This window comes from Brachybacterium sp. AOP29-B2-41, assembly GCF_052378395.1.
Taxonomy (GTDB): Bacteria; Actinomycetota; Actinomycetes; order Actinomycetales; family Dermabacteraceae; genus Brachybacterium.
The window spans coordinates 280,318-336,728 of the sequence record NZ_JBQSXR010000001.1 but is presented as its reverse complement, the minus strand read 5'-3'; the positions used below and the strand labels follow the sequence as shown (position 1 = coordinate 336,728).

Annotated in this window: 47 protein-coding genes, 1 tRNA gene and 1 pseudogene (2 of these 49 only partly in view); 21 read left to right on the top strand and 28 right to left on the bottom strand. The window is 68.2% G+C overall.

The features are described from left to right. From ACT3T9_RS01565 to ACT3T9_RS01555, 3 genes are all read right to left on the bottom strand, one after another. Window positions 1-449, bottom strand: partial view of an anion permease gene (locus tag ACT3T9_RS01565; protein ID WP_442332428.1) — the start only. The gene continues 568 nt to the left of window position 1, outside the view; the window shows 449 of its 1,017 coding nt (coding positions 1-449); the start codon lies at window positions 447-449; its stop codon lies off the left edge, out of view. Next, the gene (locus ACT3T9_RS01560) at window positions 450-1,082 is read right to left on the bottom strand and encodes a DUF47 family protein (protein ID WP_441443920.1); all 633 of its coding nucleotides are present in this window, start codon (window positions 1,080-1,082) and stop codon (window positions 450-452) included. A 335-nt stretch (window positions 1,083-1,417) separates the two neighbouring features. Then, the gene (locus ACT3T9_RS01555) at window positions 1,418-2,044 is read right to left on the bottom strand and encodes a hypothetical protein (protein WP_441443865.1); all 627 of its coding nucleotides are present in this window, start codon (window positions 2,042-2,044) and stop codon (window positions 1,418-1,420) included. A gap of 49 nt (window positions 2,045-2,093) precedes the next feature. On the opposite strand from ACT3T9_RS01555, the gene ACT3T9_RS01550 reads away from it, so the two are divergent. Further along, on the top strand, window positions 2,094-2,759 hold the full coding sequence (locus ACT3T9_RS01550; protein ID WP_441443864.1) for a PH domain-containing protein: 666 nt from the start codon (window positions 2,094-2,096) through the stop codon (window positions 2,757-2,759). Between the two features lie 51 nt (window positions 2,760-2,810). After that, window positions 2,811-3,416 (top strand): DUF4126 domain-containing protein, encoded by a 606-nt coding sequence (locus tag ACT3T9_RS01545; protein ID WP_441443863.1) that lies wholly within the window; start codon window positions 2,811-2,813, stop codon window positions 3,414-3,416. Between the two features lie 63 nt (window positions 3,417-3,479). Here ACT3T9_RS01545 and ACT3T9_RS01540 read toward each other — a convergent pair whose 3' ends face one another. From ACT3T9_RS01540 to ACT3T9_RS01520, 5 genes are all read right to left on the bottom strand, one after another. Continuing rightward, complete coding sequence (locus tag ACT3T9_RS01540; protein ID WP_441443862.1) at window positions 3,480-4,163, bottom strand: hypothetical protein; 684 nt, start codon at window positions 4,161-4,163, stop codon at window positions 3,480-3,482. Window positions 4,164-4,333: 170 nt separating this feature from the next. Beyond that, window positions 4,334-5,365 carry a hydroxyacid dehydrogenase gene (locus ACT3T9_RS01535; protein ID WP_444600858.1) on the bottom strand — a complete coding sequence of 344 codons (1,032 nt, stop codon included), beginning with the start codon at window positions 5,363-5,365 and terminating at the stop codon, window positions 4,334-4,336. A gap of 35 nt (window positions 5,366-5,400) precedes the next feature. Further along, a complete protein-coding gene (locus tag ACT3T9_RS01530; protein WP_444605823.1) occupies window positions 5,401-6,222 on the bottom strand; it encodes a hypothetical protein in 822 nt (273 codons plus the stop codon). Further along, complete coding sequence (locus ACT3T9_RS01525) at window positions 6,219-7,265, bottom strand: dihydrodipicolinate synthase family protein (protein WP_444605822.1); 1,047 nt, start codon at window positions 7,263-7,265, stop codon at window positions 6,219-6,221. The genes ACT3T9_RS01530 and ACT3T9_RS01525 overlap by 4 nt, the downstream gene beginning before the upstream one ends. Next, window positions 7,265-8,323: an NAD-dependent epimerase/dehydratase family protein gene (locus tag ACT3T9_RS01520; RefSeq protein WP_444605821.1), complete on the bottom strand. Its 1,059-nt coding sequence runs from the start codon at window positions 8,321-8,323 to the stop codon at window positions 7,265-7,267. The genes ACT3T9_RS01525 and ACT3T9_RS01520 overlap by 1 nt, the downstream gene beginning before the upstream one ends. 116 nt (window positions 8,324-8,439) lie before the next feature. On the opposite strand from ACT3T9_RS01520, the gene ACT3T9_RS01515 reads away from it, so the two are divergent. Further along, a complete protein-coding gene (locus ACT3T9_RS01515) occupies window positions 8,440-9,474 on the top strand; it encodes a LacI family DNA-binding transcriptional regulator (protein WP_444605820.1) in 1,035 nt (344 codons plus the stop codon). Next, window positions 9,471-10,802 (top strand): enolase C-terminal domain-like protein, encoded by a 1,332-nt coding sequence (locus ACT3T9_RS01510; protein ID WP_444605819.1) that lies wholly within the window; start codon window positions 9,471-9,473, stop codon window positions 10,800-10,802. Before ACT3T9_RS01515 ends, ACT3T9_RS01510 begins: the two co-directional genes overlap by 4 nt. A 171-nt stretch (window positions 10,803-10,973) precedes the next feature. On the opposite strand, the gene ACT3T9_RS01505 is transcribed toward ACT3T9_RS01510, so the two are convergent. From ACT3T9_RS01505 to ACT3T9_RS01490, 4 genes and pseudogenes are all read right to left on the bottom strand, one after another. Next, entirely contained in the window at window positions 10,974-13,307 is a 2,334-nt protein-coding gene (locus ACT3T9_RS01505) for an FIMAH domain-containing protein (protein WP_444605818.1), read from the bottom strand. A gap of 856 nt (window positions 13,308-14,163) precedes the next feature. Beyond that, window positions 14,164-15,395: pseudogene (locus tag ACT3T9_RS01500) on the bottom strand (IS3 family transposase). 26 nt (window positions 15,396-15,421) lie between these two features. Continuing rightward, the gene (locus ACT3T9_RS01495; RefSeq protein WP_444605817.1) at window positions 15,422-15,832 is read right to left on the bottom strand and encodes a transposase; all 411 of its coding nucleotides are present in this window, start codon (window positions 15,830-15,832) and stop codon (window positions 15,422-15,424) included. Between the two features lie 250 nt (window positions 15,833-16,082). Continuing rightward, on the bottom strand, window positions 16,083-17,258 hold the full coding sequence (locus ACT3T9_RS01490; protein WP_444605816.1) for an amidohydrolase: 1,176 nt from the start codon (window positions 17,256-17,258) through the stop codon (window positions 16,083-16,085). Between the two features lie 431 nt (window positions 17,259-17,689). Here ACT3T9_RS01490 and ACT3T9_RS01485 point away from each other — a divergent pair, with 431 nt between their 5' ends. The 5 genes from ACT3T9_RS01485 to ACT3T9_RS01465 are packed head-to-tail and all read left to right on the top strand — an operon-like array spanning window position 17,690 to window position 24,126. Then, the gene (locus ACT3T9_RS01485) at window positions 17,690-19,447 is read left to right on the top strand and encodes a peptide ABC transporter substrate-binding protein (RefSeq protein ID WP_444605815.1); all 1,758 of its coding nucleotides are present in this window, start codon (window positions 17,690-17,692) and stop codon (window positions 19,445-19,447) included. A 40-nt stretch (window positions 19,448-19,487) separates the two neighbouring features. Continuing rightward, the gene (locus ACT3T9_RS01480; protein ID WP_444605814.1) at window positions 19,488-20,537 is read left to right on the top strand and encodes a dienelactone hydrolase family protein; all 1,050 of its coding nucleotides are present in this window, start codon (window positions 19,488-19,490) and stop codon (window positions 20,535-20,537) included. 19 nt (window positions 20,538-20,556) lie between these two features. Then, window positions 20,557-21,612 (top strand): ABC transporter permease, encoded by a 1,056-nt coding sequence (locus ACT3T9_RS01475; protein WP_444605813.1) that lies wholly within the window; start codon window positions 20,557-20,559, stop codon window positions 21,610-21,612. After that, window positions 21,609-22,493, top strand: a complete 885-nt coding sequence (locus tag ACT3T9_RS01470) for an ABC transporter permease (RefSeq protein WP_444605812.1) — start codon at window positions 21,609-21,611, stop codon at window positions 22,491-22,493. The genes ACT3T9_RS01475 and ACT3T9_RS01470 overlap by 4 nt, the downstream gene beginning before the upstream one ends. Next, window positions 22,456-24,126, top strand: coding sequence for a dipeptide ABC transporter ATP-binding protein (locus ACT3T9_RS01465; protein WP_444605811.1), 1,671 nt, complete (start codon window positions 22,456-22,458; stop codon window positions 24,124-24,126). Before ACT3T9_RS01470 ends, ACT3T9_RS01465 begins: the two co-directional genes overlap by 38 nt. A 15-nt stretch (window positions 24,127-24,141) precedes the next feature. Here ACT3T9_RS01465 and ACT3T9_RS01460 read toward each other — a convergent pair whose 3' ends face one another. From ACT3T9_RS01460 to ACT3T9_RS01450, 3 genes are read right to left on the bottom strand one after another with little or no spacing between them, the layout of a single operon-like run. After that, window positions 24,142-25,074, bottom strand: a complete 933-nt coding sequence (locus ACT3T9_RS01460; protein ID WP_444605810.1) for a hypothetical protein — start codon at window positions 25,072-25,074, stop codon at window positions 24,142-24,144. Window positions 25,075-25,085: 11 nt separating this feature from the next. Next, a complete protein-coding gene (locus ACT3T9_RS01455; RefSeq protein WP_444605809.1) occupies window positions 25,086-26,102 on the bottom strand; it encodes a Gfo/Idh/MocA family protein in 1,017 nt (338 codons plus the stop codon). Beyond that, a complete protein-coding gene (locus ACT3T9_RS01450) occupies window positions 26,102-26,974 on the bottom strand; it encodes a Gfo/Idh/MocA family protein (RefSeq protein ID WP_444605808.1) in 873 nt (290 codons plus the stop codon). Before ACT3T9_RS01450 ends, ACT3T9_RS01455 begins: the two co-directional genes overlap by 1 nt. 240 nt (window positions 26,975-27,214) lie before the next feature. On the opposite strand from ACT3T9_RS01450, the gene ACT3T9_RS01445 reads away from it, so the two are divergent. The 3 genes from ACT3T9_RS01445 (at window position 27,215) to ACT3T9_RS01435 (ending at window position 30,381) form a co-directional block, all read left to right on the top strand. Beyond that, window positions 27,215-28,249 carry a Gfo/Idh/MocA family protein gene (locus tag ACT3T9_RS01445; RefSeq protein WP_444605807.1) on the top strand — a complete coding sequence of 345 codons (1,035 nt, stop codon included), beginning with the start codon at window positions 27,215-27,217 and terminating at the stop codon, window positions 28,247-28,249. After that, on the top strand, window positions 28,246-29,244 hold the full coding sequence (locus ACT3T9_RS01440; protein ID WP_444605806.1) for a Gfo/Idh/MocA family protein: 999 nt from the start codon (window positions 28,246-28,248) through the stop codon (window positions 29,242-29,244). Before ACT3T9_RS01445 ends, ACT3T9_RS01440 begins: the two co-directional genes overlap by 4 nt. Window positions 29,245-29,400: 156 nt before the next feature. After that, the gene (locus tag ACT3T9_RS01435; RefSeq protein ID WP_444605805.1) at window positions 29,401-30,381 is read left to right on the top strand and encodes a LacI family DNA-binding transcriptional regulator; all 981 of its coding nucleotides are present in this window, start codon (window positions 29,401-29,403) and stop codon (window positions 30,379-30,381) included. Window positions 30,382-30,438: 57 nt separating this feature from the next. Here the strand turns inward: ACT3T9_RS01435 and ACT3T9_RS01430 are convergent, their stop codons facing one another. After that, window positions 30,439-31,683 carry an AGE family epimerase/isomerase gene (locus tag ACT3T9_RS01430; RefSeq protein ID WP_444605804.1) on the bottom strand — a complete coding sequence of 415 codons (1,245 nt, stop codon included), beginning with the start codon at window positions 31,681-31,683 and terminating at the stop codon, window positions 30,439-30,441. A gap of 116 nt (window positions 31,684-31,799) precedes the next feature. Between ACT3T9_RS01430 and ACT3T9_RS01425 the strand changes: the two genes are divergently transcribed. The 3 genes from ACT3T9_RS01425 to ACT3T9_RS01415 all read left to right on the top strand — a co-directional run bounded on the left by ACT3T9_RS01425 (window position 31,800) and on the right by ACT3T9_RS01415 (window position 34,886). Continuing rightward, complete coding sequence (locus ACT3T9_RS01425) at window positions 31,800-32,588, top strand: 6-phosphogluconolactonase (RefSeq protein WP_444605803.1); 789 nt, start codon at window positions 31,800-31,802, stop codon at window positions 32,586-32,588. Beyond that, window positions 32,585-33,610 carry an N-acetylglucosamine-6-phosphate deacetylase gene (locus tag ACT3T9_RS01420; RefSeq protein WP_444605802.1) on the top strand — a complete coding sequence of 342 codons (1,026 nt, stop codon included), beginning with the start codon at window positions 32,585-32,587 and terminating at the stop codon, window positions 33,608-33,610. The genes ACT3T9_RS01425 and ACT3T9_RS01420 overlap by 4 nt, the downstream gene beginning before the upstream one ends. A gap of 106 nt (window positions 33,611-33,716) precedes the next feature. After that, window positions 33,717-34,886 carry an ROK family protein gene (locus ACT3T9_RS01415; protein WP_444605801.1) on the top strand — a complete coding sequence of 390 codons (1,170 nt, stop codon included), beginning with the start codon at window positions 33,717-33,719 and terminating at the stop codon, window positions 34,884-34,886. Between the two features lie 40 nt (window positions 34,887-34,926). On the opposite strand, the gene ACT3T9_RS01410 is transcribed toward ACT3T9_RS01415, so the two are convergent. The 4 genes from ACT3T9_RS01410 to ACT3T9_RS01395 are packed head-to-tail and all read right to left on the bottom strand — an operon-like array spanning window position 34,927 to window position 40,520. Continuing rightward, window positions 34,927-36,327: an ABC transporter substrate-binding protein gene (locus ACT3T9_RS01410; RefSeq protein WP_444605800.1), complete on the bottom strand. Its 1,401-nt coding sequence runs from the start codon at window positions 36,325-36,327 to the stop codon at window positions 34,927-34,929. A gap of 10 nt (window positions 36,328-36,337) precedes the next feature. Next, entirely contained in the window at window positions 36,338-37,306 is a 969-nt protein-coding gene (locus tag ACT3T9_RS01405) for a carbohydrate ABC transporter permease (protein ID WP_444605799.1), read from the bottom strand. 13 nt (window positions 37,307-37,319) lie between these two features. Next, the gene (locus tag ACT3T9_RS01400; RefSeq protein ID WP_444605798.1) at window positions 37,320-38,234 is read right to left on the bottom strand and encodes a carbohydrate ABC transporter permease; all 915 of its coding nucleotides are present in this window, start codon (window positions 38,232-38,234) and stop codon (window positions 37,320-37,322) included. Between the two features lie 33 nt (window positions 38,235-38,267). Beyond that, entirely contained in the window at window positions 38,268-40,520 is a 2,253-nt protein-coding gene (locus tag ACT3T9_RS01395) for an alpha-galactosidase (protein WP_444605797.1), read from the bottom strand. A gap of 162 nt (window positions 40,521-40,682) precedes the next feature. On the opposite strand from ACT3T9_RS01395, the gene ACT3T9_RS01390 reads away from it, so the two are divergent. After that, window positions 40,683-41,894, top strand: coding sequence for a pyridoxal phosphate-dependent aminotransferase (locus tag ACT3T9_RS01390; RefSeq protein ID WP_444605796.1), 1,212 nt, complete (start codon window positions 40,683-40,685; stop codon window positions 41,892-41,894). Between the two features lie 152 nt (window positions 41,895-42,046). Here the strand turns inward: ACT3T9_RS01390 and ACT3T9_RS01385 are convergent, their stop codons facing one another. After that, a complete protein-coding gene (locus tag ACT3T9_RS01385; protein ID WP_441443834.1) occupies window positions 42,047-42,436 on the bottom strand; it encodes a DUF1304 family protein in 390 nt (129 codons plus the stop codon). Between the two features lie 127 nt (window positions 42,437-42,563). Between ACT3T9_RS01385 and ACT3T9_RS01380 the strand changes: the two genes are divergently transcribed. Both ACT3T9_RS01380 and ACT3T9_RS01375 read left to right on the top strand, forming a co-directional pair. Continuing rightward, on the top strand, window positions 42,564-43,154 hold the full coding sequence (locus tag ACT3T9_RS01380; protein WP_441443833.1) for a TetR/AcrR family transcriptional regulator: 591 nt from the start codon (window positions 42,564-42,566) through the stop codon (window positions 43,152-43,154). Beyond that, complete coding sequence (locus ACT3T9_RS01375; RefSeq protein ID WP_441443832.1) at window positions 43,151-43,573, top strand: organic hydroperoxide resistance protein; 423 nt, start codon at window positions 43,151-43,153, stop codon at window positions 43,571-43,573. The genes ACT3T9_RS01380 and ACT3T9_RS01375 overlap by 4 nt, the downstream gene beginning before the upstream one ends. A 121-nt stretch (window positions 43,574-43,694) precedes the next feature. Here the strand turns inward: ACT3T9_RS01375 and ACT3T9_RS01370 are convergent, their stop codons facing one another. From ACT3T9_RS01370 to ACT3T9_RS01345, 6 genes are all read right to left on the bottom strand, one after another. After that, window positions 43,695-44,672 carry a zinc-binding dehydrogenase gene (locus ACT3T9_RS01370; RefSeq protein WP_441443831.1) on the bottom strand — a complete coding sequence of 326 codons (978 nt, stop codon included), beginning with the start codon at window positions 44,670-44,672 and terminating at the stop codon, window positions 43,695-43,697. A gap of 156 nt (window positions 44,673-44,828) precedes the next feature. After that, window positions 44,829-46,304 (bottom strand): FAD-dependent oxidoreductase, encoded by a 1,476-nt coding sequence (locus ACT3T9_RS01365; RefSeq protein WP_444605795.1) that lies wholly within the window; start codon window positions 46,302-46,304, stop codon window positions 44,829-44,831. A 156-nt stretch (window positions 46,305-46,460) separates the two neighbouring features. Next, window positions 46,461-47,381 carry a formate/nitrite family transporter gene (locus tag ACT3T9_RS01360; RefSeq protein ID WP_444599072.1) on the bottom strand — a complete coding sequence of 307 codons (921 nt, stop codon included), beginning with the start codon at window positions 47,379-47,381 and terminating at the stop codon, window positions 46,461-46,463. Window positions 47,382-47,557: 176 nt separating this feature from the next. Next, the gene (locus tag ACT3T9_RS01355) at window positions 47,558-48,556 is read right to left on the bottom strand and encodes a transglutaminase family protein (protein WP_441443828.1); all 999 of its coding nucleotides are present in this window, start codon (window positions 48,554-48,556) and stop codon (window positions 47,558-47,560) included. Continuing rightward, window positions 48,549-50,816 (bottom strand): circularly permuted type 2 ATP-grasp protein, encoded by a 2,268-nt coding sequence (locus tag ACT3T9_RS01350; protein ID WP_441443827.1) that lies wholly within the window; start codon window positions 50,814-50,816, stop codon window positions 48,549-48,551. Before ACT3T9_RS01350 ends, ACT3T9_RS01355 begins: the two co-directional genes overlap by 8 nt. A gap of 36 nt (window positions 50,817-50,852) precedes the next feature. Further along, entirely contained in the window at window positions 50,853-51,530 is a 678-nt protein-coding gene (locus tag ACT3T9_RS01345; protein WP_441443826.1) for an AIM24 family protein, read from the bottom strand. A gap of 209 nt (window positions 51,531-51,739) precedes the next feature. Here ACT3T9_RS01345 and ACT3T9_RS01340 point away from each other — a divergent pair, with 209 nt between their 5' ends. The 3 genes from ACT3T9_RS01340 (at window position 51,740) to ACT3T9_RS01330 (ending at window position 54,952) form a co-directional block, all read left to right on the top strand. Then, complete coding sequence (locus ACT3T9_RS01340) at window positions 51,740-53,845, top strand: protein kinase domain-containing protein (protein ID WP_444501783.1); 2,106 nt, start codon at window positions 51,740-51,742, stop codon at window positions 53,843-53,845. Window positions 53,846-53,972: 127 nt separating this feature from the next. Beyond that, complete coding sequence (locus ACT3T9_RS01335; protein WP_444501782.1) at window positions 53,973-54,791, top strand: thioredoxin domain-containing protein; 819 nt, start codon at window positions 53,973-53,975, stop codon at window positions 54,789-54,791. 89 nt (window positions 54,792-54,880) lie between these two features. Next, window positions 54,881-54,952 (top strand) — tRNA-Thr (locus ACT3T9_RS01330). Between the two features lie 91 nt (window positions 54,953-55,043). Here the strand turns inward: ACT3T9_RS01330 and ACT3T9_RS01325 are convergent. Next, window positions 55,044-56,411, bottom strand: the 3' portion of a protein-coding gene (locus ACT3T9_RS01325) for a variant leucine-rich repeat-containing protein (RefSeq protein ID WP_444501772.1). It continues 9 nt past the right edge of the window; only the last 1,368 of its 1,377 coding nucleotides appear in the window; its start codon lies off the right edge, out of view; it ends in the stop codon at window positions 55,044-55,046.

Below are 56,411 nucleotides of genomic sequence, written 5' to 3'. Positions count from 1 at the left end.
CCGACGAGGGAGACGACCAGCAGCAGCCCGAGCCGCTCCCAGGCCGCAGGAGCCCCGATCGCGAGCGAGACCCCCACCGTGGAGCCGAAGAAGGCATGCCAGGTGGACGAGGGCATCCCGAGCCACCAGGTGAGCAGATCCCAGCCGATGGTCGCGAGCATGATCGCGATCAGGACCAGCCCGAGCACATCCGGCTGCCCGGCGGTCTCCTGCGTCAGCGGCGTCATCCCCAGCAGCCGCAGCGCCCACGGTGCGGAGGCGACGATCAGCATCATCCCCAGCAGGGCACCCAGCACGTTGAGGATCGCGGCCAGGGCCAGAGCGGTCGACTCCCGAAGCGTTCTGGTCGTGATCGTCGTGGTGACGGCGTTGGACGCATCGTGGAAGCCGTTCATATACGCCATCGCGAGTGCCAGGACGACGACCAGCACGAGCATCAGCGTCGTCACTCAGGCGTCCTTGACCCGCAGCAGATCGGTCAGCCGCGCGATACGTTCCTGCAGAGCGATCGTGTGCCGGATCGACCCGGAGACGTCATGCAGGGGCATCAGCTCCTGGACGGAGCCGCCTCGCGAGTACAGCTCGCCGAGCGCCCTGCGGATCAGCCTCTCTCCCTGCCGAGTGAGCTTCCGGACCTGGTCGTAGTAGTCGCCCAGCTCCCGGATGCGCGACAGCTTCCAGCTCGCGGCGACCGTGTACTCGGCAGCACGCTCAATGCCCTTGGCCGCATCCAGCAGCGGGGTGGGCAGCTGTCCCACGCGGGAAATGACCAGGAGCTCCGCAGTGTGCTCCATGGAGTCCACCGCATCCGCCATTGTGAGCGCGAGGTCGTACAGCAGCTCGGCCTCATAGGGGGTGATCAGGGACTGGGCGAGCCGCTCGGCGATGCGTCGGCACAGCTCCTCGGCGACCGTCGACTGCTCGTGCAGCCGCGGTGCGATGCGAGTGCGCTCCCGGTATCCGTGGCCGAGCAGCTTCGAATGGGTGTCGGCGGACTGCACCAGCAGCTCGGCGAGCTCCGCGAAGAGGTCGTACAGCGGACGCTCGGTGCGCTGTGGGAAGAACCGGGAGAGGAACTGCATCACCTCGGGTCGCCTCCTCGCGCCTGGGGCGCATGACGTCGCTGCGGCCCGGAGGGGCTGCGCGGACCGGATTCGTGATGATGAGGCGCCGGACCGGGATGCGCCTGTCGGCGCGAAGGCCGCTCGAAGCGGCAAATGTTGGAGCCCGGGGCAACCGCGGCCCGGCGCCTGTCCATCGTAGGGCACCGGCCCGGGCATGAGGCAAATGGATGCCCGCCGCGATATGGCGAGCGCCTCACTCCGCGCCTCACTCCCGCGACTCCCGCGCGAAACTTCCGCGCCTCGCTCCCGCTGCGTCGTGCGCCCCTCTGGCGCGGTCGTGCCGTCGTCCGGCGTCAGTCCAGCAGGCCTGCCTCGGCGTAGCGGCCTGCCGCCGAGAGCTCCTCGCCGGTGCGCAGGAGCCGCTCGGCCTGTCGGGTGCGCGCATCGTCCCGGTCCTCATCCGCCAGATGGGCGGTGCCGTGGGCGATGATCGTGGCGACCGCGCCGGCTCTGCGCAGCGCGAGGCCGAGATCCCCGGTGAACGCTCCACGCAGGATGTCGTCCATCGTCCGCTGGACCTGCGGAACGTCCGGTGGCTCGGCGAAGCCGGAGAGATACCTCAGCCCGGGAACCGTGCGTGATCCCGCGCGGTAGCGGAGCACGACCTCGTCCCCGACCTGCTGCACCCAGGTGTGGAGCACGTACAGCCGCCACAGCGCCCCAGGCAGGGTCGAAGCAGGAGCTCCGGACCACAAGGCGCTGAGGTCGGTCAGGCCGTCCTGGGCGGCCAGCGCCACGACCCGCTCCACGACCTCGGGATCAGAGCTGTGGAAGACCCCATCCAGCAGCGCCCGCGCGGAATCGTGCGCCAGATCCGCCGAGGCGGCGGGGTCGGGCTCGCCGGGGATGGTCTCGGCGACCGACGCGTACAGCGGAGCGGGCCGGCGGAAGCGGGGGGCGGAAGGGCCGTTCGAGGACATGCTCAGCACACTACGCGCAGGCGGCGACGAGCCGCATTACTGTGAGGGCATGACCATCCCCCGGCAGATCGGACCCGAGACCGGTCCGCGCACCGCCCTGCCCGATTACACCCGCAGCAATGCGACGGTCGAGCGCATGGTCTCGGACCTGCGCCGCGGTCACCGTCAGGGGAGCGCACGGCCCGGCACCGGCGGTACTGTTCGGGCCTTGTTCCCGGTCGCCGCCACCCGCGACACCCTGCTGCGTGCGGTGGCCGCCGCGTTGCTGCTGGGCGGCACGGTCATCGCCGCGGTCGGTATCCTGCTGCTCTCGCTCGGAGTGGAGGACGGCCATGCGCCGGAGATCGGCCGGCTGATCGTGATGCTCGCACTCGGCGCGATCGGGCTGATCCTCCTGCTGCTGGGGCTGCGCTTCGTCCTGGTGGCGCTGGGCACCGCCCGCTCACGAGTGGAGATCACCGAGCGCGGGCTGCGGGTGGTGGGCGCCTTCCGTTCCCGAGAGGTCCCCTGGCGGGACATCATCGCGATCGAATCGCGGGTGGTCCATCCGGTGCACTGGCTCACCGCAGCGCTGCGGCTGCGCGACGGCTCCCGCGTGCTGATGCCCGCCTTCGACCGGCATGTCTGGACCTGGTCCCAGCCATCGGGGCAGGACATCCGCACCCTGCGGATCGAGCTGAGGAAGCAGGAGAAGGCCGCTCGCGGCGCCTTCTGAGCCACCGAGCCCGAGAGATCGACCCCTGCGGAAGCACCACGGAGGAGAGCCATGGAAGCACTGATGATGACCCTGGGATCGGGCTGGGTCAGCGGGGTCCGGCCCTATTTCATGGTCTTCCTGCTGGGACTGTCCGGCAGGCTGATGAACCTCGAACAGGTCCCTGAGGTGCTGCAGCGCACCGATCTGCTGGTGATCACCGCCATCCTGCTGCTGGTGGACTTCGCAGCGGACAAGATCGCCTTCCTCGACTCCTTCTGGGACCAGCTGCACACCGTGATCCGTCCGATCGCCGGCGGGGCGATCGGGTTCCTGCTGGGGGGCGAGACCGACACCAGCACCGCCATCGTGATGGCGGTGCTCGGTGCCGCCGCGGCCTTCGGCTCCCACGCCGCCAAGGCAACTGCGCGCGCCGCGGTGAACGTCTCGCCGGAGCCGGTCTCCAACGCCCTGGTCTCCACCGGGGAGGACGTCGCCGCGGTGGTGATGGGGCTGCTCACTGTTCTGCTGCCCGCGCTCGCCGGTGTGCTCGCCCTCGTGCTGCTCGGCCTCGGCATCTACCTGATGGTGCGGATCCGGCGCGCCTATCGAGGACTGCGGGAACGGCTGCAGCAGGCCCGGGCGCGGCGCGGGGACGGCGTCGGACCCGCAGTCTGAGACCGGGGGTCCGACGCCGTCGGGGTCTGGCTCCGGTGGCGTTCTCGCCGGCGACTGGTTCTCTCAGCTGGCGACGGTGCCGGGAGCCTGGCTGATGCCGTCGTCCCACAGGACCCGAGTCGCCTCCGCCACCCCGCCCGCGTCCACGTCGGAGACCCCGAGGATGCCCTCGTCGTCCAACGGAAGATGCCCGATCTTCCAGCTGCCGTCCGCCTCCGCATGGAACATCAGCGGGGTGGGGTCCTCCGGGGCGGCGATATCGGTGCGGCGCAGCGAGACGGTCCGCTCGTTGCCCTCCCCGAGGAAGGCCAGCACGATGTCGGAGACTGAGGCGGGCACCTGATCGCTGCTCGGCAGGGCGGTGACCACGAACGAATCCAGCTCGTCCTGGGTGAGCATGAGGATGGCCTCATTGGCCTTGATGATGAAGGCCATGCGCATCGCCTCGCCTTCGGCCAGCGCGATCCCCAGCCAGCGATCGGCGGCGGTCAGCGCGGTGGCGACCACCTGGCCCTCCTCTCCCAGCAGCCACTGGCCGTCCGCCGAGCGCTCGACCTTCCCCCGGGCGCGGAGCCCGGAGGTGACGGCTGCGGTGACGAACTCCTGGGCTGCTGCGGGCGCGGAGCGCAGCCCGATCTGCTCGCGGGTGATCCTGCCGCTCTCGGTGTCTCGCAGCCCGAGCATGAAGTCGATCTCGTAGGCCGTGTAGATCGTGACCTGCTCGTCGGTCGTGCTGGTCTCGCTCATAGGTCCCCCTGGGTGGCGTGATCCGGACAGCGGGAAGGCGTCCGGTGGAAGTGTCACCGAAAGCATGTCAGATGTGCGCCAGGCACTCCACCGATTCGCGACCGCGCCCGAGATTCGCGACCTCGCCCGAGACCTCCCCGCGCCCGAGACGTCACCGCGCCCGAGACTTCTCAGGAGAGCCGGTCGTAGATCTCCGCCGTCACCTCGTAGCGCAGGGGAGCGCCGGAGAGGAATGCCGAGATCTCCTGCACCACCCCGTCGCCCTGGGCTCGTCGCGCCTCGACGGTCCCTCCGGCCACGTGCGGGGTGATCAGCACGTTGTCGAGCCCATAGAGAGGGGAGTTCTCCGCCAACGGCTCGACGTCGAACACATCCAGCCCTGCGCGCAGCCGGCCCGCGACCAGCTCGGTGGTCAGCGCCTCCATATCGATCACGGCGGAGCGCGCGGTGTTCAGCACGGTCGCACCGTCGCGAAGTCGCGCGATCATGTCGGCATCGAGCATCCCCCGGGTCTCGTCGGTGACGGGAGCGTGGATCGCGAGCACATCGCTGCGTTCGCACAGCTCCGCCAGTCCCACCAGCTGCACCCCGAGCGCTGCGGCGTCGTCCTCCGTGGCGAAGGGGTCGTGGGCGAGCACCTCCTGGACGCCCAGCCCGCGCACCATCGAGACGTACTCACGACCCACCCGGGACAGGCTCAGCACGCCGATGGTCTGCTCCCGGATGCCATGGGTGAGGGTGCCGGAGCCGCCGGCCCTCCAATCATGCGTCGCCTGCAGGCGACGGTCCATCGAGTGCACATCGCGCAGCAGTACAAGGGTGAAGGTGAGCGCGAGCTCCGCCACCGCGGTGGCCATCGCCGCAGAGCCGCCCTGGGCGAGCCGCAGCCCCTGCTCGAGCACCTGCTTGGGGAACAGGCCTCGCACGGTGCCGGCGGTGTGCGCGGCGTACTTCAGCCGTGACCCGCTCAGCACCGAGGGATCGAAGGGCGCGGTGCTCCAGGACGTGATCAGCACGTCGTAGTCGTCGGCGATGCCCTCGGGGAGGCGGATCCGGGAGTCGCCGCTCTCCGGCGGGAGCACCACCTCGCCCACGCCCCGCAGCCGCTCCAGAGCCGCCTCGGAGTAGAGGACTCCGAGCTCTTGAGGGGTGATCGCCACGAAGATGCGGGGAGTGCTGGCGGGCTCTGCGGGGACGGACATGAGGTCTCCTTCTCGGGGCGGGGCGGTCTTCGGGGTCATGGTGCATCGAGCAGGCCGAGCCTGCGCAGACCGGTGAGCAGGTGACCCGCCACGACGGCATTGCCGAGCTGGTCGAAATGCCCCGGATCCGTGGAGATCGACGGCGGCTTGGCTCCGGCGCGGCGCTCGGCGAGGTCCTCCGCGGAGGCGTCGATCCCGGTGGCCTCCGGCAGCGCCGGGGAGGTGACGAAATCCTGGACCTCGAGGTAGGCGCTGCCGAAGCGCTCCGCGCATCCGGAGTTCACGGCGAGCACCTGCGCGCGCATCGCGGGTTCGGCGCCGTTGTTGACGAACTGGCCGACGACGGCGACGCGCGCCCCAGCCTGCTCGAGATACCGGGCGGAGGTGGTGATGCGGTCCAGGACCCCTGCTGCGTCCTGCCCACGGTTGAGGTCGTTCTCGCCCATCCACAGCACGGCGTCGTGGCCGCGCAGGGACGCCCCGGTGAGCGGGAGGAAGGGATCGCCGTCGACTGCGATCGGATCGCCGGGACGCAGGCGGGTCAGGAAGACACCCTCCTCGGTGCCGTGGACCACGGCGGGGATGCCGGCGACGTGGCCGGCGTAGGGCTTGAGGGCGTGGGAGACCAGGTCGAGCTCGGTGGGCAGCAGCTTCACCGTCCCCGCCGCCGGGAGGAGTCCGCCCGCCACGGCGATCGGGAGGGGGATCGACCCGATCCGGGCGGCGGTGTGGTGCGAGGTCTCCCCGCCGCGACCTTCGTTGAGGAAGCCGGTTCCCGATGGCGCCAGCGCCGCCTCGAGCGCCGGACCGATCAGCGCCATCGAGGAGGAGCCCCAGCCGACGAGGGCAGGTCTCATGACAGCCAGCCCTCGCGCCCGGCGGCGACGAACTCCTCGTCCAGCAGCGCGGGGAAGCGCGCCCGCACCTCACGGATCAGCTGCTCCTGCCCGGGGGACAGGACATCGGGCCCCAGGCAGCGAGTGCTGCTCAGCAGCCCCTGCTGGCGCAGCACCTCGTTGACACCGGGGACGCAGCCCGAGAAATTGTGGAGCACATCGAAGACGGCCGCGTTGATCTCTACCAGATCGCTGCCCAGTGCGAGCAGCTCGGGGGTGACGGCGTCGGCGGCGACCTCAGCGTTCGCCCGAGCGACCAGCTCGACCGCGGCGCGAGTGCCCACAGCCCACTGCCCCAGCAGCCCGCCGCGTGCCCGCACCTCCCGCAGGTGCCCGTCGACCTCGCGTCGGAAGGGCGTCACCAGATCCGCCACGATCGCATCGTCGTTGCCGGTCAGCACCGCGACCTGGTCCCAGCGCTCATGACCGAGCAGCTCCTGCATCACGTCGTTGGTGCGGTACCGGTCAAACGGCGCCGTCTTCACCGCCACCACCGACTCGAGGCTGAACAGAGAGCGCCAGAAGGCTCGGCTCAGGGGCATGCCGCCCACGCTGTCCTGCAGGTAGAAGCCGATGGTCGGAAGCACCTCGCCGACGGCTTCGGCACGCTCGAGCAGCGACTGCTCGCTGCGTTCGACCATTCCCCAGGGGCTCATCAGCGCGGCCTGGAATCCGAGCTCGCGGGCGAGCTCCGCCTCGCGGACGGCTTGGGCGGTGTCACCGACCAGGCCCGCGATCAGCAACGGCGAGGCGACGGCGCCCGGGGCGGCCTCCGCAGCGATGGCCGCGGCCTGCTCCCAGACGGTGCGCAGCAGGGCGGGATCGTCATGCAGCTCGAACTGGGTGGAGTGCACTCCGACGGCGAGGCCATGCGCGCCGGCAGCCAGCTGATAGCGGGTCAGAGCCCGCTGCGCTCGCAGGTCCACACCGCCGTGGTCGTCGAGAGCCAGGGGATGTGCGGGGATCGCGACGCCGGCATCGAGCCTCGCGTGCAGTTCGGTCATCAGAACTTCCCCTCGCGCTGCTGGAATTTGGTGGCCTTGCCGAGCTGGCGGCCGCCGCCCCCGACCCATTGGCCCACCCAGCGCACCAGGCGACGCAGCGGGACCGAGGGATAGCCGTAGAGCTCATGGATCTCGGCGGCATCGTTCAGGAGAGCATCGGGTGACTCCTCGCCGACGATCTTCGGTGCGATGCCCATCTCCTCGCCGAGCCAGTGGGCCAGCCGGCGCACGGAGACGGTCTCCGGGCCGGTGGCGTTGAGGATCCGCGGGGGAGTGCCTGCCAGCTCGATCGAGCGCAGCGCCCAGGCGTTGATATCGCCCTGCCAGGCGACGTTGACGGCGGGCATGGTGACATCCACCGGCTCGCCAGCGGCGATCTTGGTGGCGATATCGGCGATCACCCCGTAGCGCAGCTCGCAGGCGTAGTTCAGGCGGAAGATCGACACCGGGGTGTCCCAGGTGTGGGAGGCATAGCTGAACAGCCGCTCCCGGGCGAGGCAGGACTGGGCGTACTCACCGACCGGCGCCGGCTCGTCGGCCTCGGTGGAGCCGCCGGTGCCGAGCGGGGAGAGCGGGTACACGTTGCCGGTGGAGTAGACCAGCGAGGGAACGCCCCGGTACCGGTCCGCGACCAGTGCGGGCATCGCGGCGTTGGACCACCAGGTCTGGTGCTCGAGGCCCGTGGTGCCGAACTTCATCGCCGCGAGGTAGAACATGCCCGCGGCGTCCGGCAGGTCCGCGTAGGACTCGGAGCGAGTGAGGTCCGCGGGATGGACGACGATGCCGGCATCTTCGAGGAGCGTGCGTGAGGCGGGGTCCGAGAAGCGGGAGACCGCGATGACCCGGGCGTCCGATCCGACCTCGTCGAGGGCGCGCCGTGCCATCAGTGACATGGTGGGGCCGATCTTGCCGCCGGCCCCGAGGAGGACGATGTCGCCCTCGAGGGCGGCCAACGCCTCGCCCACTCCGGGCAGCGGGCGGGACAGGAGCTCGTCGAGCTCGGCCTCGTCGGCGGGCGCATGGGCGGGCGTCGTGCTGGGTGTGATCACGGTCGACACTGAGCGTCCTCACGTCGTGGGTCGGGGGGTAGAGAAAAGCGTTTCTCTCGGGCCCTTAGAGTAGGTTGCTTCTCTAGGTGCGTCAAGCGACCAGTAGCAATGGTTATCCTCGCTGCATGGCAATCACTCTGAAGGACGTCGCACAGCGTGCCGGCGTGTCGGTGCCTACCGCCTCGCGGGTGCTGTCCGGCAGCAGCTACCCGGTGGTGGAAGAGCTGCGGCTCCGCGTGCGACAAGCCGCCGAGGAGTTGGACTACGTCCCCAACGCCCAGGCGCAGGGCCTGCTGCGTGGAAACACCGGAACCATCGGTGTGCTGGTCGGTGACGTGGGCGATCCCTACTTTTCGGAGATTGTCAATGGCATCCACGAGCGTGCCACCGTCGAGAACCTGCTGGTGACCATCTGTCATACGGAGCGTGACCCCGATCGTGAGCTCGGCTACTTCCGCATGCTGCAGTCCCATCGTGCGCACTCGGTCATCCTTGCGGGCTCCGGCTTGAACGACGAGTCCTACCGCGCAGGCATCGATGCACGGGTGCGCTCCTTCCGCGCCGCGGGCGGGCATGTGGTGGCCATCGGCACCCCCGTGGTCGCAGTCGACCGGGTGTTGGTCGACAACCGCGACGGAGGCAGGATGCTGGGCCGGCACCTGATCGATCTCGGTCACCGCGACGTGGCCCTGATCTCCGGTCCTGCCACTCTGGTCTCGACCGAGGAGCGCCTGGGCGGACTGAAGGAGGCACTCGATGAGGCGGGCGCGCGGTTGATCATCCACCACGGTCCCTCCACGCGGGATGAGGGCTATCGGGCCGCGGGCGAGTTGCTGGCCCGCCATCCCGAGCTGACCGCGATCACCGGCACCGCTGACCAGATGGCGATCGGGGCCATGTCCCAGCTGCGCGACCAAGGACGCAGTGTGCCGGAGGACATCTCCGTGGCTGGCTTCAACGACATCGCCGTCTCCCGGGATCTGTCTCCCTCGCTGACCACTGTGCGGCTGCCGCTGCGCGAGATGGGCTCCGCGGCTCTGGACATCGCGCTCAGCGTGGATCGTGAGATCGATGCGCACCCGGTCGAGCGACAGCTCGGTGTCGAGCTGGTGGTGCGCGGATCCACCGGGCCCGTGCGAGAAGGGGCGGGGACGGCATGAACGCCGACCTATGGTCGGGCACGGCGCGTGCCACCGATATCCGGGTGGTCGACGTCGACGTCTCATTCGCCGATGTCGAACTAGATCCGCCCTTTGTGATCAGCGGTCGACCGATGACGCACGTGACTTCAACAAAGGTTCGGCTGGTCGTCGAGACACTCTCAGGAGTGCGGGCCACCGGGCTCGGGGCGGGAATGTTGTCGGTGCCGTGGGCTTGGCCGCAGTCCGAGATAGACCTGTCCGCTCGCGATGACGTACTGCGTTCCCTCGTCCAGGCTTTCGCCGAGCAGCTCCTGGACCTCGACCTTCGCGGTGATCCCTTCACGCTGTGGCGGCCGCTCGAAGATCAGCTCGATGCAACCCTGGCTGACGCCGCAGATGCGGCCAGGATCGAAGAGATCCCACGGCTAGCTGGATTGCTGACGCTCGGGGCGGTTGACAACGCGCTTCACGATGCCTGGGCGCGTGCCGCAGGATGCAGCGTCTACTCGATGTACACTGCCACGCATCTGAATCAGGATCTGGCCTGGCTGTCACCAGAGTTCACCGGTATCCATCCTGGCGACTTTTTGGGGCCTGCGCGAACCCTGATCCCTATCCAGCACGCACTTGGCGTCGGAGATCCGCTCACGGATGCCGACGTGGTTGCCGGGGGCCGAAGCCTTGAGCGGTGGGTCCGGGAACAGGGGATCCGTCACCTGAAGATGAAGCTGACTGGAAACCCGGTGGCCGATGCCTCCCGCATCTCTGAGGCGTATCGGGTGATGATTGCCCTTGTGAGGGAGCCGACCTTCTCACTGGACCCCAATGAGGCCTACTCGGTGGGAGATCTGGGAGACATGCTCGGCCGCCTCCAACGCCTCGACCCGGCTGCAGCAGGCTCGATTACCTACCTCGAACAGCCCTTCCCTCGCGACCATGAGACGGACGCACAGCAGATGACACCTCTGAGCGCGCGCGTTCCCGTTCTGCTCGACGAGGGTTACTCCCGCCTTCAACAGCTGCTCGACCTTCGGGACCAAGGCTGGTCCGGAGTCGTGATCAAGTCGGCCAAGGGGCAGAGCCATGCGATGGTCACTTACGCAGCGGCCCGCACCCTGGACCTGTCGATCGCGATCCAGGACCTCACCACCGTCGACGTAGCGTTGGAGCATTCACTTGGACTCGCCGCCTCCTTGCAGGCAAGCTGGCCGCAGGTAGAGCACAACAGCCGCCAGTTCGCACCGGGTGCCAATGCTGAGCTGGCGGCACGCTCGCCCGCACTGGTCGCCGTGCGCGAAGGGCACGCGCGCTGGACTCCTGGGAAGGTGGGGCTCTACGGGGGCTGAGCGTGGCGCCCCGGTGCCTCGCGCGAGCTTCCGCGCCCGGTCTCGGCTCCGTCAAGCTGTGATGGTCCGCCCACGATGCCCTCGACCTGGTTTCGTGAGCTCTGCGGCGATAGCGGACAGGCCCGGGCCGCGCAGGTGCGTGGTCCGGGCCCGCCGTATCGCGTGAGCCGGTCAGCCGATCAGCGCCCCAGCGGTGGTGGCCTGCTCGCAGAGGTCCGCGGCAGCAGCTGCGTCGAGCGTATCAGGGCGTTTCGGGTTGTCCAGGTGGCGGATGAACCGGTCCAGAGCGGTTGATGCGCGCCCTGTCCGGCCGGCGGCGGCATGCCGTTCAGCCTGGTCCAGCGCACTGGTCAGCTGGTGCGTGATCGGCCCGCCGATCGCGGCTTCCTCGATGTAATTCTCGAGAGAGGAACGCAGCGCGCCTACGGGGGAGACGGTGGGCTCCTCGACGAACGTCATCCGGTACAGCGAGCCTTCCCAGGCGTAGTACAGGCGGCCATTGTTGTCGAACATGGCGTACTCGCCGTCCGTGAGGGTTTCTGTCTCGAGAGTCTTCGGGTCCAGCACGAACACCTCCCCGGGTGCGGTCGCCCCGTAGAGGCGCTCGTCCGGACCGAACTCGAGAGAACCGTGGCCCCACAATCCACCGGCACGGCCGACTGACACCAGCTCGCCGAACTCGCGAGAATCGAGGTCGAAAGTGAAGACGGTTCCCGATGTGGTCAGGCCCCAGACCTGTCTACCACTGTCCACCACCAGTTCGGAGATGTCCTTGGCGTCCGGCTCTGGCACGCCATCCCAGACCAGCTCGCCCGCCTCGAGGTCCCAGATGAATATGCGAGCCTCACCATGCGGGGACTCGCCGCCTAGGACATCGACCGTCGTGCCGCCGATGAGGTAGCCATCGATGCTCGTGAGAGAGGAGATCGCGTGACCCTGCAAGGGCTCTCCCAGGTCGGTCTTCTCCTTGCTCTCATCGTTGTAGAGGAACAGCTGGCCGGTGTCCACGCCGCGCCCACCGATCGTTCCCAGCGCTACGGTGTGGTCGTCGACCCTCGACAAGGCATAGATCCGCTCCTGGTGATAATCAGCGTAAAGACGGAAGACTTGGCGTGGGTTATTCCCGTAGACGTAGCTCTGATCGGGGTCGTATTCGAAGAGTATGCCTTGTCCGTACGCAGTGAAGAAGACCTTGTCGTTCATCGACGTGATCGCATCGATGCGCGCGGAGGGTCCCCGAGTGAAATTGAGGAACTCCTCATTTGTGGTGTCATATCCTGCGACCGAAACCTCGGAGGTCCCACCTCCGATGTACACGTTGTCGTCGGGGCCCAGTCCGAGTGAACGGATGGTCATCGGAAATGACGGTACAGCCAAGGGTCGTTTCTCGCCTTGGCCGGTTTCAGGATTCCACAACCACATGTCACCGCGGCTACCCATGCCCACCACGGTGAGGCCTGGCCACTCCGGGTCCTTCAGGTCGATGAGTGAGGTGCCGGAAGAAGATTCCGCAGATGTAAGCGGCCACCCAACTGGTTCGCCCATCCGATCCTCAACGTTGTACCGGTATAGACCGTCGGCGAGTTTGCCGAAGTATACATTTCCGTTCTCGTCCACGTCGGTCATCCCACCCTGACCGTTATACTCGATCCGGTCGATCCACTCGCCCGCTTCGATGTCATATATGTGCCAGTCGAGGCTCGGGCTGGTGTAGGAGAAGAGAAGTCCATCCCGGTACTCCAGGTGAAAGTGACGAGTTTCGTTGGCGGCCCATTCAGGGGTTTCAATCCCCGTCCGTTCACCTGTTGCCAGGTCGATCGAAACCAGGTGAGCGTTTGGTTCGGTGCCTACGAACAGTTGTCCGGGTGCGTAGGCTAGGGAATACGCGAACGGCTCGCCGTCAATGGCTTGCCCAAGGTCCTCGAACACTTCCGTCGCAGTGTCGTAGGAGAAGATCTTCCCGGAAGGGTAGCCGCCGCCGTAGATGATGTCGCCGTCTCCAGGGATGAGTTTCGTGATCACGACGTCATCAGGGATGCCGAAGCCGAGGTTAATCATCTCACCTGACTCTGGTGAATAACGCAGTAGGTAGGCATGGGGGCCCCAGCTAGCGATGTACACGTTGCCGTCAGGCGCCAGGAGTAGATCATTACCGCGGTGCGTGTCGGGAACGGTGTGGGCGTCCAGCTGCTCGCCGGTCGCGGCATCCGAGACCGTAAATTCCATCGGGTTCTCTGGCTGGCCACCCGCCGTGTAGACGACCGGCCGACCGTCTCTCCAGTAGCCGAACGTTGAGGCTGTAACACGAACGGTAGAGATCGGAACACCCAAATTTTCTATTGAGGGCACCAGCGTGGTCGTCCTCTGGTCGCCGCTCACGCCGTCTGCGTGTGCTGCTAGAGGTAGCACTGCGGAGGTTCCGAAAATCATGGTTGTCGCGATACCGCCCGTGATCAGGGTTCTTCTACGCATCAGTGGTTTTCCTTTCGGCAATACAAAGACCATTCGGTTGAATGCTGATCCAGCTGCTCGATAATCCGGTCGACCCCCACCTCCGTTCGGGCTGGGTGCTCCTCGTCGTGCAAGTCAGGCCAGGGCGCGCGCTGATGTCCAGTTGCTACGGTGCTGGCGATCCGGCTCGTATATGTCGCCGATGTCGAGCGAGACCGGTCGGTCGCGTCTTACTTGACGGCAGGCGCCAGAAGTGGCCACTAGGACAGTGAGACGGCCCCACCTCAGGCGCAGTTCATGGTCTCGCTCGGAACCTCTTCATCGAGAAAACCCTTGCTAGTCCCCACGAGACTAACCGCTTTCTGTGCTGGGCGTCAACCATGAATTCTGAAGTTCCGCACGGTCGCGGACGTCGAGTTCGCAACCGCCGGCTGAGTCGACGGGTACATCAACCGCCGCGTCCACGGCTTCTTTGGGATGCTCGCCCCGGTAGGGTGCGAGACCCTCCACCACGAGACCCCTCGCCCAAGAGTCCGAACCCGCAAAGTAGCGGCCGAGAACCCGGGCGATTCAATGGAGCTTCTCTAGCTTTATCGAGGTGAGGGCCCCAGGGCGCCGTGGAGGGCGCGGGTGGAATTCGTACTTACGGCGGAGGCTTCCGGGGCGAGAGGCTTTCCTGGTTCAAACATCTGGTCATGCCGCTAGGAGGTGGCACGCATGTGCGCGCCACTGCCTAGCCTCGATCTTTCACGGTGCTGCTGAGCGGCGGTGTCCGGCGGCGTTGCCGATGTTCGTGCGTTGATTCTGGCATGAGGGTGTGACGGTCCGCCGCGTGTCGGTCGCGGTGGTCGGGTGTCCAGTGCCAGAGGTCCTCAAGGAGTGGGCCTGCCCGCAAGTCGTTGACGGTTGATCAAGCTGCTTGAGCTTGATCTGCGTGTTCTTCGGTCTCGGCCTGGTCGCGCTTGATGGCATTCTCGAACGCGACCGGGCTGGTGTAGTCGAGGCTGGAGTGCAGCCGGCGACGGTTGAATACGATCTCGATCCAGCGAGCGACCTCGCGACGCGCTGCGGCCCGGGTCGGCCAAGAGCGCCGGTCGTAGAACTCAGTCTTCAGCGTGGCCCAGAACGACTCGGCCATCGCGTTGTCCCAGCACACCCCGGTCCGTCCCATCGACTGGCGGATCCCCAGCTCCTCGCAGGTCTCGAACAGGGCCTTTGACGTGTACTGGGCGCCGCGATCAGCGTGAAACACAAGATCATCTGGGACATCCCCGCGCAGGGTTCGTGCCATCCGCAGCGCCCGGTCAACCAGCCCGGCGTCCTGACACTCGTCCATCGCCCAGCCCAGCACGCGCCGGGAGTGCCCGTCACGGACCGCGGCGAGATAGATCTAGCCCTCGCCGGTTCGCAGATACGTGATGTCGCTGATCCAGATGGCATCGAGGCGTCCCTGGTCCCATCTCCGCTGGGCGTGATCCGCGAAGCCTCGGGCGGAGGGATCTTGGATCGTCGTCACCGGGGTGAACATGCTCGGGCTGATGCCCTCCAGTCCCTGACGACGCATGGACGCGGCGACCGTCTTCCGGTCGACCACCACGCCCTTGGCGGCGAGCTCGCGGGTGATCCGCGGGGCCCCGTAGACATCGTCAGAGGCTCGGAACTGCTCGCGCACGGCCTGATCGATCACCGCCCGCCGCTTAGCCCTCGGCCCGGGGCCATGCTGGCGACGGCGCTGCCAGGCGTAGTAGCCCTGCCGAGTCACACCCAGAAGCCGCGCCATGCGGGTGATCTCGAAGTTCGCCTTCTCCGCGTCCATCAGCTCGAACCGTTCCTCCGGGGTGGCTTCGACGCGAAGAAGGCGGCCGCTTTTCCCAGGAACTCATTGTCCGTCTCCAGCTCATGGACCCGCCGTCGCAGACGCTTCAACTCTTCCCGCTCGTCCGCGGCCAACGGCACTTCCGGGCCCGGAGCCGGGCCCCGGCGCTCGCGTTCTTGCTGGACCCAGCGACCCAGCAACTGCGCGCCCACGTCGATCTCCTCGGCCACATGCGCGATCGGCCGGCCCGTATCCAGCACCAGAGCTGCTGCCTCTCGGCGGCACTCCGGCGTGTACCTCTTCCGCTTCCTCATGACGACAACCATCCCGCAGGCCAGCACGACCCGCTATCTCAGGCGTCAACATCAGGAGGGTAAGCCCAATTCTTCGCCGTTGCGTTCGCATTGGGGGCGTGGTGCCCGGCCAGAGCACAGGCGTTCTTGCGGGCTTTCCGGCGGGCCGTGCTGATCGCGCTCTCCGCCTTGTCGACGTCAGCCGCCAAGGCGGTCAGCAGGCGGGAGATCGTCGGATCCGAGGCCACGGACCCATACAACTCCGGTTCCGCCCGCAGCGTCGCGACGTCAGCCAAGCAGTCCCCACCGACCGCGAGCATCAGCGCAAGATCGGTGAGGATCTTTCCTGGGTCGTGCCGCGCGAACTGCTTCCGCCACGGCGCCAGCGCTCTGGACAGCTCGGTGGTCAGACCCGTCGCCCGCAGCGTCTGGGTCAGCAGGATCCCGCCTGCTTGACCGACGGCGGGCACCGGTGCGACATCAACACGAGGGCGTGGATACAACCCGGTAGTATTCACCCTGAAGGTGCTCCTTGGACTGCGATGAACTGGACTCTAGACAAGCCCAATTCTTCCAGCTCAGGAGCACCTTCACCCATTACGACCCGCCCCTCGGACACCTCAACGATGAAAGCCCGGGGCTAGCCCCCTGCTCTGCAGGACCCCTTTGGGCAGTGGGCGATCCGCATTGCCCGGCCTCCCGTTCCCGTATGGGTCGCGATCAGCGTGGGCTGATCACCGGGAGCTGCCGTTGGTCGAGATGCATGACCTCACGGCCGGCTTGCCACATCTGCTGCGCTCGGTTCCTCGTGTCCAACGGATCGCCGCTCCAAAGGACCAGGTCGGCGTCCTTGCCTACCTCGAGCGAGCCAATACGCTCGTGGAGTCCCAGTACACGAGCTGGATTTATGGTGACCGAGCGCAATGCTTCCTGTGCGTCCATACCGTGCTTGCACGCGAGCGCGACTTGGTGGATCAGGTAGTCGATCGGGACCACCGGATGGTCGGTGATGATTGAGACGTCGACGCCGGCGGCTGCCAGGATTCCGGGAGCTCGTGGCGTGCGGTGGCGGACTTCGATCTTGTTGCGGGAAGTCATGATCGGCCCGTACAGCACGGGCACGTTCTCCTTCGCAAGGCGATCCGCGATTAGATGCGCTTCAGTGGCGTGGTCGAGCACGAGTTTGTACCCGAACTCGTGAGCGATGCGCACCGCCGTCATGATGTCGTCGGTGCGGTGGGCGTGCTGGCGCCACGGGATCTCGCCGGAGAGCACGCGCGATAGGGCGGCGGAGACCAAGTCGGAGCGATCTCGCTCCTTGTCGTCTGTATCCAGCCAGATCCGTGCTTGGGTGAGTGCCTGCCGGAGCACCAGCGCCACGCCCAACCGGGTGGATGGAGTCCGTCCCAGGTCGCCGTGCACCCGGCGGGGATTCTCCCCCATGGCGGATTTCAGGCCCGAGGGCTCACGCAGCACCATGTCGTCGACGACGCGGCCGTGGGTTCGGATCGCCACGGTGAGCCCACCGATAGGGTTGGCCGAGCCAGGGTTCACGTTCACGGTGGTCACGCCGGCGGCGATGGCGTCGTCGAAGCCGACGTCGAGCGGATTGATAGCGTCCAAGGCCCGCACGGCGGCGGTTACGGCATCAGTCGTCTCGTTCACGTCGTCGCCAGCCCACCCTTCGCCCTCCTCGTGAATGCCGAGATGGACGTGTGCGTCGATGAGCCCCGGCAGCAGCCACGCTCCAGCTGCATCGACCACTTCCGCATCTCGAGGCGCAGTGAGGCCGGGGCCGAGCGCGGAGATCTTTCCGTCCTCAACGAGCAGGGTGCCAGCGAATGCCGGCCCAGTGACCGGGACGACGTGGGCATTGGTGATGGCGATAGCGGTCATGACGATCCACCTTCGAGCGCTCGGATGGTGAGGGAGGGGCTTGGCCCCGGTGCACCCGCGATCCTATGGCCAAGAATGCGCTTTCTCAATGCCATGAAGCATTTTGGGCGTGGACCGCCCCGATAGCAGCCACTAGCCACCACTTCTGTCAAGCGGCGATTGCTGCGCCTGTGATGGGTGGGGCAGCCTGCGGTTCGCTTACTTCGATCTTGAGGCTGCCACCCGCTCCGCTTCCGGCCGGTGCGGTGGGCCGCATCCCCTCGGCGGCGATGGTCCCAACGGTATTGGCGGTGGTTGGTAACGGTTTGTCATCGCGGGAGGTTGCGCCCTTGACAGTGTTCCGTGCAGATGTAAGCCTCTGAGAGAGAAAACGATTGCACCCCGCCAATCAACGGCGAAACAGAGGCGATCGAGCCTCGGAGGAGCACGACATGAACAGCGCAAAAACCTTCTTCTCGCGGCGTCACTTCATGGGCGCCGGGGCTGGACTCGCGACAGTCGGCACCTTGACCGCCTGCAGCTTTGAGGACGGGGGCGGGTCGGGTGGTGGTTCGGGCGACGGCGGTGGGGATGGTGAGACGGCTCGGTTTCGAATGTTCGGGAGTGTCCTGGACTCTCTGGACCCGCACTACGTCAATGACGCCCTCTACTACGTGGCGGCAGGTCTTCTCGAGGGGCTAGTCCTGTCCAATGACGATGTCACGGACGTGGTGCCGGCCGCCGCAGAATCCTGGGAGGCCTCCGAAGATGGCTTGACGTACACCTTCACGATGCGCGAAGGGGCCAAGTGGTCGAACGGTGACCCGATCACGTCGGCCGATGCCGAGGCCAGCTTCCGGCGGGTGCTCACTCCGACCGGTGCTGGCTCCTCGTACACCACGGGGTCGTCCAGCTACCTTCCCGGGCTCGGCATCAAGGGCGCCGTCGACTTCCAGTCCGGCGTGACGGATGATTGGACGACAGTTGGTATCACCGCGCCGGACGAGAGAACCGTCGTCGTTGAGCTCGACGTCCCGAACCCTGACTTCCTAATCGGGATGTCCCATTATTCAATGCTTCTCGTCCATTCGCCTACCATCGAAGAGCTCGGCACTGATTGGATGCTCCCGGAGAACTGGGTGGGGAACGGGCCTTACAAGCCCTCCTCCTGGAATCCGACTTCCTCCCTGGCTCTCAAGGCGAATGACTCCTATTGGGACCACGAGAACCTCGAACTTCACTCCATCGAGCTGGCGCTCGGAATGGACGACACGGCGGCACAGGTCTCCTTCCAGTCGGGGGACCTCGACATCACAATTGCCAACGACGTCGCCGAGGCCGATCCGGCCAATGCAGAATTTCTGGTGGTCGACCCGGGATTCGCGGTGCAGTACGTCCGTTTCATGTACGGCAGTCACGAGGCCGTACGCGACGTGCGCGTGCGAAAGGCCATCTCGATGGCGATCGACCGGGAAGCGCTCGCCTCTCTCCGGCCGGAGGCGTCGGTTGCCGGGGTGACGCTCATCCCAGGCAATGTCGTCCCGGAATGGGACGAGTCTCTGGCGACGAATTTCGACCCGGATGGAGCTCGTGCACTCATGAGCGAGGCGGGATACGACTCCGTCCCTCCGATCCGTCTGCAGTCCAACGCGGAGTCCCCGTACTTCAACCTCCTGCTCGATACGTGGGCGGAGGTCTTCGATGTGGAGACTTCCAACGACGTTCTCGAAGCCGGCGTGCACTCCGAGTCCTTGACTCAGGGCGTGGAGGACTCATCGAGGATCAGCGTCTTCTCGTCGTCGTTCGGCGGAATCTCGACTCTGAACAATTGGATCAGCAATATCTACAGTCCTGAATACATCATGCGGTCCAGCCTCCAAATCGACGACCTCGCCGAATGGAATGCACTGCCGGAATCGGGCCTCGAAGGTGGAGAGCTCGCTGTGGCGATGAACGAGTTCCTCCGTGAGCATGCCGATCCGGACACGGTGCTTTTCGCCGACCTCGTGTCCGAGGCGCAGAGGATTACCGACCCGGGCGAGCAGACGGCCAAGCTCTTGGAATCTGCGCAGGCCCGAGAGGAGGCGGCTTGGGTGCTTCCGGCGACCTGGGATGCCGTCACCTATCTTGTCCAGCCTCGCATCGAGGGGTTCGTTCCTCGGCCGTCACCGGAGCGTGCGTACTACAAGTACATGCGGGTCGCTGGCTGATCGATCGATTCGCACAATGGTGGACGTATCACGGACAAGGATGACTGTTGTGAAAGAAGCGACATACATGAGACGTTCGGGGACGGCCCGTAACGGCGGATACCTGTACGAGCTCGAGGACTACTTCCGGCGCACTCTTGTCGACGAGTATCCGGCGCGCTCGTCGCGACTCTGGGAGCGCGACTACTCAGGCCCGGAGCATTACAGCAAGAGCGTCGACACGATGCGCGCGAGATGGCGAGAGCTCCTTGCGCCCCCCACCCTTTCGCCGATCGGAGAGCCGAGCATCGAGGAGGGGTGGATCGATGGCGTGAGTTCGTGGTGGATCCGTCAACCGCTAGAAGGGGGCCTGTCGGCCCAAGGCGGCCTGGCGGTCCCTGTCGGAGGCGCCACGCAGCTGGTGATCTTCCAGCACGGGCTCGGCTCGGTTCCGGAGCGAGCCTTCGGGGTCGATGATCCGGAGCGAACCTATGACGAGGTCGCGTTGCGACTCTTGGAGGCGGGGTACGCCGTTCTCGCACCAATGAACCTCAGCTTCGTCGAGCAGCGGAACCGAGCGCAGAGACTTGCACGATTGGGCGGACGTACGGTCGAGGGCATCGAATTCTCTCGTCTCTCCCAGCTGCTGGACACGGTGCAGGAGCATTTTGGGCTCGATACCTCCCGTGTCGGATTCTGGGGTTCGAGCTGGGGCGGGATGGCCGTACAGTTTTTCAGTCCCCTCGTGGAAAGGTTCGCTGTGGGGATAACCAGTGGGTTCTTCAATGATCGTCAGAACAAGATGGCGGTGCCGGACCCTCGTTTCGGCTCCTTCGAAAAAAACAATGAGGAACACGCCTACCTGTTCGGACACCTCACGGTATTTGGAGATGCAGATCTGGCTTCCATGGTGTGTCCGCGTCCCTTCATGGTCCAGCACGGGCGATTGGATGCTATCGCCTGGTGGCCCCAGGTAGTCGAGGAATTCGATCGCGCCCAGATCCATTGGTCGAATCTGGGCCTCGGTGATCGTGTGAACATCGATCTTCATGAGGGCGGACACGTCGTTCGTGCCGAACCCGGGGTGGACTGGATCGGCAAGTGGCTATGACCGAAGGGGGGTGCGACTCATGAAGATCGCGGCATTCATCGGGAGACGCGTTCTGCGAGTAGTTCTGTGCCTGATTGCAGTTTCGGTACTGACATGGATGCTCCTTCAGCTTGCGCCGGGAGACTTCTCGACCATCCGCTCTGTCGGAGCCGGAAGCGTCGGACTCGCTCAGTCGGCGACCACAGACCACGTCGCGGCAGTTGAGGCAAGGTACGGCGAGGATGTCCCGAGCTGGCAGCAGTACCTCACCTTTATGTCCGGGGTTGTTACCGGTGATATGGGGCCGACGTATCGGTATCCGCATCTGACGGTCGAACAGATCATCCTGCGGGGCTTCCCCATTTCTGCCGGGCTCGCACTCGGGGCGACGCTCATCGCAGTGGTTGTCGCAGTTCCTGTTGGGATCCTCGCTGCAGTGCGACGAAAGACGGTATGGGACTCCGGCTCGATGTTCGTGGTGACCCTTGGGCACGGCTTGCCGAATTACCTCACCGGGCTTGTGCTCGTCCTGGTCTTCTCTTCCGCACTGCAGCTCCTGCCGCCCTTCGGATGGAACGGGCCGCAGAACATAATCATGCCGATGCTGGCGCTCTCGGCATCTCCGATCGCCATGCTGGCGAGGTACGTGAGGAACTCCGTTCTGGAGAACCTTCGAGAGGAATACGTAGTAGCCGCAAGAGCGCGCGGAGGGCGATTCAGGGTCATCATGAATCGCCATGTGCTCCGGAACTCACTGATGCCGTTGGTGACCGTGCTCGGTCCGATGTTCGCGACTCTCGCTACAGGAACTATATTCGTGGAATCCTTGTTCGGGGTGCCTGGCCTTGGGCGCTACTTCACAGAGGCCGCTACGCAACGTGACATGCCGTTGCTCATGGGGTCGACGCTTTTCTTCGCCGCACTGCTGATGACTATGAATCTTCTGGTTGATCTCACGTACGCTGCGCTCGATCCTCGGGTCCGCGCGAACTTGGGACTCGCCCGGGCCGTAGAGGAGAAGCCGGACACCGAAGAGGAGCCAACAGTTCCGGATGCCGTTGCGCGGAGCGCACCGGCGCAGGGAGGTGCGCTATGACGACGATTGAGTCCGCTGAGGCTCGACCTCAGCCCAGGCCCCGGAGTGAATGGTCGCGCCGGCTGGCGCGATTTCAGCGAAATCGCCTAGCGATGCTTGGGCTGGTGATCGTCATCGTCTCATTGGTGGTTTCCCTGTTGTCGCCTTGGATCGCCCCCTATCATTTCGCGGAGCTGGACGTCACGAATAGATTGCTCCCCGCGGGCAGCGAGGGGCACTTGATGGGGACAGATGCCTCGGGGCGCGATGTCTTCTCGCGTCTGCTGTATAGCTTGCGAACTGCGCTTTTCATTGGGATATCAGCGGAGCTCCTGTCGTTGACGATTGCCTTTGCCGTAGGTCTGCTCGCCGGATACAAGGGCGGCAAGATCGATTCCATTCTCATGGCAGTGACTGATGTGATGTTCGCGTTTCCTGGGTACCTATTCGCTGTGTTGCTGGTGGCGGTATTTGGGCGCAGCCTTTGGGCGGTCATCCTCGCTCTGACCATCGCCAGCTGGGTCAGTCAGTCCAGACTGTTGCGCGCACAGATCCTGAAGATGAAGAGCTTGGAGTTCGTCGAGGCCGGACGATCCATGGGGGCTTCGGGGTGGACGCTGGTGATGCGTTACATGGTTCCTGGGGCTCTCGGCCCCGTGCTGGTGACCACCAGCTTCGGGATACCGGCGAACATGCTTGCGGAGTCAGGATTGGCCCTGCTCGGGCTGGGGGTGGCACCACCAACCCCCAGTGTCGGGACGATGATCATCGACGGATACACGTACGTGCAGAGTCATCCTCATCTAGTTGCTTGGCCTGTAGGGGTATTCGTGATAATCATGCTTTCATTCACTTGGTTGGGAGATGGAGTTCGAGATGCCTTCGATGTTGACGAGAGCTGAGGCGCGGGGCTCGCGACCACTGTTGGACCTCCGTGATCTGAGGGTCCGGTTCGATATCGAAGGCTCGGGGCCCACAGAAGCTGTCCGGGGGATTTCGTTCACGGTGGACCACGGGGGATCGTTGGCGCTGGTCGGGGAGTCCGGCAGCGGCAAGAGTGTGTCGATGCGTTCGATTCTCGGACTGCTTCCGAATAATGGTTCGGCCACCGGTTCGGCCATCTTCGACCCCGAGGGGGCGAACGAGATGGATCTGCTCGCCCTCAACGGGGCGCGTCTTCGCAAGGTGCGGGGTCGTCAGATTGGCCTCGTATTCCAGAACGCTATGGAGGCGTTCAACCCATCGATCCCTATCGGCAATCAGCTAGTGGAAGGATTGCTTTGGCATGGCCTCGCTAGCCGCGCAGAGGCTGAAAGGCGCGCAGTCGAGGCACTCGGTGATGTAGGTATTCCCTTCCCGGAGAGGAGGGCGAGGGCGTATCCGTTCCAACTCTCTGGAGGAATGCGTCAGCGAGCGATGATCGCCATGGCAACCATTGCGCGTCCGACGATGATCATCGCCGACGAGCCCACAACGGCCCTAGATGTCACCGTGCAGAAGCAGATCCTTGAACTTCTGAAGGCTCAGCGTGCAGCCGGCATGGCGATGGTCTTGATCACGCACGATCTGGCGGTGGCTCGCCACGTCTGCGACGATGCAGTCGTCCTGCGTAGGGGCGAGGTGGTTGAGACAGGCTCTGTGGTGCAGCTATTGACTCGCCCTCGTGAGGCGTATAGCAAGACACTGATCGATGCGGCGCTCGAGATCAGTCCAGAGCCCAGAGAGCCCGAGAGGCACGAACCAGAGATGAAACCTCTGGTCCGCGTCGAGGGGCTCACAAAACGTTTTGCAAGTCGTGGGGGAGATGTCCTCGCGGTCGACGACGTGTCCTTTTCGCTGCAGCCCGGTCGTACGCTCGCGGTCGTCGGAGAGTCCGGCTCTGGGAAATCAACGCTGGCACGGCTGAGCATGCGGCTGATCGAGCCGACCGCCGGAAGGGTTGAGGTCGACGGGGAGCTTCTCGGCGGACTCAGCGCGAGCGCGCTGCGGCGCAAGCGCTGCGACATGCAGATGGTCTTCCAATCCCCCTATGGCTCACTGCTGCCTTATGCGACGGTGTCCGAAAACATCGAGGAGCCACTGAGGATCAACAAGATCGGCTCCAAAGCGGACCGCCGATCCTATGCTGTGGAACTGCTGAAAGTTGTCGAGTTGGATATCTCCTACATGGACATGTATCCGCGACAGCTTTCTGGTGGACAGCAGCAGCGCGTCGCGATCGCACGGGCGCTCGCCTTGGAGCCGAAGTATCTCGTTGCCGACGAACCGACTTCTGCTCTGGATGCCTCGGTGCAGCTGCAGGTCCTCGAGCTGCTCGCCAACCTGCAGGAGGAGCGGAACTTCTCGATGCTGCTGATCACCCACAACCTCGCAGTCGCCGAACGGTTGGCAGATGATGTGGCAGTGATGAAGGAAGGGCGGATACGTGAATACGCTCCAACCCGTCAGCTGTTCGAAGATCCGACGGACGCGTACACGCAGAAACTTCTGGGGGCGATCCTCCCGCTGCGGGCGGGCCTCGAAGACGCTGCCTGACCCGTCATCCCCGGGTCACCCGGATGTCCGTAACCACGCTGAGATCCCCGCCAGCACATGGTTCGGCAGCGGATGTCCGCCGTCGTGCAGCAGCAGCTCCAGTCCCTTGTGATCGGGCCAGCGCCGGCGCGCGGAACGGAACAGCTCCAGATTGTGTGTCCCGTCGCTGTCCCCGCCCCCGGCGAGCAGGAAGGGCCGAGGCGCAACGAGGCCCAGCAGCTCGTCCTGGTCGCGCCCCTCCGGCACAGCTCCGTCGAGATACCAGGGGTCGGTCCAGTTGGAGTGGGCGAAACCGAGTCCGGGTTCATGGGCCGCACCGGCGTCGAGGCGGGTGTCGAGGGCGGCCAGGTGCATCGCCAGCTTCCCGCCCAGGGAATGGCCGAAGGTCGCCAGGCGGTCCTCGCCCGCGAGCCCGGAGTCCTGCAGTGCGGTGACCGCGAGCCTCAGGTCGCCGATGCTCCGCCCCAGCCCGGTCATGGACTGTTCGCGACGGTGGCGCTCGGCGGCCGGGCCGTAGCGTTCTTCGAGGGATCCGGCTCCGACCGTCCCCGGGTCCGCGGCAGAGACCTGCTCGAACCACCAGGGGACAGCGAGCACGGCATGGCCGGCCTGAGCGAGCTGCAGCCCGTAGGCGCCGAGCACGGGGTCGCGGCCGGAGCGGCGGGTGCGCTCACTGGGTTCCCCGAACAGGGGAGGGGTGTCGTAGAACGGCACCACCACGACCACGCCTGACGGCGGCACTCCCTTGGGGCGATGGAACTCGCAGACGAGCTCGCTGCCGAAGGAGGACAGCACGAACTGCTGGATCTGACCGTGCATCTCCGGATGCTCCGGGTCCCTCGAGGAGCCCCATCGCCAGGCGCCCCGAGGGTCGGGGTCGGCTCCGAGCCAGCCCTGCCACCAGCTCCGGGTCTCGGCGGCGTCGGCCTGCGCCTCGAACTCCTCCATGGGCGGCTCCCTCAGTCGCCGTTCGGCAGCTCGGCCGGCCGGACCGGCTGACCCGTGCGACCCGATTCGTACACCGCTTCGATGAAGGCCACCGCCGCGCGCGCATCGGCCGAGGTCACCAAGGGCGTGCGCCCGTGCTGGATGGCGCCGAGGAAGTCCAGATGCTGCTGGAGCATGATGTCGACGGCCTCGAACTCGGGCAGCTCGAGTCCATCGCGCGAGTGGAAGTGGATCACGCGCTCGGACTCGGTGACGATCGATCCCGCATCACCCATCAGGCTCACGCGGATCGGGAGCTTGCCGTAGGCGGCGGTGGTGGCCTGGAAGGTGAGCTGAGCGCCGCTGGTCATGCGCGCGGTCGCGGTGACGGTGTCCTCGACCTCGATCCGCTCGTGGGCCAGCAGTCCGGTGAAGGCGAACAGCTCTTCGACATCGCCGAGCAGCCACAGGGTCAGATCCACCAGGTGCACCCCCTGGTTCATCAGGGCCCCGCCGCCGTCGAGCTTCCACGTGCCGCGCCAGGCGCCGGAGTCGTAGTACTCCTGGGTGCGCCATAGGGGGACCTCGACGGTGGCCGAGGTGATCCGACCGAGCAGCCCCTCGGAGACGATCTTCTTCAGGTACTGGTTCTCGGCGGCGAAGCGACGCTGGCTGGCGATCGAGAGGATCCTGCCCGAGCGCTGCTCCGCCTCGCGGATGCGGTCCGCGGCGGCGACTGTCACCTCGATCGGCTTCTCCAGGAACACGTGCTTGCCGGCGTCGAGCGCCTCGACGGTGACGTCGGCGTGCAGGCCCGAGGGTACGGCGATCACCACGGCGTCGATGTCTTCGCGCGCCAGCAGCTCCGCGACGCTCGCAGCGGCCTCGACGCCGTTCTCCTCGGCGACGGCCCGAGCGGCCTCGGCGTTCGCGTCGGCCAAGGCGATCAGGGTGGCAGGGGAGTCGTCGGACAGCAGGCGTGCCACGTGCTGTCGGCCGATGATGCCGACGCCGATCATGCCGAAGCGCACGGGGGAGAGGTCACTCATCAGGAGGTCCTTTCGAGTGCGGAAGAGATCGCGGCCAGCACCGTCACCGGGGCCAGCAGCTGTGCGGGTGAGCGGGAGACCGTGCCGGCCCCGACGGCGGTGAGGAACTCCGCCAGCGCGGGAGCGTTGTAGTCCCCGCCCAGCGTGAGGTCCCGCGAGACCACCGCCCCCTGGTGCACGCTCGTGGCGTGGAACGGCACCCTGGATGCACCGTCGGGGACGACGAAGGTGAAGGTGACCTCCGTGTCCGCGATGCGCAGGGAGGCCACGACGGTGTCGCCGCGCCGCACCGCGCGGGCGTCCAGCGAGTCCGGGTCGACCGCGGGATTGCCGAGGATCTCCATCGCCGCCTCGACGTGGTGGATGCCGTAGAAGAACAGGCCCGAGTACTCGCTGTCCGGATCGGCAGGGCCGATCACGTGCAGGTGACGCGGCGGGCCGCTCTCGTCGGCGCCTCCAGCGGCTTTGAAGTGCCCGATCTCGGGCACGAAGCGCAAGGCCGAGCAGGACAGCAGCAGCGCGGAGTTCCGCTCGGCGATCTCGAGCAGCTCGCGTGCATCTGCGACCGAGGCGGCCAGGGGCTTGTCGACCAGGACCGGCGTGCCGGCCTCCAGCAGGGGGCGCGCGTGCTCGAGGTGCTTGGCGCCGTCACGAGTGGAGACGATCGCTGCGTCGACCTGGCCCACCAGCTCGGCAGGCTCGTCGACGATCAGCTCGATCTCGCCGAGTTCGGCGAGCTCCAGGTTCCGTTCGCTGCGACCGCCGACCAGGGCGGTGGCGCGCACGCCGGGATGGCGCTGCTCCACGTTCAGGAACCGGGTGAAATGCGTGATGTGCGAGTTCTCGGTGCCGATCATGCCGATGCGCAGCACGGCTGCTCCCCTCGTGGTCCGGGCGGGGCCCGGGCCTGTCGCTGGCTGGTCGCGAGGTGCCGGCGACCGCCGTGGAGGCGGCGACGCTGGGACCTGCAGATCCAAGCCTGCTCTGCAATCGCTTGCACGTCAAGTGGGGACACCGTAGGTTGGAGAAGAACTTGCACTGTCAGGGAGGACCCGTCGAACCCGGTCCGCGCCCGTCGGTCGCGGCCGTGCTCGCCAAGGAGGGGGAATGTCATGGACACCGTCATCGGCGTCGGGCTGATCGGTCTGGGGACGATCGGTCGCGGTCACGCCCGCGCGCTGGACGCACTCCGCGATCACGCCCGGCTGCGGGCCTTCAGCGGAGGTGACGTTGCCGCGGCCGCCGAGACCGGATGGCCGGACGCCGTCCAAGTCACGCCGAGCGAGCTACTGGAGCGTGAAGATATCGACCTGGTGGCGATCTGCTCCCCGAGCGGAGCGCACGCCGAGCAGGCGCTCGCCGCGCTCGAGGCAGGCAAGCATGTCGTCGTCGAGAAGCCCCTGGCCCTGCGCGCGGCCGACGCAGACCGGATCGTCGCCCTGGCCGCCGAGCGCGGTCTGCGTGTCTCGACGATCTCCCAGCGCCGCCTGGAGCCCGAGGTCGCCGCCGTGCGCCAGGCGCTTGAAGCCGGCCAGCTCGGCGCTGTGCGCCTGGCCACCACACAGGTGCACTGGTGGCGCGATGAGGACTACTACGCGGCGGCCGCTTGGCGCGGCGACCCGGCAGGCGGGGGAGGGTCGCTCATGAACCAGGGAGTCCATAACGTCGATCTGCTCCAGTGGCTGGCCGGACCTGTCGAATCGGTGACCGCCCAGCAGGCCACCATCGCTCATGCCTCCGAGGCGGAGGACACCACCGTCGCCACCGTCCGCTTCGTCAGCGGCGCACTCGGCCTGATCTCGACCACCACCGCCACGCCGCCCGGCTCACCGGCCACCCTGACGCTCCACTGCGAGCGCGGCGTGGTCGAGATCGGCCAGGGAGAGATCACCCGGTGGGATGTGGACGGCATTCCGGCCCCGCAGGTCGGCGGGGAAGGGGACGGCATCGGCATCGGCGCCTCCGATCACACCGCGATCGGCATCACCGGTCATATCCAGCAGTGGAGCGACGTGCTCTCGGCTCTCCGGGAAGAGCGCGAGCCCGCGATCTCGGCCGCTGACGGCGCCGCCACCGTCCACCTGCTCGACGCCATCACCACCGCGGCCCGCACCGGTCGCCTCGTCACCCTGGAGGAGAATCGATGAAGGTCGCCATCCTCGGCGCTGCCCATCAGCACGTCGACTACGCCCTGGCCGAGGTGGGCCAGCGCGACGAGCTCGAGCTGGTCGCCGCCTCCGAGCCCGACCCGCAGCTGCGTGAACGGTTCCTGGCCGGGATCAGCGCCCCGCTGTACGACACCCCGCAGCAGCTGCTGGACGTCCACGACGTCGATGTCGCACTCATCGCCGGGGTCTACAGCGAACGCGCCGAGGCCACCGTCGCGGCGCTGCGAGCCGGAGCACATGTGCTGGCCGATAAGCCGCTGTGCACCTCCCTCGAGCAGCTCGAGGCGATCCGCGAGGCCGTCGAGGAGTCGGGCAGGCACGTCTCGATCGTGTTCGAGAAGCGCTTCTACCCGGCCACGCTCGCGTTGCGGCGCCTGCTGGCCGCCGGGGTGCTCGGCAGCATCGCGATGGTCGCCTCGACCGGTCCGCACAAGCTCGTTCAGCCCACCCGTCCAGCCTGGTTCCTGGACCCCGCCACCTATGGCGGAATCGCCGGAGACCTGCCCATCCATGACATCGACCTGGTGCTGGACCTGGTCGGAGAGCAGCAGGGGGCCATTCCCGGCGGGACCGTCTCGGCGCATATCGGCAACGCTCGGGCCGATGACCACCCCGGCTTCGACGACCATGTCGCGCTGCTCCTGCGCGCAGGCGAGGTGCCCGCCACCATCGAGGCGAACTGGCTCGGCCCGGAGGCGGCCGCCGTCCATGGCCACTACCGCATGCGCGTGACCGGAACGCTCGGCACGGCGGAGATCGACTGGGCCTATCACCGCCTGACCGTCACCACTCACGATCGCGAGACCTGGGAAGAACCGCTCGGCCCTGCCCGCCGGCCCGCTCAGTACTTCTTCGATGCGTTGAGCGCGGGGGAGCAGCCGGAGATCACGACCGCTGCGAGCCTGCTGGCCACCGAGGTCGCGCTCAAGGCGCAGCTCAGCGCTGAGCATGGGGGCGCGCCGCAGAGATTCTGAGCGGATGGGCAGGCCTTCCAGATGTGAGGTCGGCTCGCCCGCGCCCCTGGCTGGACCGTCGGCGAGGGCGGTCTGCCGGCACTATGCGGCAGTATGTTCTCCACGCCCTCGACCGGGGCCGCAGCAGGACCGCACGGGCCGACGGAAGGACGCAAGATGCAGAGGGCCACGATCTACTCGATCGCCAGCACGGTGGGGGTGTCGCCCTCGACGGTCTCGCGCGCCTTCTCGCGTCCGGAGATGGTCAAGAGCGAGCTGCGAGAGCGGATCGTGACCACCGCCCGCGAGCTCGGCTACTCTCCCAACCGCGCTGCGCGGGGGCTGGCCACCGGACGCACCGGGGTGATCGGAATGCTGGTCCCCGATGTCGAGAACCCGTTCTTCCCGCCCCTGATCCGTGCTGTGCAGGGCGCCGCACGGGAGAAGGATGCCGAGCTGCTCCTGATCGATTCCGAGCTCAGCGCCAGCGCGGAGCAGGAGCTGGTCGACAGGATCCGCCCCCAGGTCGACGGGCTGATCATCGCCTCGCCGCGTCTGCCCTCGAAGCAGCTGCACGAGGTGCTGCGAGGGATCCCTTCCGTGATCGTCAACCGCGCCGTGCGGAACCTTCCGGGCGTGGTCTGCGACAACACTCCCGCGCTGCAGGAGATCGCTGACCATCTGCACCAGCTCGGACATCGCCGCATCGCCCTGCTGCGAGGACCGCAGGCCGCCTGGGCCGCCTCTCACCGCGCCAAGGCGGTGCGGGCCTGGGCTGAGGGCAAGGACGTCGAGCTCGTCGAGCTGGGGCCCTTTGAGGCGCAGTTCGCCGACGGTCGTGCCGCAGCCCAGCAGATCGTGGCGTCCGACGCCTCCGCAGTATTCGCCTTCGATGATCTGATGGCCGCCGGGGTCATCTCCGGACTCAGCGAGCTGGGGGAGCGCGTCCCGGCGGACCGCAGCATCGTGGGCTGCGATGACGTGCTGCTCGCCCAGACGATGACACCCGGCCTCACCACCGTTTCTGCGCCCTTCGCCGAGCTGGGGCGCGCCTCGGTGGAGGCGCTCACCGAGCTCTTGGCCGGCGGTCCCTCACGCACGATCACGCTGCCCGGCACCGCTGTGCTGCGCGGCACCGTCGGGCCGGCTGCGTCCTGACGCCCGGCTGCTTCCACGGGCTGCCCTCCGAGCGGCTCGACCTCGATCGGCACCGGGTCAGGACTCCTCGAGCTCGATCATCTGCATGAGGTTGCGGGCGATGTGGAACGGATCCTTCACCGGCAGCGCCACCACCTGATCCAGAGGAGCGCCTGCCCGGTCGCGGATCTGGATCCATTCCGCGCCCTCCTCGCCGCCGGGGAAGGTGGCCAGCGTGTACTCCCAGATCCGGCGATGCCATGTCCCTGCCCCCTCGCTCCCGTAGCGCCGGGCGGCGATTGCCGTGGTCGCAGCAGCCTCGGAATGCACCCACCACAGCTTGGTCGACCACGTCGAAGCCAGCAGCTCCTCGTACGGGGTCCCCGCCGAGCTCCCTCGCGGAGAGATCGGTCCTTCCTGATCGCAGTAGCGCAGGAGACCGCCGTGCTCCCGATCCCATCCCAGCTCGCACAGCGCGATGAGGGACTCGAGCAGCGGAGCCCGGTCGCGCTCATCGCGGAGCAGCTCCAGGGCCTCCAGCACCACCCAGATCCCCTCGATCGCGTGGCCGGGGACCCGATGCCGGGACACCATCGACTCCGGCTCCGGGCCGGGCATCTCGGTGAACGTGCCGTCCGGCAGGCGGTGGGACAGCACCGCGTCGACGGCTTCGCGCAGCTGGTCCCGCTCCGCCCCGGGGGCGCCCAGCGACTCGGCGGCCTGGGCGTGCACCAGCAGGGTGTTCGCCAGGATCATGCGCGGGCCGTAGGCCTCATGGCCGGCCGGGATCTCGTAAGGGGGTGTGGGGGCTGTGTCGGCGAGATGGTCCGCGCGCGAACGCTCGAGGACCGGCGCGGCCACGTCCAGCCAGCTCTTCTCACCGGTGGCATTCGCGAGCTCGGCCAGCCCCATCACTGTGAACCAGTCCGCGTAGACGCTGCGCGCAGGCTGGCCGAGGGACTGCGGCTCTCCGCCCCGTCGGCCGACCACGAAATGCGTGGTCGAATCCACCCGGATCGCATGCTCGGCGAGGAACTCCGCGCCGGCTCGCGCAGCGCCCAACAGACTTTCCGCATCCGCTGTCAGCAGGCCGCGCTCGGCCAGGCGCGCAGCCCGCGACAGCAGCCACACGAAGCGGCCCTGCGACCAGGTGAACTTGTCCATCGAGACTCGCTCGCGGCCTCGATTGTCGAAGCAGGTGAAGAACCCGCCGACCTCCTCGTCGATCCCGTGCTCCAGCCAGAACGGCAGAACGATCTGCTCCAGGTGCTCCCGGGGGCCGGTCGGGATGCTGGACGGGTGGGGCCGGGCGGGTGAGCTCATCGAAGTCCCTCCATCGGGGTGCGGCGGATATCGCTCCCCATGATGCAGGTCGACCATGGTAGTGTGCAACCGATTGCACCAATGGCGCGTGATCCCTGGCGTGGAAGAGGTTGCAGATGTCGGTCACAGAGCGAGCATCGACAGTGGACGTGGTCGTCGATGACACGGCAGCGGCGGCAGGTGCCGCCGCCGGGCGCACCGCCGCCGAGGCATTGACCCGGGTGCTGGCCGAAAAGCCGCGGGCCCGGGTGATCTTCGCGTCCGCGCCCTCCCAGGAACAGATGCTGCGCACCCTCGGCGAGGATCCCCGCATCGACTGGACGCGGGTGACGTCGCTGCACATGGACGACTACCTCGAGCTAGACCCCGCTCATCCCGCTTCCTTCGGGACCTGGCTCGCCGAGCGCCTGCCAGCCGAGGCCCAGGCCGGGCTGGACCGGATCCGTCAGGACGTCGACCCTGACGGCGAGGTGCGCCGGTACAGCGAGCTCCTGGCCGGGGAGCCCGTGGACCTCGTATGCCTGGGGATCGGCGTCAACGGCCATATCGCCTTCAACGAACCCGGCGACACCGACTTCGAGGACCCGGCTCTGGTGCGCAAGATCGAGCTCACCCATGCCTCTCGGCAGCAGCAGGTCGACGAAGGGCTCTTCCCGAGCATCGATGACGTGCCCACCCACGCACTGACACTGACCGTCCCGGCGATGCTGTCGGCCGGCTCCCTGGTGTGCACGGTGCTCGGCGACGCGAAGGCCGACGCTGTCGCCGCGACGCTCACCGGCCCCGTCACCACCGACGTGCCCGCAAGCGCCATGCACACCCACCCGGACGTGGTCGTCCACCTCGATGCGGCGGCCGCGGCCCAGCTGCCCGCGCACCTGCGCTCCGGTGGTCGTACGCGATGAGCAGGAACCGGTGCGCTCAGCCGGGATTGATCGATCTGCAGGTCAACGGCTACGCCGGGTACGACGTCAACGCCGACGATGTGGACGTCCAGACCCTCACCGCGCTCACTCATGCCCTCTGGGCCCAGGGCGTGACGACGTATCTGCCCACCGTGATCACCGCGAGCGAGGAGAAGATCGCGCACGTGCTGTCCGTGGTCGCCGCGGCTCGTCGCAGCGACCCGCTGCTGGCGCACTCCATCGCAGGCATCCATGTCGAAGGACCCTCGCTCGCCGCCGACGACGGCCCCCGAGGCGCCCATGACGCCCGCCATCTGCGCGATCCCGATCCCGCCGAGCTGGAACGCTGGCAGCGCGCCGCCGACGGCTTGGTCCGGATCGTGACCCTGGCCCCCGAGAGGACCGGAGCCGCCGAGTACATCGCTGCGGCCACTGCTCAGGGAGTGCGTGTCTCGATCGGCCACTGCACCCCCGAGCCGGAGCAGGTCCGCGCTGCCGTCGACGCCGGCGCCAGCCTGAGCACGCACCTGGGCAACGGCACCCGCGCGATGCTCCCGCGCCATCCCAACCATCTGTGGACCCAGCTCGCCGAGGACCGCCTGACCGCGATGCTGATCGCCGACGGCCACCACCTGCCGGCCGAGACGCTGACCGCGATGATCCGGGCCAAGACGCCCGAGCGCTGCGTGCTCACCTCCGACTCGGCGGCACTGGCCGGGAGCGACCCCGGGGTGTACCCGAGCCCCGTCGGAGGCAGCGTCGAGGTCCGAGCCGACGGGAGTCTGACCCTCCCGGGCACCGGCCTGCTGGCAGGATCCGGCAGGTCCCTGCGCGGCTGTCTGGACTGGGCCGCTGAACACCTGCCCTTCGAGCGCTCCGAGCTGCTCGCGATGGCGACCCGCCATCCCGCGAAGCTGATGGGCCTGGAGGAGCGGGTCGACGGAGGGCAGGACCAGGTGGAGCTGGACGGGGACAGGGTGGTCGCAGTCACCGTCGCCGGCGTGCTCGTCCACCGCGCGTGATCTCTCAAGCTCCACGCGCAGGCAGCCGGGCCGACAGAGCGGGACCCGGCTAAACTGCACGGAGCGCGGGGAACGCTCGGGCGCAGCGGCCAGGGGGTGCACGACGATGCCAGATGCGATGCCGGCACGGATGCTGCGCCCCGACGGATCCGCCCCCGATCTCGGCAGTCCCAACGCCCGCGCCGTCTACCGCGACCTGCTGCGCTTCGGCCCTCGCTCCCGCAGCGAGCTGACCTCCCGGCTGGGTCTGTCGGCCCCCACCGTCACCCGCGCCGCTCGGGACCTGCTCGATGCCGGCTGGTTGCACACCCTGGGCCCCGTGGCACGTGCGAAGGGTCGACCCCATGAGCCGCTCGACATCGAGGAGAACGAAGGGCCGCGCTTCCTCGGCGTGAAAGTCACCGCGGACGAGGTGCATGCCGTGGCCTCCACCGTGCGCGGCAATGTCCTCGAGGAGCTCACGCTCCCCTTGGAGAGCACGACCCCGACGGCCGTGGTGGAGGCGATCGCAGGCCCGGTCGAGGCACTGACCGGAGCTCACCCGCACCTGCTCGGCCTCGGGATCAGCGTCGGCGGCCGCGTGGCCGACCGGCGCACGGTGCTCGGCTCCCAGCTGCTCGACTGGGACCAGCCCGTTCCGCTCGCACAGATGCTCGAGGAACGCCTCCACCTGCCGACTGTCGTCGAGAACGATCTGCGGGCGATGCTGCACGGGCTGCACTGGTTCGGCGTGGGCCGCTCCTACCGCTCCTTCGCGCTGCTGACCGTCGGTGCCGGCGTCGGGATCGGCGTTGTCCACGCCGGCGAGCTGGTCGAGGGACGGGCGCACGTCGCCGGCCTGACCGGGATGCTGCCGGTGGGACAGGACGCGGAAGGACGCACCCTCACCTTCACCGAGGCCGCCAGCCTCGGCCCGCTGCTGGAGCGGGCTCAGCGCGCCGGCATCCTGCACTCCGGCGCGGGACTGCCGGAGCTGCGGGACCTGGTTGCGCAGGGGCACGAGGGTGCCCGAGAGCTGGTCGCGGAGATGGCCAGGTCCCTCGCCAGGGCTGCAGCGTCGGTCGCGGCGATGCTCGACCCCGAGGCGATCCTGCTGGGCGGGGAGACACGGGACCTGGTGCGATCCGCCGACCCGGTCCTCGAGGACACGCTGCGCGCCTCCCTGGCCCCCATGCAGCAAGACATCGCCGTGCGCGATCTGCCGGGCGAATTCGAAGACTGGGCTCGCGGAGCGGCCATCGTCGCCATCCAGCAGTTCGTCGGCCCCGCGCGCTGAGGCGTGGGGCCGACGAAGCGCCGTACGGCCGTTCAGGCGTTCATTCGAACAGGGCGTTGACCCGGTCGTTGAACGAGACGAAGTCCGCCCCCTCGATCTGCCCCATCCAGCGCTGATCGAAGGCCGTCTGCATGATCGACATGATCGATGCAGAGTTCTCCACCAGCGGGTACAGGCCGGTCTCGCCGTTGGCCACCCGGTCGGTGAACGGGGTGACGTCCAGACCCTCCGCGGCAAAGCTGTCGACCGCGGCCTTCGTGCCCACATCCGTGGCCGGGAAGAACGGCGCCCGCTCACCGATCACACGCTGCGCCTCGTCGGAGGCGAGGAAGGCGATCAGCCGCGCCGCCTCCTCCTTCTTCTCCGACTGCGCCGAGATCGAGTCCCCGAGCCCGTTGAACATTGACATGGGGTGCCCGATCGGGCCGGACGGCAGCGGGGCGATCCCCAGGTCGAGGCCGTCCATGTTGGCGTAGGTGCTGATCATCCAGGAGCCGTCCAGGGCGAGCGCCGAGCTGCCAGCCTGCAGCTGTGCCTGCTTGGGCGAGGACTCACCGAACTTGCCGAAGGGCGGGAAGAACCCCTTGTCGACGAGGCCGAAGAACCAGTCGATGGTGGCGATGAAACGCTCATCGTCGTAGTTGAAGCGGCGTCCCCAGGTCTCCTCATCAGTGAAGGTCCACCCGGTGGAGAACGCGAACGGGGACCAGGCGGTCTGTCCGACGTAATCGATCCCGTCGGATCCGCCCATGCCATGGCAGACGACCTCGCCGGCATCGAAGCCGTCCTCATCGCCGCGCACACCGTTGGCATCGACCGTGAGGCGCGCGAGGATCTGTTCGAAGGTGCCGCCATCCTCAGGATTCCAGTCCAGGCCCTCAAGGTCCTCCGGCGTCAACCCTGCCTCGGTCAGCATGTTCTTGTCATACAGGATCGCGATGGTGTCGTAGTCCTTGGGAATGCCGTAGCGCTTGCCGTCCTCGCCGGTCCACAGCTGCTGCAGCCCTTCCTGGAACTGCTCAGCCGGCACGTCGTCCAGCGGGCCCAGCCCGTCCAGCGGGGCGACCACCCCTAGGCTCACGAACTCCGGGAAGCGAGCCAGGTGATCGGCGAAGGCGTCAGGACCGGCCTCAGCGACGAAACTCGCCGTCAGCTTGGTCCAGTAGTCGCCCCAGCCCAACTGGGTGACCCGCACGAAGATGTCGGGATTCTGCTCCATGAACAGGTCGATCGCCGCCGAGTAGGCGGGCAGCTGCAGGGCGTCCCACAGCCAGTAGTCGATCTCGGTGGCGCCGGCCGGGGCCTGGGCCCCGCCGCAGGAGGCCAGCGTTCCTGCCCCGGCGGCGCCCGCCGCGAGGGCGGCCGAGCCCTGCAGCAGGCGGCGGCGCGACAGTGGCCCGGGGCGGGCGGTGCGCGACGTGGAAGGTCTCTGAATGCTCATCTGGATCGCCTCACTTGATTCCGCTGAAGCCGATGGAGTTGACGATCTTCTTCGCGAACAGGGCGAAGAGGATCAGCATGGGCGCCGCGGCGACCAGGGTCGCGGCCATCAGGCCCGACCAGTCGGGTCCGGTGCCCGGCGCCTGGGCACGGAAGACGCCCAGCGCGACTGTGAGCACCCGGGACTGATCGGTGTACGACACCATCAGCGACCAGAAGTACTCGTTCCAGGCGGTCATGTAGGTCAGCAGCGCGAGCGTAGCCAGCGGTGCGCTGGACATCGGCAGGATCAGGGTGAAGAACACCCGCACCTTGCTCGCGCCATCGATCAGGGCCGCCTCCTCGACCTCGCGGGGGACGTTGTTGAAGAACTGCCGCAAGAAGAAGATCGCGAAGGAGGAGATGAACAGCGTCGGCAGCATGATGCCGAGCAGGGTGTCCACCAGCCCCAGGTTCTTGATCAGGATGAAGTTGGGCAGCAGGGTGAAGATCTGCGGGACCATCAGCGACCCCAGGAAGATCAGGAACACCGTCTCGCGGCCGCGCCAGCGCAGGCGGGAGAAGGCATAGGCCGCCATGGCGCAGGAGAAGGTCTGCACGATGGTGACGGTGGTCGCGACGGCCACGGAGTTCAGCAGGTAGCGCCAGAAGTTGATGGAGGCGCCGGAGCCACCCTGGGAGATCGCGGTCTCCACGTCCTGCATGCCGAAGACGCGCTCGAAGCCGCCGGTGTTCAGGCCGACGGGAAGCAGGCTGCCCGGGTCGGTGGCCAGCGCGTTGTTGCTGGACAGCGCGGTGCGCAGCATCCAGTAGAAGGGGAAGATGGTGATCAGCAGGAAGATCACCATCGCGGCCCAGGCCAGGATCCTGCCCCAGGGGATGCCGCGCTTGGCGCGGGTGACGTGCCGATCGGCGATCTGCTGACCGGCCGGGCCGGGCTCGCGGACCTCGTCGGTGACGGGATGGGGTGCTGTGGTCATGTCTCTCCTCCTCTCAGTCCAGGTCCGACTTGCCGGCGTTGGTGAGCCAGTATTGGGTGAAGGTGACCACCATCAGGATCACCAGCAGTGCCACGGACAGAGCCGAGGCGTAGCCGAACTGGTACTCCGCGAAGGCGTTCTGGTAGATGTACATCTGCAGCACGCGGGAGGCGTCGGCCGGACCGCCCTGGGTGGTCACCGAGATGGTGTCGAACACCTGGAAGCTGCCGATGATCGTCATGATCAGCACCAGCGCCAGGATCGGCCGCAGCAGCGGGAGCGTGATCCGGCGGAACAGCGTGATCTCCCCGGCGCCCTCGGTGCGGGCCGCCTCGTAGAGGTGCCCGGGGATCGCCTGGAGCCCCGCGAAGAGCAGCAGCGCCGTGTAGCCCATGTGGCGCCACACGTTCACCAGCGCGACGGTGGGGATCACCCAGGTCTCGCTGGCCCAGAAGGCGATCGGGTCGAAGCCGATCCACTGCAGGAAGATGTTGAAGATGCCCAGCTGGGTGTCCAGGATCCACAGGAACACGATCGCGGCGACCACGTTGGAGACCAGGTAGGGCGCCAGCACCAGGGAGCGCAGGATCGTGGACTGGGTCAGGCGCTGCATCAGCACCGCGATCACCAGCGCCACGACCGTCTGCACGCCGATGTTGATCAGCACGTACAGGATGGTCACCTTCAGCGAGTTCCAGAACACCGGATCGGCGAACATCGCCTGGTAGTTCGTGAAGCCGACCCATTCGGGCGGGCTGAGGGTGGTGTACTCCGTGAAGGAGTAATAGATGCCGGTCAGCAGCGGCCATACCAGAAATGCCAGCAGGCCGACGGTGGCCGGCGCGATGAACAGCAGCGCCAGCTTCGTGTCGTCCTGCCGTCTGCGGCGAGGTGGGGCCGGCCGCGTCGACGTCGTCGCGGTGGACATGTGCTGCCTTCTTCCTATGGAGAGAGCGGGTGATCAGGGATGAGTCGTCGGGGAGCCGGTGCTCTCCCGGGTGAGGGAGAACAGCAGTCCCTGTTCGGGATCGATCAGCGGGGCCGCGAGGCCCGAGCGCAGCAGCACGGCGCCCGGGAGCACCAGGCCGTCTTCCTCTTCGGCGCGGCGCCACCACGGCGGCAGGGTCAGGCCCGTCGGCCGCTCGCCCAGCAGCAGCGGGCGGACCCGATAGCGGGCCTCGGGATCGAGTCCCGGGAAGCGCAGCCGCTCATGCTGCGACTGGTCGGAGCGGCCGACGGCGGCGAGGGTGAACAGCGCCCGTTCCTGTCCCGGGGAGACGACGCCGTGCAGCCACAGCACGCTGTCGCCGCGGTCCGCGCGCACCAGCTCACCGGTGAACAGCAGCTCCCGTTGCTCCTTGTACAGCGCGATCCACTCCCGCAGCTCCGCCAGCTCGGCGGGCGTGGCCCGCGCCAGGTCCCACTCGATGCCGAGGTGGCCGAACAGCGCGGACAGCGCCCGGAAGCCCAGGGTGTGCAGGCGCCCGGTGGTGTGGGAGCGGCCGGAGGCGATGTGGCTGCCCATCAGCTCGAGCGGGATCAGCTGCGAGGTCCAGCGGTTCATCTGCTGGCGGTCCAGCGGGTCGATGCAGTCCGAGACCCACACCCGGTCGGTGTGCTCGAGCACCTCGAGGTCCACGCGGGCCCCGCCCGAGGAGCAGGATTCGATCTCCAGGCCCGGATGGGCCGCCTTCAGCGCATCCATCAGGGCGTAGGCGGCGAGGGTCTGCTCATGCACCGCGGCCCGGCCGGTCTGCGAGGTCGCAGCCTCCAGCAGGTCACGATTGTGGTCCCACTTGAGGTAGCCGATCTCGTACCGGTCCAGGATCGCCATCATCTGGTCCCGGACATGGGCGAAGGCGGCGGGGACAGACAGGTTCAGCACTTGCTGGTGCCGTGATTCCAGGGGCATCCGCTCAAGGGAGGAGGCCATGATCCACTCGGGATGGGCGCGAGCGACGTCGGAGTCCTCGTTGACCATCTCCGGCTCGAACCAGAGGCCGAACTCCATGCCCAGCCCTCGCACGTGGTCGATCAGCGGCCCGAGCCCGTCGGGCCAGACGTCGTCGGAGACCACCCAGTCGCCGAGCCCGGAGGTGTCATCGCGACGGGAGCCGAACCAGCCGTCATCCAGCACGAAGCGCTCCACGCCGAGCGCCGCTGCACGCTCGGCGAGGTCTTTGAGCCGATCCAGATCGTGATCGAAATAGACCGCCTCCCAGACGTTCAGGGTGACCGGCCGGCGGGTGTCCACGTGCTGGGGGCGGGAACGCAGATGGCGGTGGAAGCGGGAGGCGACGGCATCGAGCCCCTCGCCGTAGGAGGCGTAGAGCCAGGGGCCTGCGTACTCCGCCCCAGGGGCGAGGTGGAGCTCGCCCGGGAGCAGCAGCTCGCCACCGCCCAGGATCCGTCGGCCGGTGTTGATCTGCTCGGCGAGGTGGCGGTGGTTGCCGGAGAAGGCGGTGTGCACGCCCCACGCCTCGCCGTGGCGGAAGCCGAGACCAGGACGGCCGGCATGCAGGACGTGTGCGGAGTCGGGTCCCGTACGTCCGCGGCGGTTCTCGCGCAGGTGGGTGCCGACGGTGAACGCGGAGCGCTGCGGGGTGCGCTCCTTGGCCCAGCGACCGGCGAAGTCGAGCAGCTCCTCGGCATCTGCCGGGACCGGGACGGTGAGGGTCAGCTCCGCCAACGAATACGGGGTCTCTGCGGTGTTGGTGAGAGTGGCGCGCATCCGCAGCAGCCCGGAGGGGAGCAGCTCGACCTCGAGGCGGAGTGCGAGACCGAGCAGGGCGTCGGTCAGGACGAAGCGCACCGTGCCGGCGCCGGTCTCGAAGTGGGCGGCTGTTATCGGGGTGCCGCCCAGGGCGATGCTCTCGGTGATGAGCCGGGGGTTCCAGCCGGAGCCGTCCGGACGGGAGCCGCTGAGGCCGGGCCGGCCGATCCAGCCGTCGCTCTGCTGGGGAATGATCCCGATCCGCACCGGGACGTCGACCGCGTTCTGAGGGACGACGTCGACGGCGCTCTCGCACACCGCATCGAGCCCTGCCTCACCGAGCTCACCGAGCGCCGCGCCCCAGTGGGCGATCGTCGGCGCCCGCCCATCGGTGACATCCAGGACCACCGAGACACCGGAGGCGGTGAGGTGGAGACGGTGGGTCGCACCGGGGCGGGGAGCGAGCACCGGGTGATCGGCGGGGATCTCATGAGCGGACAACTGCGGCCTCCAGGGGCGGTCGTGGCGACGGTGCGACGTCCTCTGCGACACGGCCTTACTGAAACTATGAAATTAAAGCCGTCTCGTCAAGTGCCCGCGCCCGACTTCCTGTCATCGTGAGCGCTACGCTGTCGCACACCCGAGAAGGCCAGGAGCCCCAGAATGATCTTCACCCAGTCCTCGAAACTGCGCGACGTGTGCTACGAGATCCGAGGACCGGTCCCCGCAGAGGCAGCTCGCATGGAGGCCGAGGGCCACCAGATCCTCAAGCTGAACATCGGAAACCCCGCGCCGTTCGGCTTCGAGACGCCCGACGAGATCCTCGTCGACATGATCAAGAACCTGCCCACCGCACAGGGCTACTCCGACTCCAAGGGCATCCCCTCTGCTCGTCGAGCGGTCGCGCAGTACTACCAGACCCGGAACATGCCCGGCATCGGGCTCGAGGACGTCTACCTCGGCAACGGCGTCTCCGAGCTGATCCAGATGGTGTGCCAGGCCCTGGTCGACGACGGCGACGAGGTGCTGGTCCCGCAGCCCGACTATCCGCTGTGGACCGCCTCCGTCTCGCTCGCCGGCGGCCGCGCCGTGCACTACCGATGCGACGAGGACGAGCACTGGTGGCCGGATGTCACCGACATCGCCGACAAGGTCACCGAGCGCACCAAGGCGATCGTGGTGATCAACCCCAACAACCCCACCGGCGCGGTGTACCCCGAGCATGTGCTGCGAGACATCCTCGAGGTCGCCCGCAAGCACGGGCTGATGATCCTCGCGGACGAGATCTACGACAAGATCCTCTATGACGACGTCGTCCACACCCCGATCGCATCGCTCGCCCCGGATCTGCTCTCGATCACCTTCAACGGCCTCTCCAAGGCCTATCGGGTGGCGGGGTTCCGGGCCGGTTGGATGGCGCTGTACGGCCCGAAGGACCACGCGGCGAGCTTCATCGAGGGCCTGGACGTGCTCTCCAATATGCGCCTGTGCCCCAATGTCCCCGCGCAGCACATCGTGGCCACGGCGCTGGGCGGCCAGCAATCGATCCAGCAGCTGATCCTGCCCGGCGGCCGGCTGCGCGAGCAGCGCGATGTCGCCTACGGGGGCCTGAGCGCGATTCCCGGCGTCTCGGTGCAGAAGGCGCAGGGTGCGCTGTACATGTTCCCGAAGCTCGATCTGGAGATGTACCGCATCGACAACGACGAGCAGTTCGCCTATGACCTGCTCCGCGCCCGCAAGCTGCTGGTCACCCAGGGCACCGGGTTTAACTTCCCCACGCATGACCACTTCCGACTGGTCACCCTGCCGTCCGTCGAGGTGCTGGCGGACGCCATCGACCGGATCGGGGACTTCCTGGCCGGAATCCGGCGCTGAACGGTTCGGCGCTGGATCACCGCCCGCTCGCCCGCTCAATCCTGCGCTCGCCTGCGTGACCGGGCGCTCGAGCCTGCGCTCGCCTGTGTGACCGGGCGCTCGAGCCTGCGCCGCGTCCTGGGGTCAGGAGGTGGGGGATCCGGGGTTGGGGTTCAGAGGGCCAGGCCCGCCGTCAGGGCGAGGACCGCGAGCAGCGGGAGGGCGCCCTGCTTGAGCGCCGCCCCGCGATGGGCGGGGGAGGCGAGCAGCAGCACCAGCGCCGCGGCGAGCATGCTGCCGGTGCCCGCGAGGGCCAGCGCCGCCCCGACCGCCGTCGTGCCCGCGAGCAGCAGCACGGCCCCCAGCGCGGCGAGCACCGCGAGGAAGAGGTTGTAGAAGCCCTGGTTCAGGGCCATCAGCCTCGTCGCGGCGACCTCCTGCGGGCTCTGCTCGCCGAAAACGGCGGCGGCTCGCGGAGTGCCCCACAGCAGGGACTCGAGGGCGAAGATCGCGACGTGCAGGGCGGCGGCGGCCAGGGCGAGCACGGAACCGAGGATGATCAAAGGAACCTCCGAGGGTATTGTGAAGTGATTGCTCCACTATAGTGGGTGCCACGTCGCCCGTCGCCCCGGTTCCCGGTGCGATCGGCGACAGGATGCACGGACGGGCGCGAGCACTTCGGGAGGGATCATGGGGCGACCGGCAGCTTTCGATCGGGACGAGGCGGTGCGCGCCGCGCGCGACGTGTTCTGGCGCGAGGGCTACGAACCCGCCTCCATGGCGACCCTCCAGCAGGCCACCGGCCTGAGCGCGAGCAGCATCTACCACGCCTTCGGTTCCAAGCGCGGCCTCTTCGACGCCGCTCTGGAGGACTATCTCGACCAGGTGGTGCGCCCCGGCCTCGCTCCGCTGCGCGCGCCGGCGATCGCTCCCGATGCTCTCGTCGCCTACTTCCGTGCGGCCCGCGAACGTTTCGCGGACCCGACCGGCCGCACCCCCGCCGACGGCTGCCTGCTGGTGAACACCGCCTGCTCCGGTATCGCCCGCGACGGGACCATCGCCGAGGTGGTGCGCGCCTATCGCGCCGAGCTGCACGCCGCGTTCTCGCGCGGCGCCGCGGCCCAGCGCCCCCACCGCACGCCCGCGGACCGCGAGCGCCTGGTGGAGACCTGCGTCTCGCTGCTGATCAGCGCGCTGGCCATGGCCCGGGTGGATCACGGGGCGGCGCTCGCCGCCCTCGACGTCGCCCTCTCCCATCTCGAGAACAAGGACACTCCATGAAGCCGCTCTACACCACCGAAGCTCTCGCCACCGGCGGCGGCCGCGACGGACACGTCGACGTCGTCGGCGCCGATCTCGCCCTGGATCTGGCAATCCCCGCCGAGATGGGCGGCAGCGGGAACGGCGCGAACCCCGAGCAGCTCTTCGCCGCCGGCTTTTCCGCCTGCTTCCACTCCGCGCTGCAGTCCGTCGCGCGCCGGCAGAAGATCGCGATCGACGGCTCGAGCGTCGGCGCCCGCGTGACCATCGGCTCCGAGGGGGATGGGGGCTTCTCGCTCGCCGTCGAGCTCGAGGTGGTCATTCCGGAGCTGGACCACGACGCCGCCCAGGCCCTCGCCGAGGCCGCCCATCAGGTGTGCCCGTACTCGAACGCCACCCGCGGGAACATCCCGGTCACGGTCACCGTCAGCGACGACTGAACGTCGCCTGCCGGAGGCTCGGTGCCGGCCTATGCGTGACGGAGGGCCCCGACGGGATCGATCCCGTCGGGGTCCTGCCTCCTGCGTGCGGCCGGGACGATGTGCTCCGGCAATGGCTTGATCAGGGGCGCAGCAGCACCTTGCCCTGTCGGCCATCGGTGAGCGTCGCCGACACGGCGCCGACCACCTCGTCCAGAGCGAAGGTGCCGGCCGTGGGCAGCGTGACTTCGCCGGTGAGCAGCCGGGTGATGATCTCGGTGATCAGCCCGCGCCGCATCTCGGGGCTCATTCGCGCGGAGACCTTCGCGCCCCAGAATCCCTCGACCTTCAGGTCGCGGAAGATGATCGGGCCGGAGGGTAGCGCCATCGTGGTGCCGCCCATCGCGCCGAAGACGACCAGGCGCCCGCCCTCGCCGAGCAGGGAGGCCACCTGCCCCGCGGCCTCGCCGCCCACGGAATCCAGTCCCGCGGCGACGTGCGCGTCGCCGATCAGGGCGCGGGCCTGCTGCTCCCAGTCCTCCTGGTCGGTGGCGACCACGTCGCCGATGCCCTGTGCGGCCAGCTCCTCGATGCCGCTGCTGCGGCGCACCAGGCTGATCACCCGCTGGTCGCGGCCCCGTGCGAACTGGGCGACCAGACGGCCGACGGCCCCGGTCGCGGCGTTCTGCACGAGCACCTCGCCGGGGGCAAGGTCCAGGTGCTCGAGCAGGGACAGGGCGCTGAACGGCATGGCGACCAGCTGGGCGGCGGCCTCGTCGGGAAGCTCCGCCGGCAGCGGGATCAGGGCCCCGGCGGGCGCGGTGAACAGCTCCGCCCAGGTGCACGGGACGCCGGTGACCGCCACCCGGTCCCCGGGGGCGACGGTGTCCACGCCCTCGCCGAGCTGCTCGACGACCGCGACGGCCTCGCTGCCGGGTTGCGCGGGAAGCTCAGGGCGCACGCCGTAGGTGCCGCGGATCGTCCACAGGTCGTGGTGGTGGATGGGGCTGAGGACCAGCCGCAGCAGAACCTCGCCTGCGGCGGGGGAGGGGGCGTCGACCTCGCGGGTCTGCAGGACGTCGGCGGGCTCGCCGAAGCGGTCGTAGGACACGGTGCGCATGGGGGACCTCTCAGTAGTGGAATGCTCACTACAGAATAGGGGTCGTCAGGGGTGCTGTCCCGCGCATGTGAGGTGGGAGACGAGGAGCCGGGACCGATGCCGGGTCGAGGCGACGGTCCCGGCTCCTCGTGGTGGCCGGTGGTGCTGTGGTGCTGGTCAGGCGTGCGAGGGCTGGTTCACCGCGTCGCGGGAGACGCGCACCATCTCCTCGCGCTCGACGACCTTGATCCGGGCGCGGGGCTCTCCGTCGGCGTCGACCGCGGCGGCGCCGAGCGCCTTCTCGTGCTCGTCCAGCGCCATCCAGCCGTCCCAAGTCGTGTACGGCACGCCACGGTCCTCGAGCAGGCGCAGGACAGCGTCGCCGTCACGCTCGGGCGCGGAGTGCAGAACACCGGACTCGATGTCCTCGAGCAGGCTGGCGATGGTCTCGATGGCGTCGGACTTGGTCGCGCCGATCAGGCCCACCGGGCCGCGCTTGATCCAGCCGTTGGCGTAGAGGCCGGGCAGCACATCGCCCTCGGCAGCGGTGACACGGCCGGCGGTATTGCTGATCACGCCGCGCTTCGCGTCGTAGGGGATGCCGGGCAGCTCGGAGCCGTGGTACCCGACGGCCCGGTAGATCGCGCCGAGCTCGTAGTCCACGAACTCGCCGGTGCCCTCGAGGTTGCCCTCTTCATCCAGCTGGGTGCGCTCGAAGCGCATGCCGGTGACTCGTCCTCCGTCGCCACCCTCGCCGAGGATCTCGACGGGGCGGTGCCAGAAGTGCATGTGGAGGCGGCGCTGGACCGGGCGGCCCTCGCGGTCCGTCGGCTCCTCACCGGCGGCCTCGCGGCGCTGCTGCTCCTCGAGCCAGCCCACGAAGGTCTGGACCACCTGGTCCGTGCGCTTGTCGGCCTTGATGGTCTCCCACTGGGCCTCGGTGATCTGCTCGATGTCGCGCGGATCCATGACGACCTGGAGACCCCGCGGGTGGGACAGCTCGCGCGCCTCGAGGGGGGAGAACTTGGTCTGCGCAGGTCCCCGACGGCCGAAGACGTGCACGTCGGTGGTCTTCGCAGCCTGCAGGCCCTCGTACACGTTGGCGGGGATCTCGGTGCGCAGCAGCTCATCCGCGGTCTTGGAGAGCACGCGGGCGACGTCCAGGGCGACGTTCCCGTTGCCGACCACGGCGACGGACTCGGCGTCCAGCTCCCAGGTGCGGGGATAGTCCGGGTTGCCGTCGTACCAGGCCACGAAGTCTGCGGCGCCGTGGGAGCCTGCGAGTTCGACGCCGGGCACCGAGAGCTCGGCGTCCTTGAGCGCGCCGGTGGCGAAGATGGCCGCGTCGTAATGGGTCCGCAGGTCCTCGATGGTCAGATCGGTGCCGAACTCGACGTCGCCGAGGAAACGGATGTCACCGCGACCCAGGATCCGATGCAGCGCGGTGATGATCCCCTTGATGCGCGGGTGATCCGGGGCGACGCCGTAGCGGATCAGCCCGAAGGGAGCGGGGAGGCGATCGAACAGGTCGATCGCGACCTGGAGCTCACCGTTCTTCACCGGCGCAGAGCGCAGCAGGGTCTCAGCGGCATAGACGCCGGCGGGGCCGGAGCCGATCACGGCCAGACGGAAGGGCTGCTGGGAGGAGGACATCTCACCTCGGTCTCATGGCGCGGTGGCGCCGGGTCGGATGCGGTCCGGAGCGGTCGCGACGTCATCCGCCGACTCCGCTCTGCGCAGATTTCCGCACCACTCTATACGCGAAATTCGCCCGGACCCGGGCCACTGTGAGCGGCCTGACGTCGCGGGTCAGCTCCTGGCCAGGTCAGCATCTCCTCGGCGGTAGGTCGCCCAGAAGTAGGCGCCGACCAGCACCGCCCCGCCCACGATGTTGCCCAGGACCACCGGGATCATGTTGTCCCAGATCGCGGCGCCGACCGTGATCGAGGAGTAGTCCTCGAGGGACGTCCCGACTGCCTGGATCGCCTCGCCCTGCCAGAAGGAGTCGCCAGCGAAGGTCTTGATCAGCAGTCCCATCGGGAGCATGAACATGTTGGCCACGGAATGTTCGAAGCCGGTGGCCACGAACAGGGCGATGGGCCCGGCCACGCCGAGGACCTTGTCCGTGACGGTCTTGCCGGCGGTGGCGACCCAGACGGCCAGGCAGACGGCGAGGTTCGCGAGGATCCCCAGGAAGAAGGCCTGGTGCCAGTCGTGATCGAGCTTGGACCGGGTGGTGTCCAGGACGATCAGCCCCCAGGCGGACCCGTTGGTCGCATGGGTCCCGGCGCCGAGCATCAGCAGTGCGATGAGGAGGGCGCCGAGCAGGTTGCCGCCTGCGGACATCCCCCAGTGGCCCAGCATCCGACCGGTGGAGATCCGTCCGGACAGCCTAGGCATGAACGTCAGGGTGGTGCCGGTGAACAGGTCGGAGCCGCTGATCACCACGAGCCCGAGGCCGACGGAGAAGACGGTGCCGCCGATGAGCTTGGCGATGCCGACCGGCCAGTCGCCCATCCCCTGCTGGGTGGTGACCATGAAGACGAATCCCAGGGCGATGAAGGCGCCCCCGGTGAGGGTCTGCAGGAACATCCGGCTCCACGGTGCGGTGGCCTTCGCGTACATCGCATCCTCGAGCGCGGTCGTCAGTGCCTTCGGCGTGGGGATCACGGGGCTCGGCGCGCTGGGCGTGGCGGCAGGAGTGGGGTCCGCGGGCGCGGGCACGTTCATGGGAAGGTCTCCAGGAGGTGGCAGGGGACGGCGACCGGGCCCTGCATGACGTGCACCGTCCGGTTACCGGCGGTCAGGCTACGCCTGACCGGACAGTCGAGCGCGCTCCTTCGGCAGTCGCCATCCCGGGACCTGCTCGTCGTGCGGCGAGAGGTGCCCAGGCTCACTCCGGCGACTCACTCCGGGCTGCCGGCGCCCGGTGCCTCGGGCACCACTCCGACGGCGACGGCGAGAGTGCTGCTGGCGCCGGGCGGTCCCACCACGATGCCCTTCAGCGGCGGCACATCCGCGTAGTCCCGGCCCCAGGCGGTGGTCACGAAGCGCTGGTCCACGAAGGCGCGGTTGGTGGGGTCGATGTCCACCCAGCCGGTTCCGGGGACCAGCACGCTGAGCCAGGCATGGGAGGCGGCGGAGCCGACCATCTCCCCGACCGGCTCGGTGCCCAGCACCCCGCCGGCCGACGGCGCGGTCCGCAGATACCCGGAGACATAACGGGCCGCGAGCCCTGCAGCGCGCACCGCGGCGAGCCCGACGTGCGAGAAGTCCTGGCAGACGCCGTGCCGGGCGGCGAGCACCTCCTCGAGGGTCGAGGAGACGGTCGTGGCGGCGGAGTCGTAGGTGAAGTCGGTGTGGATCAGCGCCGTGAGATCGGACAGGCACTCACCGATCGCGCGGCCGGGGGTGAACACCTCGGCGGAGATCTCCTGCGCCGCGGTGCCTGCGGGGATGCGCGGGGAGGGGTGGACGAAGTCGAGGCCGGAATCCGGCAGCAGCGAGCCCCAGTGCTCCGGGGTGCACTGCTCCCAGGGGCGCGACATCGGCTCGATCGGATAGCGGCGCTCCGCGACGGTGACGCGGGCGTGAGAGTGGACGTCGAGCTGCGCATGAGGGGTGTCCACCAGCAGATAGGTCGAGGAATTCCCGTAGAAGTCGGTGTGTGCGGTGAGGCGGGCCGGGGCCGGGTCCACGACCACCTCGTGCGAGAGCACCCTCTGATGCGGTGTGGCGCGCGGCTCGATATGGGCGCGGCCGTAGTTGCGCGAGACAGGTTTGGCGTACCGATAGGACGTCAGGTGGTGGACGCGGTAGTGGACGGGCTCGGCAGCGCCCGCCTCGTCGTCCCGCAACGGGATCAGCGGTCGCAGGCGCTTCGCATCCTGGTCATGCTCAGACATCGTCGATACCCCATCGTGAGGTGGATTCAGAAGGACGGAAGAAGCGGTTCTCCAGGGCGGTCGCGAGCTCCCGCAGCAGGTCGATCGCAGCATCGACCTCCTCCAGCAGCGCGGTCGGGGCGCTCGCGGAGTCGTCGGCGTCAGCGACCGGGCGCAGCAGCTCGCGCGCCTCCCAGGAACCGATCCGGGAGCGCAGCGCGATCAGCGGGGCCCGCAGCTCGGGAGACGGGGTGACCTCCGGCAGCCTGTCCAGCGCCATCCCCAGCCGCTCGAGCTGGAAGGCGATCGAACGGGGCAGCGTCGGGTCGTTCAGCAGCAGCTCCAGCAGCAGTTCCGGCTGCACGGCGGCGTGGTAGGAGCGCCGGTAGGAGGCGCCGGACTCGGTGATCAGCGCGACGGCACCGGCGACCCGCACCTCAGCGGCGCGTACACGGCGCCGACCCAGAGTGGCCCGCAGCAGCGCCAGCAGGCTCATGGCGCGTTCGATCTTGCGCCCCACCTCGGTGAGATCCCAGCCCAGGTTCCGCGGCATCGAATCGGCGACCGCGCCGGAGAGCGTCAGGCAGCCGTCCACGATGTCCGTCAGCCCCTGCTCGAGCGGCGGACGGTCCGGGCCGCCCAGCGCCCGGACCTCCTGGCGCATGCGGGCGATCACCGGCCAGACGTCATCCGAGATCAGATCCCTGAGCGTGCGGGTGGTGTGGGCGAGCGCGGTGTAGGACTGGGCGAGGGAGCCGGGCCGCGCCAGGTCGGTGAGCAGGCTCTCGAGCTCGGTGCGCACCTCTTCACGGTCCTGCAGTTCCACATCCAGGAAGCCCGGGTACGTGGTGGTGGCCTCGGTGACCGCCTCGAGCAGCACGGCCTGGGCGGTGCGGGCGGCGGGGCTGTGCTCCGCATCCAGGTCGTTGACGGTGTCCAGGACCGTCCGCAGCAGGCGGGCGGTGGAATCCACCCGCTCGAGATAGCGGCCGAACCAGAACAGGTCCGAGCCGATCGACCGGGTCATCGCGGGATACGCGCTGAGCATCCCGCGGGTCCGGGCGGCGGTGCGCGGCTCGGCGACGTTCTCCGCGGGCGGTGCCGGGTCAGCGACCGGAGAGGTCTCCGCGACCGTGACCCAGACATCCTTGAGCGCCGGGGGTCCGTCATCGGAGGTCGTGGCGATCCCACCGGGCAGCACCTCGTAGCCGTCCTCCGTGCCCATCACCAGCAGCTGGATCCGCACCGGCCGCTCGACGAGGGCGTCGCCGCCGCGCGGGTCCAGGCTCAGCCACCGGGCACCAGCGGCCTCCGGATCGGCGGGGCGCAGCAGCAGGTCCTCATGGAGCATCTGCCGGCACAGGTCCGGCAGCGCGGAGCGCAGATCCGGGTTCTCCAGCAGTCCGGCGCCGAGCGGGTTGAAGATCTCCACGTCGCCGCAGCGGGCGGCCTCGACCAGGCCGGTCACCCCGCCCAGCGGGGTCGGGCCCAGGTCCAACGGGTCCAGCAGCTGTGAGGGCACCAGGCGCAGCACGGCGTCCACCGCATCACCGGGATCGGAATCCAGACCGGGCAGGCGCAGGGTGACGGAGCCGGAGCCGGTGCGCAGATCCCCGGCGGAGACCATCGGGGCGCCCAGCAGGTTCGCCAGCCAGCTGTGGTCGAATCCCCGCATCGGGTCCTCGGACTCATCCGTCAGGACCACAGTGCGGCCGGCGCGGCCGTCGGACCGGGTGCGCTGATGCAGCGAGGTGCGCAGGGCATCGAAGAACGGATGCAGGCGGCGCAGCGGCGTGGAGCGGTACAGGGTGGGCGCGCAGCGGGAGAGGACCCGCCGCAGCTCGAGGGTGGTGCCGGCGCCTCCGGGCACGTCCACGGAGTCCTCGAGGACCACCCATGACCCCTCGGCGGTGCGGGTGACGGTGCTGGTCAGCGCGAAGAGATGATGGTTCCCGCGAGCGGGGATCCCGACGGCCGAGCGCAGGTACGCAGGATCCTGGAGGAGCTGTGCGGCCGGGGCGACGTCGGTGCCGAGCACGGTGCGCGGGCCGTAGAGATCCCCGTACAGGGCGTCCAGCAGCCGCACCCGCTGGATCAGGCCCGTGGACAGCACCGACCAGGAATCGGCATCCAGGACCAGCGGCACGGGATCGATCACGGGCGTGGCGGTGGAGACGTCGGCGGCGAACATGCGCGCCGCCGACGTCGCCGCGCGCCGTCGGCCCAGTGGTCCGAGAGCATCGAGCTCGTCGACCAGGGCCTGAGGCGGGGTGGAGATCACCGGAACATCGTAGACATGACGCCGCGGTGCGGGCAGTCAGGAACCGCTGACCACCGGGATGCCCTCGGAGGGCTGGACCACGACGAAGCCCGGGCCGTGGAAGGCGAGCTGGAAGGACTCGCCGGAGCCGCGGCCGATCAGCGAGCCCATCTTGAAGTCGTTCTTGATCTGCGGCTGCAGGTTCGCCGACCAGCACACCGCGGCCTGGGGATCCACGTAGGTGGGCTGCTGGGAGCAGTCCAGCAGCATCGGCGGGCCGTCGGAGGTGACCGCGACCATGCCCTGGCCCTGCAGGAACAGGTTGAACAGGCCCCCGGCCATGAAGCCCGCGCCGCCGAGGGACTTGATGTCCCACTGGATGGAGCTGTCGAAGGCGAGCATGTTCTTGGTGTTCAGGGTGAGGGCCTCGCCCTCGAGCTGGATCAGGAAGATCTCATTGGCCTGACGGGCGTAGAAGATCTCGCCCTGCCCGCGGGTGCGCATCATGTTGCCGCCCTCGCCGGTGGCCATCTTCTTCAGCAGCTTCATGCCGCCGCCGGAGCCCTGGTACGAGAAGTCCATCTGCCCCTGGTAGGCGACCATCGCCCCGGAGGCGGAGATGATCTCCGGCGCGTCCGGAGTGAGCGAGCAGCGCAGCATCTTGTTGGACTGCAGCGCCCATCGGTCGTTGGTCTGGCGCTCCTGGTTGGAGGCATCGAACAGGTTCGAACGCATGGCACGGAGTCCTTTGGTCGCTCTCGGGCGCCGGACGGCAGCCGCCCCGCACCACGGCGCCCACCGCGCCGCGAGGCGATCGTCTCACGCCGTCACCCCTCAGGAATGCTCCATCAGGCCCGTGTCCGGGGTGCGGCCGAGGTGCGGACAGTGTGGGGGAGCGGTGAAGCGGGCACGATGCCGGGCACGGGCCTCGTAGCATGGAGACCATGGCAGAGTCCCGCATCTCCCGCCGCGACGCCCGCGACCCGCGGCTGCTCGCGCTCGCCGAGGACTCCGGCTACGAGATCCTCGGCCGGATCGGTGCCGGCGGTATGGGGATCGTCTACCGTGCGCACGATGCCGACGGCAATGACGTGGCCATCAAGCTGCTGCGTCACGAGATCTCGGACGACCCGCAGGCGCGCGAGCGCCTGGCGCGTGAGGTCACGGCGCAGAAGTTGGTGCGCAACGACAACATCGTGCGCATCCTCGACGCGGAGCTCGACTCCTCGGACGCCTTCGTGGTCACCGAGTTCATCCCCGGGCCGACGCTCGAGGACGCGGTGCGCTCCCACGGTGGCCTGCACCCCGAGTCGGTGCGGGAGATCGGACTCGTGATGGGGGAGACACTGCGCGACATCCACCGTGCCGGGGTGATCCACCGCGACCTCAAACCCAGCAACGTGATGCTGCGTGGCGCCACCGAGGGCGACCTGACCGGGTTCGATCCCGACGGGGATCGGCTGGATCCGGTGATCATCGATTTCGGCATCGCGATCGCGGCCGAGGAATCCCGACTGACCTCCACCGGCCTGGTCATGGGCACCGCCGCCTATCTCGATCCCGAGGTGATCCGCAGCGATCACACGGGAGAGGCGGGGGACTGGTGGGCCTGGGCCGCGCTGCTCTCCTTCGCGGCCACCGGCCGTGATCCTTTCGGCAGCGGCCGTGCCGACCTGGTGTTCCTGCGCGCCGAGCGCGGGGAGATCGACGTCGACGGGCTGCCCACGGAGCTCGCGGACTGGCTGCGCGCGGCGCTGCGCTCCGTCCCTGCGGAACGCCCGGCTCCCGAGGACATGATCGCGCGGCTCGCCGAGCTGGACCTCACGCGGTATGCGGACCCCGGGGACACGGAGATGCTGGATGCGGGGTCTCGGACCGCGGTGCTGCCGGTGATCGGAGCGGCCCCGCCCGGTGCTGAGGACGCAGACCCGACAGGTGGGACCCCGGAGGGGGCGTCGCCCGGGGCACCGGCCGCTGCCGCGGAGGCGACCGCAGGCGCCCAGGACCAGCCCACCGAGGCGATCCCGATGATCGCCACCCCAGCGGAGCATCCCACCGAGGCGCTGCCGCGGATCACGACTGCCGCGGATTCGGTCACCGAGGCGCTGCCCGTCATCGGGAACCCCACCATGGCGCTGCCGGTCGTCTCCTCGCCGCAGCACAGCGCGCCGCCGTCGCATGCGCCGCAGCACTACTCCCCGCAGCCTTCCCCTCAACCGCAGTCCTTCCAGCAACCGCCCCCTCAACAGCTGCCGCGCCAGCAGGTTCCGGCGCACGAGCACCCGGGCCAGCCGTACGCCTACTCCCAGCAGCAGGCTCCGCAGCATCCGAATCTGCAGCATCCGGCTCCGCAGCGTCAGGCCCAGCAGACGATCGAGGCGCGGCCTCAGCACCCTGCGCAGTACCCGCCCTCCGCAGCCGAGCCGTCGGCGCCGTACGGTGCGTGGCCAGCGCCGCCGCCGCGCCGTCCGCTGCTGGTGTGGATCGGGCACCTGCTGATCGTGTCCCTCGCTGCGATCGCGCCCTATGTGTCGCTGGCCGTGCTGCTGCTGCTGGGGGCGCTGGCCCGCACCTGGGAGCGGTCGCATCTGTCCGTGACCGCTCAGCGGATGCGCGGAGCCACCGGTGCGGGGCCGCAGTGGAGGACGGGCCTCGCCAGTCCCTTCCGTTTCCTGCTGGGGCTGCTCGAGATCGCGGTGCAGGCAGTGTTCCCGCTGGTCCTCGGGGTGCTGGTGGGCATCGCTCTCGACGTGTCCTGGACGCTGCTCCAGGGCGCTCCACCGCCGGACGGAGTCGCCTTCGCGACCGCGGCAGCGATCACCCTGCTGATCACCTGGGTGGGTCTGGGCAGTCGCACCACCCGCAACGGTGCGCACCGGATGGTCGACGCCGCCGCGCCGGACCTGCTCTGGAGCGCAGTGGTGGCGGTGCTGCTCCTGCTCCTGCTGGGCGCGGTGATCTTCACCCTCCTGGCCCGCGGGGGAGCGGTCGACTACTTCCCCTTCCCCAGCGGACCTCGGCTCGAGGACATCGCCATCTGGCGGCGCTGAGCTCGCGCTCGGTCAGGGGCTGGCACGTGAGGTGCCCCATCCTTCCCGGCACCGTCCAGTTGCAGGCCGTTAAACTCTCATCGATCTATCACCCACCGCAGCCCCGCATCGGGGGCGAGGAGATTCCATGGCCGCGACCGGTTCATCAAAGTCAGCGCAGGAGCGCCGCGAAGCGCAGCGGGAGGTCCTGCGCAAGCAGCGGCAGTCGGAGCTCAAGCGCCAGCGCACCGTGCGCACCGTGGTGATCGCCGCGATCACCGTGGTCGCGCTGGTGATCGTCGCCGGAGCGGGCTACCTCATATTCCGTTCGATGCAGCCGGAGGGCCCGGTCGCGGTGCCCGAGGGCATGAGCGCGGACCAGCCGTACCTCACCCTCGGCGCCCCGGAGGACTCCGGGAAACCTGTGGTGGAGATTCACCTGGACTTCCTGTGCCCGCACTGCGGGGAGTTCGAGAACATCAACGCCGAGGACATCTCGACCATGGTCGCGGATGAGGAAGCGATCGTGCACATCGTGCCTCGCAACTTCATGGACATGCAGTCCTCTTCCGGCGACTACTCCTCGCGCGCGGCGAACGCCCTGGTCGCGGTCTACGCGGATGATCCGGCCAATGCGATGGCCTTCCAGACCCTGATGTTCGCCAACCAGCCCGGCGCGGAAGGGCTGACCGACGAGCAGATCGAGGCGTTCGCCCTGGAGGCAGGGGCCTCCGAGCAGGCGATCAGCGATATCAAGGCCGGCACGTACGAGCCGTGGGTGAAGCGGGTCTCGAACCCGTACGGCGAGGAGACCGGCGGCGGGACCCCGTACGTCGAGATCGACGGCACGGAGTTCAAGGGCTTCACCCAGCCCGGTGCGCTGCGTGAGGCGGTTCTGGCCGGCGGCGCTCCTGCGGCGTCCGACGGCGGTGGCGAGGCGCCCGCGTCCGACGGCGGCGAGGGCTGACCCTCTGAGCGACCTGCGGTGGGGGACGAGCAGCTCTGCAATTCCCTCTAGACTGCTTCGGACCGGCTGATCCGTCGGCCGGTCCGCCCGCTGGAGTGGCGCAACGGTAGCGCACCTGTCTTGTAAACAGGTGGTTGCGGGTTCGATTCCCGTCTCCAGCTCGAAAAACAGCCCCTCACTTGCGGGGGCATCGTCTCCGATGCGCTCCGGTGAGGGGCTGTTCTGCGATCCCGATAGCGTCCGCGCCGGGGGTCAGAACGTCTCGTAGGTCACCCGGTTCACCATGAACCCCTTGCCGGTCATGATATTCCAGCAGGTCATGCCGTCGAAGCGGCTGGTGCAGGCGACATTCCCGGAGGTCGCGCTCTGGTCGTACTCGAGCGCAGTCGCGGTGTCGCTGAGGAAGGACGATCCGCAGGCCGTGGCGGCTGCGCCGTCGGAGACCTGGATCGAGAACGGACCGTTCTCGCAGTCCTCGAGACCGGACTCGCCGAAGTCCCGCTCGAGCACGCTGCAGGACACCGAGTCGCCCTCCAGCAGGCAGATGATGTTCCCGGTCGGGGAGCGCAGCTCGGTCATCTCCTGTGCGCCGTCGGGGGCAGGGGAGACCGGGTCCTGGCTGGGGGTCTCCTCGGTGGGTTCTTCGGTGGGCTGCTCCGCCGGGGCCTCCTGTGCCGTGGTCGAGCTGTCTCGCTCATACCCGTCGTCGTCTGCGGACAGCCAGGCGCGTCCGGCGAAGGCGATGACGACCACCAGCAGGAGGGAGAGCAGCAGGCAACCGCCGCAGGCCCACCAGATGCGGCGGGAGGGCCCGGAGCCCTCGTCGTCCGTCGCGCCGGGGTGCTGTGCAGGGGGCGTCGCGGCAGCTGCCGCAGCGGGTGCCGCGGCACCGTATGCCGCGGCACCGTAGGGCGTCTGCGGACTCTGCCCCTGCGGGAACTGCGGTGCGGCGGAGGACTGCGCGCCGTGCATCGCTGTGGCGTCATAGGCACCGGGGACGGCGGGGAAGGCGTAGTCCGGATACTCAGCTGGTGCTGGTGCTGGTGCTGGTGCTGGTGCTGGTGCTGGTGCTGGTGCGGGGGCCGGGGCCGGGGTGGCGGCGGGTGCCGCGGCTGCTGCGGGCGGAGCATCCGGCGATGCCGGGGAGGGCGCCGGACCGAGGGGGACCACGCCCGCATCCTGCGCGATCCTCACGGAGGAGGTCGGGGCACCGGGCGCGGGTTCGTCAGAGTCGTCTGCGCCGTTCCAGAAGGCGTCGTCTCCGAAGTCGCCCCAGACAGAGACGTCGTCGGGGTCCTCGGCTGCCGGCTCCGCGACCGATTCTGGCTGCAGATCGAAGGAGGTGTCGGGAACCGGGACGGGAGCGAGACCTGCGACCTGGGTGTCGTCGTCGGCAGTGTCCCTCTCAGAGGCTTCTGGCTCGGAGACATCCTGCTCACGGCTCTCCTCGTAGGCGCGCTTCGCCCATGGATTCGTGGCCAGGATCCACTGGCGCGCGACCTCGGGGCACGACGGGTTCAGGAGGATCATCCGCTGCAGCTGAGGATGCTTCTCGGTGAGTTCGAGCAGACGCTCCGGGCTGGTGCTCGGATCGCCTGCCTCCTGTGCCGCTGAACGGGG

What these genes read in the sequence shown, in the direction of transcription:
- ACT3T9_RS01560 (WP_441443920.1), bottom strand. Translation starts at nt 1,082, where the DNA reads ATGCAGTTCCTCTCCCGGTTCTTCCCACAGCGCACCGAGCGTCCGCTG.
- ACT3T9_RS01505 (WP_444605818.1), bottom strand. Translation starts at nt 13,307, where the DNA reads ATGGTCTTTGTATTGCCGAAAGGAAAACCACTGATGCGTAGAAGAACC.
- ACT3T9_RS01355 (WP_441443828.1), bottom strand. Translation starts at nt 48,556, where the DNA reads ATGTCTGAGCATGACCAGGATGCGAAGCGCCTGCGACCGCTGATCCCG.
- ACT3T9_RS01415 (WP_444605801.1), top strand. Translation starts at nt 33,717, where the DNA reads ATGCCAGATGCGATGCCGGCACGGATGCTGCGCCCCGACGGATCCGCC.
- ACT3T9_RS01380 (WP_441443833.1), top strand. Translation starts at nt 42,564, where the DNA reads ATGGGGCGACCGGCAGCTTTCGATCGGGACGAGGCGGTGCGCGCCGCG.
- ACT3T9_RS01400 (WP_444605798.1), bottom strand. Translation starts at nt 38,234, where the DNA reads ATGTCCACCGCGACGACGTCGACGCGGCCGGCCCCACCTCGCCGCAGA.
- ACT3T9_RS01455 (WP_444605809.1), bottom strand. Translation starts at nt 26,102, where the DNA reads ATGAGTGACCTCTCCCCCGTGCGCTTCGGCATGATCGGCGTCGGCATC.
- ACT3T9_RS01425 (WP_444605803.1), top strand. Translation starts at nt 31,800, where the DNA reads ATGTCGGTCACAGAGCGAGCATCGACAGTGGACGTGGTCGTCGATGAC.
- ACT3T9_RS01460 (WP_444605810.1), bottom strand. Translation starts at nt 25,074, where the DNA reads ATGGAGGAGTTCGAGGCGCAGGCCGACGCCGCCGAGACCCGGAGCTGG.
- ACT3T9_RS01360 (WP_444599072.1), bottom strand. Translation starts at nt 47,381, where the DNA reads ATGAACGTGCCCGCGCCCGCGGACCCCACTCCTGCCGCCACGCCCAGC.
- ACT3T9_RS01485 (WP_444605815.1), top strand. Translation starts at nt 17,690, where the DNA reads ATGAACAGCGCAAAAACCTTCTTCTCGCGGCGTCACTTCATGGGCGCC.
- ACT3T9_RS01440 (WP_444605806.1), top strand. Translation starts at nt 28,246, where the DNA reads ATGAAGGTCGCCATCCTCGGCGCTGCCCATCAGCACGTCGACTACGCC.
- ACT3T9_RS01420 (WP_444605802.1), top strand. Translation starts at nt 32,585, where the DNA reads ATGAGCAGGAACCGGTGCGCTCAGCCGGGATTGATCGATCTGCAGGTC.
- ACT3T9_RS01435 (WP_444605805.1), top strand. Translation starts at nt 29,401, where the DNA reads ATGCAGAGGGCCACGATCTACTCGATCGCCAGCACGGTGGGGGTGTCG.
- ACT3T9_RS01465 (WP_444605811.1), top strand. Translation starts at nt 22,456, where the DNA reads ATGGAGTTCGAGATGCCTTCGATGTTGACGAGAGCTGAGGCGCGGGGC.
- ACT3T9_RS01375 (WP_441443832.1), top strand. Translation starts at nt 43,151, where the DNA reads ATGAAGCCGCTCTACACCACCGAAGCTCTCGCCACCGGCGGCGGCCGC.
- ACT3T9_RS01345 (WP_441443826.1), bottom strand. Translation starts at nt 51,530, where the DNA reads ATGCGTTCGAACCTGTTCGATGCCTCCAACCAGGAGCGCCAGACCAAC.
- ACT3T9_RS01405 (WP_444605799.1), bottom strand. Translation starts at nt 37,306, where the DNA reads ATGACCACAGCACCCCATCCCGTCACCGACGAGGTCCGCGAGCCCGGC.
- ACT3T9_RS01335 (WP_444501782.1), top strand. Translation starts at nt 53,973, where the DNA reads ATGGCCGCGACCGGTTCATCAAAGTCAGCGCAGGAGCGCCGCGAAGCG.
- ACT3T9_RS01475 (WP_444605813.1), top strand. Translation starts at nt 20,557, where the DNA reads ATGAAGATCGCGGCATTCATCGGGAGACGCGTTCTGCGAGTAGTTCTG.
- ACT3T9_RS01470 (WP_444605812.1), top strand. Translation starts at nt 21,609, where the DNA reads ATGACGACGATTGAGTCCGCTGAGGCTCGACCTCAGCCCAGGCCCCGG.
- ACT3T9_RS01340 (WP_444501783.1), top strand. Translation starts at nt 51,740, where the DNA reads ATGGCAGAGTCCCGCATCTCCCGCCGCGACGCCCGCGACCCGCGGCTG.
- ACT3T9_RS01535 (WP_444600858.1), bottom strand. Translation starts at nt 5,365, where the DNA reads ATGTCCGTCCCCGCAGAGCCCGCCAGCACTCCCCGCATCTTCGTGGCG.
- ACT3T9_RS01430 (WP_444605804.1), bottom strand. Translation starts at nt 31,683, where the DNA reads ATGAGCTCACCCGCCCGGCCCCACCCGTCCAGCATCCCGACCGGCCCC.
- ACT3T9_RS01480 (WP_444605814.1), top strand. Translation starts at nt 19,488, where the DNA reads ATGACTGTTGTGAAAGAAGCGACATACATGAGACGTTCGGGGACGGCC.
- ACT3T9_RS01365 (WP_444605795.1), bottom strand. Translation starts at nt 46,304, where the DNA reads ATGTCCTCCTCCCAGCAGCCCTTCCGTCTGGCCGTGATCGGCTCCGGC.
- ACT3T9_RS01515 (WP_444605820.1), top strand. Translation starts at nt 8,440, where the DNA reads ATGGCAATCACTCTGAAGGACGTCGCACAGCGTGCCGGCGTGTCGGTG.
- ACT3T9_RS01530 (WP_444605823.1), bottom strand. Translation starts at nt 6,222, where the DNA reads ATGAGACCTGCCCTCGTCGGCTGGGGCTCCTCCTCGATGGCGCTGATC.
- ACT3T9_RS01525 (WP_444605822.1), bottom strand. Translation starts at nt 7,265, where the DNA reads ATGACCGAACTGCACGCGAGGCTCGATGCCGGCGTCGCGATCCCCGCA.
- ACT3T9_RS01545 (WP_441443863.1), top strand. Translation starts at nt 2,811, where the DNA reads ATGGAAGCACTGATGATGACCCTGGGATCGGGCTGGGTCAGCGGGGTC.
- ACT3T9_RS01490 (WP_444605816.1), bottom strand. Translation starts at nt 17,258, where the DNA reads ATGACCGCTATCGCCATCACCAATGCCCACGTCGTCCCGGTCACTGGG.
- ACT3T9_RS01390 (WP_444605796.1), top strand. Translation starts at nt 40,683, where the DNA reads ATGATCTTCACCCAGTCCTCGAAACTGCGCGACGTGTGCTACGAGATC.
- ACT3T9_RS01550 (WP_441443864.1), top strand. Translation starts at nt 2,094, where the DNA reads ATGACCATCCCCCGGCAGATCGGACCCGAGACCGGTCCGCGCACCGCC.
- ACT3T9_RS01445 (WP_444605807.1), top strand. Translation starts at nt 27,215, where the DNA reads ATGGACACCGTCATCGGCGTCGGGCTGATCGGTCTGGGGACGATCGGT.
- ACT3T9_RS01370 (WP_441443831.1), bottom strand. Translation starts at nt 44,672, where the DNA reads ATGCGCACCGTGTCCTACGACCGCTTCGGCGAGCCCGCCGACGTCCTG.
- ACT3T9_RS01510 (WP_444605819.1), top strand. Translation starts at nt 9,471, where the DNA reads ATGAACGCCGACCTATGGTCGGGCACGGCGCGTGCCACCGATATCCGG.
- ACT3T9_RS01555 (WP_441443865.1), bottom strand. Translation starts at nt 2,044, where the DNA reads ATGTCCTCGAACGGCCCTTCCGCCCCCCGCTTCCGCCGGCCCGCTCCG.
- ACT3T9_RS01540 (WP_441443862.1), bottom strand. Translation starts at nt 4,163, where the DNA reads ATGAGCGAGACCAGCACGACCGACGAGCAGGTCACGATCTACACGGCC.
- ACT3T9_RS01410 (WP_444605800.1), bottom strand. Translation starts at nt 36,327, where the DNA reads ATGAGCATTCAGAGACCTTCCACGTCGCGCACCGCCCGCCCCGGGCCA.